Origin of the sequence: Streptomyces fildesensis (assembly GCF_016107395.1) — a bacterium.
GTDB lineage: Bacteria > Actinomycetota > Actinomycetes > Streptomycetales > Streptomycetaceae > Actinacidiphila > Actinacidiphila fildesensis.
In genome coordinates, this window is the sequence record NZ_JAAIKO010000019.1 from 57,672 (window position 1) to 115,342 (window position 57,671).

At 69.1% G+C, this 57,671-nt stretch carries 44 protein-coding genes, 1 tRNA gene and 3 pseudogenes (2 of these 48 cut by a window edge); 28 read left to right on the plus strand and 20 right to left on the minus strand.

Annotation, left to right across the window (positions count from 1 at the left end):
• The 6 genes and pseudogenes from C6N31_RS23635 to C6N31_RS23660 all read left to right on the plus strand — a co-directional run.
• On the plus strand, positions 1-1,011 hold the 3' portion of the coding sequence (locus C6N31_RS23635; RefSeq protein ID WP_198358109.1) for a DEAD/DEAH box helicase. The gene continues 1,938 nt to the left of window position 1, outside the view; the window shows 1,011 of its 2,949 coding nt (coding positions 1,939-2,949); its start codon lies off the left edge, out of view; its stop codon occupies positions 1,009-1,011.
• Entirely contained in the window at positions 1,011-5,030 is a 4,020-nt protein-coding gene (locus tag C6N31_RS23640) for an Eco57I restriction-modification methylase domain-containing protein (RefSeq protein ID WP_198358110.1), read from the plus strand. Before C6N31_RS23635 ends, C6N31_RS23640 begins: the two co-directional genes overlap by 1 nt.
• Before the next feature lie 66 nt (positions 5,031-5,096).
• On the plus strand, positions 5,097-6,239 hold the full coding sequence (locus C6N31_RS23645) for an EcsC family protein (RefSeq protein WP_198358111.1): 1,143 nt from the start codon (positions 5,097-5,099) through the stop codon (positions 6,237-6,239).
• Between the two features lie 235 nt (positions 6,240-6,474).
• Positions 6,475-8,284, plus strand: a pseudogene (locus tag C6N31_RS23650) (DUF4357 domain-containing protein).
• Positions 8,281-9,510, plus strand: coding sequence for an McrC family protein (locus C6N31_RS23655; RefSeq protein ID WP_198358112.1), 1,230 nt, complete (start codon positions 8,281-8,283; stop codon positions 9,508-9,510). Before C6N31_RS23650 ends, C6N31_RS23655 begins: the two are co-directional and overlap by 4 nt.
• Before the next feature lie 40 nt (positions 9,511-9,550).
• Positions 9,551-11,686 (plus strand): UvrD-helicase domain-containing protein, encoded by a 2,136-nt coding sequence (locus C6N31_RS23660; protein ID WP_198358113.1) that lies wholly within the window; start codon positions 9,551-9,553, stop codon positions 11,684-11,686.
• A gap of 40 nt (positions 11,687-11,726) precedes the next feature.
• On the opposite strand, the gene C6N31_RS23665 is transcribed toward C6N31_RS23660, so the two are convergent.
• Positions 11,727-13,379, minus strand: a complete 1,653-nt coding sequence (locus tag C6N31_RS23665) for an N-6 DNA methylase (protein ID WP_198358114.1) — start codon at positions 13,377-13,379, stop codon at positions 11,727-11,729.
• A 701-nt stretch (positions 13,380-14,080) separates the two neighbouring features.
• Here C6N31_RS23665 and C6N31_RS23670 point away from each other — a divergent pair.
• Genes C6N31_RS23670 through C6N31_RS23685 form a run of 4 tightly spaced genes read left to right on the plus strand, consistent with a single transcriptional unit; the run spans position 14,081 to position 22,439 of the window.
• On the plus strand, positions 14,081-15,631 hold the full coding sequence (locus tag C6N31_RS23670) for a TIGR02677 family protein (RefSeq protein ID WP_198358115.1): 1,551 nt from the start codon (positions 14,081-14,083) through the stop codon (positions 15,629-15,631).
• Entirely contained in the window at positions 15,631-16,908 is a 1,278-nt protein-coding gene (locus tag C6N31_RS23675; RefSeq protein WP_232485563.1) for a TIGR02678 family protein, read from the plus strand. Before C6N31_RS23670 ends, C6N31_RS23675 begins: the two co-directional genes overlap by 1 nt.
• A complete protein-coding gene (locus C6N31_RS23680) occupies positions 16,892-21,169 on the plus strand; it encodes a TIGR02680 family protein (protein WP_198358117.1) in 4,278 nt (1,425 codons plus the stop codon). Before C6N31_RS23675 ends, C6N31_RS23680 begins: the two co-directional genes overlap by 17 nt.
• On the plus strand, positions 21,150-22,439 hold the full coding sequence (locus C6N31_RS23685) for a Wadjet anti-phage system protein JetD domain-containing protein (RefSeq protein WP_198358118.1): 1,290 nt from the start codon (positions 21,150-21,152) through the stop codon (positions 22,437-22,439). The genes C6N31_RS23680 and C6N31_RS23685 overlap by 20 nt, the downstream gene beginning before the upstream one ends.
• Positions 22,440-22,897: 458 nt before the next feature.
• On the opposite strand, the gene C6N31_RS23690 is transcribed toward C6N31_RS23685, so the two are convergent.
• Positions 22,898-23,449 (minus strand): hypothetical protein, encoded by a 552-nt coding sequence (locus tag C6N31_RS23690; RefSeq protein ID WP_232485549.1) that lies wholly within the window; start codon positions 23,447-23,449, stop codon positions 22,898-22,900.
• A 1,518-nt stretch (positions 23,450-24,967) separates the two neighbouring features.
• Entirely contained in the window at positions 24,968-25,735 is a 768-nt protein-coding gene (locus C6N31_RS23695; protein WP_198358119.1) for an IclR family transcriptional regulator, read from the minus strand.
• Positions 25,736-26,015: 280 nt separating this feature from the next.
• Here C6N31_RS23695 and C6N31_RS23700 point away from each other — a divergent pair, with 280 nt between their 5' ends.
• The gene (locus tag C6N31_RS23700) at positions 26,016-26,537 is read left to right on the plus strand and encodes a hypothetical protein (protein WP_198358120.1); all 522 of its coding nucleotides are present in this window, start codon (positions 26,016-26,018) and stop codon (positions 26,535-26,537) included.
• A gap of 210 nt (positions 26,538-26,747) precedes the next feature.
• On the opposite strand, the gene C6N31_RS46135 is transcribed toward C6N31_RS23700, so the two are convergent.
• The gene (locus C6N31_RS46135; RefSeq protein ID WP_198358121.1) at positions 26,748-27,068 is read right to left on the minus strand and encodes a helix-turn-helix domain-containing protein; all 321 of its coding nucleotides are present in this window, start codon (positions 27,066-27,068) and stop codon (positions 26,748-26,750) included.
• Positions 27,069-27,089: 21 nt separating this feature from the next.
• Here C6N31_RS46135 and C6N31_RS23710 point away from each other — a divergent pair, with 21 nt between their 5' ends.
• Positions 27,090-28,094, plus strand: coding sequence for a site-specific integrase (locus tag C6N31_RS23710; RefSeq protein WP_198358122.1), 1,005 nt, complete (start codon positions 27,090-27,092; stop codon positions 28,092-28,094).
• Between the two features lie 95 nt (positions 28,095-28,189).
• Entirely contained in the window at positions 28,190-29,992 is a 1,803-nt protein-coding gene (locus C6N31_RS23715; RefSeq protein WP_198358123.1) for a hypothetical protein, read from the plus strand.
• 246 nt (positions 29,993-30,238) lie between these two features.
• On the opposite strand, the gene C6N31_RS23720 is transcribed toward C6N31_RS23715, so the two are convergent.
• A tRNA-Leu gene (locus tag C6N31_RS23720) sits at positions 30,239-30,323 on the minus strand.
• A 172-nt stretch (positions 30,324-30,495) separates the two neighbouring features.
• Between C6N31_RS23720 and C6N31_RS23725 the strand changes: the two genes are divergently transcribed.
• Positions 30,496-31,821 (plus strand): DUF2254 domain-containing protein, encoded by a 1,326-nt coding sequence (locus C6N31_RS23725; RefSeq protein ID WP_138355732.1) that lies wholly within the window; start codon positions 30,496-30,498, stop codon positions 31,819-31,821.
• Positions 31,822-31,872: 51 nt separating this feature from the next.
• Here the strand turns inward: C6N31_RS23725 and C6N31_RS23730 are convergent, their stop codons facing one another.
• The 8 genes and pseudogenes from C6N31_RS23730 to C6N31_RS44070 all read right to left on the minus strand — a co-directional run bounded on the left by C6N31_RS23730 (position 31,873) and on the right by C6N31_RS44070 (position 36,636).
• The gene (locus C6N31_RS23730) at positions 31,873-33,411 is read right to left on the minus strand and encodes an aldehyde dehydrogenase family protein (protein ID WP_138355731.1); all 1,539 of its coding nucleotides are present in this window, start codon (positions 33,409-33,411) and stop codon (positions 31,873-31,875) included.
• Positions 33,411-33,842 carry a carbonic anhydrase gene (locus C6N31_RS23735; RefSeq protein ID WP_138355730.1) on the minus strand — a complete coding sequence of 144 codons (432 nt, stop codon included), beginning with the start codon at positions 33,840-33,842 and terminating at the stop codon, positions 33,411-33,413. The genes C6N31_RS23730 and C6N31_RS23735 overlap by 1 nt, the downstream gene beginning before the upstream one ends.
• Positions 33,839-34,069, minus strand: a pseudogene (locus C6N31_RS23740) (succinate--CoA ligase subunit alpha); the annotation flags it as partial. The gene C6N31_RS23735 and the pseudogene C6N31_RS23740, both read right to left, overlap by 4 nt.
• 199 nt (positions 34,070-34,268) lie before the next feature.
• Positions 34,269-34,814, minus strand: coding sequence for a hypothetical protein (locus C6N31_RS23745; RefSeq protein ID WP_138355729.1), 546 nt, complete (start codon positions 34,812-34,814; stop codon positions 34,269-34,271).
• Between the two features lie 121 nt (positions 34,815-34,935).
• Positions 34,936-35,292 carry a chorismate mutase gene (locus C6N31_RS23750; protein WP_138355728.1) on the minus strand — a complete coding sequence of 119 codons (357 nt, stop codon included), beginning with the start codon at positions 35,290-35,292 and terminating at the stop codon, positions 34,936-34,938.
• 21 nt (positions 35,293-35,313) lie between these two features.
• Entirely contained in the window at positions 35,314-35,994 is a 681-nt protein-coding gene (locus C6N31_RS23755; protein WP_138355727.1) for a GntR family transcriptional regulator, read from the minus strand.
• 136 nt (positions 35,995-36,130) lie between these two features.
• A complete protein-coding gene (locus C6N31_RS45640) occupies positions 36,131-36,523 on the minus strand; it encodes a hypothetical protein (protein WP_244809510.1) in 393 nt (130 codons plus the stop codon).
• Positions 36,490-36,636 (minus strand): hypothetical protein, encoded by a 147-nt coding sequence (locus tag C6N31_RS44070; RefSeq protein ID WP_244809891.1) that lies wholly within the window; start codon positions 36,634-36,636, stop codon positions 36,490-36,492. The genes C6N31_RS45640 and C6N31_RS44070 overlap by 34 nt, the downstream gene beginning before the upstream one ends.
• A gap of 117 nt (positions 36,637-36,753) precedes the next feature.
• On the opposite strand from C6N31_RS44070, the pseudogene C6N31_RS23765 reads away from it, so the two are divergent.
• The 4 genes and pseudogenes from C6N31_RS23765 to C6N31_RS23780 form a co-directional block, all read left to right on the plus strand.
• A pseudogene (locus C6N31_RS23765) lies at positions 36,754-37,137 on the plus strand (4Fe-4S binding protein); the annotation flags it as partial.
• A 6-nt stretch (positions 37,138-37,143) separates the two neighbouring features.
• Positions 37,144-37,992, plus strand: a complete 849-nt coding sequence (gene fdhD, locus C6N31_RS23770; RefSeq protein ID WP_138355726.1) for a formate dehydrogenase accessory sulfurtransferase FdhD — start codon at positions 37,144-37,146, stop codon at positions 37,990-37,992.
• 97 nt (positions 37,993-38,089) lie between these two features.
• The gene (locus C6N31_RS23775) at positions 38,090-38,941 is read left to right on the plus strand and encodes a thioesterase family protein (protein WP_198358124.1); all 852 of its coding nucleotides are present in this window, start codon (positions 38,090-38,092) and stop codon (positions 38,939-38,941) included.
• An 8-nt stretch (positions 38,942-38,949) separates the two neighbouring features.
• Entirely contained in the window at positions 38,950-39,321 is a 372-nt protein-coding gene (locus C6N31_RS23780; protein WP_138355724.1) for a DoxX family protein, read from the plus strand.
• 12 nt (positions 39,322-39,333) lie between these two features.
• Here the strand turns inward: C6N31_RS23780 and C6N31_RS23785 are convergent, their stop codons facing one another.
• Positions 39,334-40,374 (minus strand): bile acid:sodium symporter family protein, encoded by a 1,041-nt coding sequence (locus tag C6N31_RS23785; RefSeq protein WP_138355723.1) that lies wholly within the window; start codon positions 40,372-40,374, stop codon positions 39,334-39,336.
• A 132-nt stretch (positions 40,375-40,506) separates the two neighbouring features.
• Here C6N31_RS23785 and C6N31_RS23790 point away from each other — a divergent pair, with 132 nt between their 5' ends.
• Entirely contained in the window at positions 40,507-41,388 is an 882-nt protein-coding gene (locus C6N31_RS23790; RefSeq protein WP_138355722.1) for a LysR substrate-binding domain-containing protein, read from the plus strand.
• A 27-nt stretch (positions 41,389-41,415) separates the two neighbouring features.
• Here the strand turns inward: C6N31_RS23790 and C6N31_RS23795 are convergent, their stop codons facing one another.
• Complete coding sequence (locus C6N31_RS23795; protein WP_138355721.1) at positions 41,416-41,667, minus strand: Lrp/AsnC ligand binding domain-containing protein; 252 nt, start codon at positions 41,665-41,667, stop codon at positions 41,416-41,418.
• 62 nt (positions 41,668-41,729) lie between these two features.
• Here C6N31_RS23795 and C6N31_RS23800 point away from each other — a divergent pair, with 62 nt between their 5' ends.
• The 6 genes from C6N31_RS23800 to C6N31_RS23825 all read left to right on the plus strand — a co-directional run bounded on the left by C6N31_RS23800 (position 41,730) and on the right by C6N31_RS23825 (position 49,938).
• Positions 41,730-41,945: a hypothetical protein gene (locus C6N31_RS23800; protein ID WP_138355720.1), complete on the plus strand. Its 216-nt coding sequence runs from the start codon at positions 41,730-41,732 to the stop codon at positions 41,943-41,945.
• Positions 41,946-42,159: 214 nt separating this feature from the next.
• Complete coding sequence (locus C6N31_RS23805; RefSeq protein WP_138355719.1) at positions 42,160-43,983, plus strand: AMP-dependent synthetase/ligase; 1,824 nt, start codon at positions 42,160-42,162, stop codon at positions 43,981-43,983.
• Positions 43,984-44,131: 148 nt separating this feature from the next.
• Positions 44,132-45,388: an ABC transporter substrate-binding protein gene (locus tag C6N31_RS23810; RefSeq protein ID WP_198358125.1), complete on the plus strand. Its 1,257-nt coding sequence runs from the start codon at positions 44,132-44,134 to the stop codon at positions 45,386-45,388.
• Positions 45,389-45,466: 78 nt separating this feature from the next.
• The gene (locus C6N31_RS23815) at positions 45,467-48,223 is read left to right on the plus strand and encodes an ABC transporter permease subunit (protein ID WP_138355717.1); all 2,757 of its coding nucleotides are present in this window, start codon (positions 45,467-45,469) and stop codon (positions 48,221-48,223) included.
• Complete coding sequence (locus tag C6N31_RS23820) at positions 48,213-48,986, plus strand: ABC transporter ATP-binding protein (protein WP_244809509.1); 774 nt, start codon at positions 48,213-48,215, stop codon at positions 48,984-48,986. The genes C6N31_RS23815 and C6N31_RS23820 overlap by 11 nt, the downstream gene beginning before the upstream one ends.
• 166 nt (positions 48,987-49,152) lie before the next feature.
• Entirely contained in the window at positions 49,153-49,938 is a 786-nt protein-coding gene (locus C6N31_RS23825; protein WP_138355769.1) for an aldo/keto reductase, read from the plus strand.
• 72 nt (positions 49,939-50,010) lie between these two features.
• Here C6N31_RS23825 and C6N31_RS23830 read toward each other — a convergent pair whose 3' ends face one another.
• The 4 genes from C6N31_RS23830 to sph all read right to left on the minus strand — a co-directional run bounded on the left by C6N31_RS23830 (position 50,011) and on the right by sph (position 54,791).
• The gene (locus tag C6N31_RS23830; RefSeq protein WP_138355715.1) at positions 50,011-50,706 is read right to left on the minus strand and encodes a type 1 glutamine amidotransferase family protein; all 696 of its coding nucleotides are present in this window, start codon (positions 50,704-50,706) and stop codon (positions 50,011-50,013) included.
• 80 nt (positions 50,707-50,786) lie between these two features.
• Complete coding sequence (locus C6N31_RS23835) at positions 50,787-52,598, minus strand: vWA domain-containing protein (protein ID WP_198358126.1); 1,812 nt, start codon at positions 52,596-52,598, stop codon at positions 50,787-50,789.
• A complete protein-coding gene (locus C6N31_RS23840) occupies positions 52,595-53,656 on the minus strand; it encodes an ATP-binding protein (protein WP_138355713.1) in 1,062 nt (353 codons plus the stop codon). The genes C6N31_RS23835 and C6N31_RS23840 overlap by 4 nt, the downstream gene beginning before the upstream one ends.
• Before the next feature lie 130 nt (positions 53,657-53,786).
• Positions 53,787-54,791 (minus strand): sphingomyelin phosphodiesterase, encoded by a 1,005-nt coding sequence (gene sph / locus C6N31_RS23845; RefSeq protein WP_138355712.1) that lies wholly within the window; start codon positions 54,789-54,791, stop codon positions 53,787-53,789.
• A gap of 127 nt (positions 54,792-54,918) precedes the next feature.
• Here sph and C6N31_RS23850 point away from each other — a divergent pair, with 127 nt between their 5' ends.
• The 3 genes from C6N31_RS23850 to C6N31_RS23860 are packed head-to-tail and all read left to right on the plus strand — an operon-like array spanning position 54,919 to position 57,264.
• The gene (locus C6N31_RS23850; protein WP_244809507.1) at positions 54,919-55,752 is read left to right on the plus strand and encodes a hypothetical protein; all 834 of its coding nucleotides are present in this window, start codon (positions 54,919-54,921) and stop codon (positions 55,750-55,752) included.
• Positions 55,753-55,805: 53 nt separating this feature from the next.
• Positions 55,806-56,510, plus strand: coding sequence for an esterase/lipase family protein (locus C6N31_RS23855; protein WP_187145068.1), 705 nt, complete (start codon positions 55,806-55,808; stop codon positions 56,508-56,510).
• Positions 56,511-56,532: 22 nt separating this feature from the next.
• Entirely contained in the window at positions 56,533-57,264 is a 732-nt protein-coding gene (locus C6N31_RS23860) for a class I SAM-dependent methyltransferase (protein ID WP_164295609.1), read from the plus strand.
• Between the two features lie 136 nt (positions 57,265-57,400).
• Here the strand turns inward: C6N31_RS23860 and C6N31_RS23865 are convergent, their stop codons facing one another.
• A protein-coding gene (locus C6N31_RS23865) for a Clp protease N-terminal domain-containing protein (RefSeq protein ID WP_164295610.1) crosses the window boundary here: on the minus strand, positions 57,401-57,671 show its 3' end. It continues 446 nt past the right edge of the window; the window shows 271 of its 717 coding nt (coding positions 447-717); the start codon falls outside the window, past its right edge; the stop codon is at positions 57,401-57,403.

The following is a 57,671-nucleotide window of genomic DNA, read 5'->3' on the forward strand; positions in this document are numbered from 1 at the left end:
TCGACGGGCGTGACGGACGCGATCGTGGAGTGGCTACTGATGCGGGGACGCGGGGACCAGGACGCGCTGTTCAGTGCCGACGCGTTCAAGGTGAGTACGGCCAAGCTGGACAGCGACTGGAACTCGGCCGCCGAGCGCGAGAAGGAGTCGCGCTCGCGGTTCGCGCAGCGCTCGGTGCGTCCGCAGGAGGTGGCGCGCGAGGTCGCCTCAATCCGTGAGGCACTGGGCGGCGCGGGTGAGATCGACACTTTCGTACGGGAGTCGCTGGGCGCGCTCGGTGCCGTCCTCCGGGGCGACGGCGGGGACTTCACGGCCCAGGTCGGCGGCACGCCCATCGGCCTGCGTGACGCGCTCGCGCCGGTTGTGGGCGCGGAGGTGATCGAGAAGGACCGGGCGATCCCGTTCCGCGCGGATCCGGCGGTGGCGCGGGGTGAGGCGGCCCTGGTACGGACGGACCCGGTAGTGGGCGCCCTCGCCTCCCACATCCTGAACGCTGCCCTGGACACCCAGGCGGACGGCGCCCGCCCGGCGCGCCGCTGCGGTGTGGTCACCACGGATGCGGTCGGCACCATGACCACCTTGCTCCTGGTCCGCTACCGCTTCCACCTCACGCTTCCCTCGCGCAGCGGCGAGAAGCAGCTCGTCGCGGAGGACGCCCGGCTGATCGCCTTCGAGGGCTCGGCCAGGAGGGCGGAGTGGTTGCCGCCGGAGCGGGCGCGGGACCTGCTCGACGCGACGGCGGCCGAGAGCACGGACCGGCACTACGCCGAGCGCACGACGACGCGTCTGCTCTCCCAGCTCCCGGATGTGCACGGCCATCTGGAGACGTACGGTGAGGAGCTGGCCGCCGAACTGGACGCCTCGCACCGCCGGGTGCGCCAGGCCTCCGGCGAGATCGTCCGAGGCCTGTCCGTCACCGTGCAGAAGCCCGCCGACATCCTCGGCGCATACGTGTACCTGCCCTTCGTTCCCGCCGCTACCCCGGCCGCTGCTCCTGGAGTGTCCGCCTGATGTCCGCCGTAACCCGCAACCAGGTGTTCACCGCCGTCCACACGGTCGGAGGGCTGCTGCCCGCCGACATGCTGGTACGGATCTCCGAGGGCAAGGACGTCCCCGGCTCGAAGCCGGCTGACTACGGCTTGCCTTCGTCCCGTTCGGTGCGCGACGAAGCCGAGCGCAGCTGGGAATACCTGAAACCGTTGTGGCGCGACCTGCGCAAGCACCTGCCCGAGGATCGGGAGACGGGCCTACCGGCGGGGGACCCGATGGGCCGCGCCGGCGCCGACTGGCTCGCTCCGCTCTGGCGGGAACTCGGCTTCGGTCCGCTGACGCAGGTCGGCCCGGCGGGCATCACCGCCGACTCCGACGCAGAGAAGAGATTCCCGGTCTCCCACCGCTGGCGGCACGCCCTGATCCACCAGACGGCCTGGAACGCCGACCTCGACAAGCGCCCCGGTGGCGCCGGTTCGGTCCCGCCGCAGTCGATGCTCCAGGAGTGCCTGAACCGTACGGGAGCCCACCTCTGGGGCATCCTTACCAACGGCCGCCAGGTTCGCCTGCTGCGCGACTCCAGCGCGCTGGCCACGGCCTCGTACGTAGAGTTCGACCTCGAAGCGATCTTCGACGGCGAGCTGTTCAGCGAGTTCGTGCTGCTGTACCGGGTGCTGCATGTGTCGCGGTTCGAGGTGGCGGAAGACGCGACGCCGTCAGCATGCCGCCTGGAGAAGTGGCGTACGGAGGCCATTGCCTCCGGCACCCGCGCCCTGGACCAGCTCCGCAAGGGCGTCCAGGATGCAATCACCGCGCTGGGTACGGGCTTCCTGCGCCACTCGGAGAACACGGCCCTGCGCGAGGACGTCCGCCCAAAACCGCTCCAGGCCGCGCTGCTGCGGCTCGTGTACCGGCTGCTGTTCGTCTTCGTGGCCGAGGACCGGGACGCGCTGCTGTCACCGAAGGCCGATCCGCAGGCGCGGGAGCGGTACGAGAGGTACTTCTCGTCTGCACGGCTGCGCGCGCACGCGAGGAAGCGGCGGGGTACGGCACACGGTGACCTGTACGAGGCGCTGCGCATCGTCCTCGACGCCCTCGGCGACGAGAAGGGCCGCCCCGAGCTGGGCCTGCCTGGCCTCGGCGGCCTGTTCAACGACACGGACGCGGACGCCCCCTTGCGTGACCTGAAGCTGTCCAACGAGGCGCTGTTGTCCGCCGTGCGGCACTTGTCGCAGGTGCGGGACAGTAGCTCGGGGCGTTGGCGGGCGATCGACTACCGTCACCTGGACGCGGAAGAGCTGGGTTCCGTGTACGAGTCCCTACTGGAGCTGGAGCCCAAGCACAGCACCGCCGACCGTACGTTCACGCTTGTCGAGGTCGCAGGCAATACGCGTAAAACGACGGGTAGTTACTACACCCCGTCGTCGCTTATCGAGTGCTTGCTGAACTCCAGCCTGGATACGGTGATAGAGGACGCGGTGCGACGCGGCGAGGAGGCGGCTGCGCGTTCGGGCGTGGCCGATCCAGCGGACGCAATCGTGAACGAGTTGCTCTCTCTTACGGTGTGCGACCCGGCCTGCGGTTCAGGGCACTTTCTGGTCGCGGCGGCCCGCCGTATCGCCAAGCAGGTCGCGGCAGTGCGGGAACGCAATCCCGAGCCCACGCTGGACGCGGTGCGCCACGCACTGCACGAGGTCGTGGCCCGCTGCATCTACGGTGTGGACCTCAACCCCATGGCGGTGGACCTGGCCAGGGTGTCTCTGTGGCTGGAGGCCCTGGAGCCTGGTAAGCCGCTGAGCTTCTTGGACGCTCACGTGAAGCAGGGCAACGGGCTAATCGGTGCAACCCCGACGCTACTGCGGAACGGCATCCCGGACGCCGCCTTCAAACCGATCGAAGGGGACGACAAGAAGTTCGCGAAGGCATTGGAGAAGCAGAACAAGGCGGAGCGCAGCGGACAGCGCGGACTGTTCGATCTGGGCGGAGAAACGAGAGTTGCCAACACGGCGTTCGCGAAGGAGCTGCGTCGTATCACGGGGGCCTCCTCCGACAGCCTGGCCGACGTACGACAGCAGGAGGCCGCGTACCAGACCTGGTCTAAGTCGGCGGATTACGTCCATACCTTGCACGTGGCAGACGCATGGTGCGCGGCATTCATGTGGCACAAGACAGCGGACGCCCCGCTTGCGCTCACGGAAGGGGTCTTCCGTAATCTCCAGGACCCGTTCAGCGACGCGGCACCGCGTTCCACGCACACCGAGATCGTGCGACTTCGGGACCGGTACCGCTTCTTCCACTGGCACCTGGAGTTCCCCGAGGTGTTCTCCGTGCCTGAGTCCGGGATCGACGTGGACGAGGCCACGGGCTGGGCCGGCGGATTCGACTGCCTGGTAGGCAATCCACCCTGGGAACGTATCAAGCTCCAGGAGCAGGAGTTCTTCTCGCAGCGCGACCCCGCCATCGCGGCCGCCGCCAATGCTGCGGCGCGGCGCGAACTCATTGCCATGCTGCCGCGCACGAACCCGGAACTGGCGGAGGAGTTCGCCATGACCAAGCGGCAGGGAGATGGCGAGGCCCACTTCATTAGGGACTCGGCGGCCTACCCCCTCACGGGCTTGGGGACGGTCAACACGTACGCCGCCTTCTCGGAGGGCGGACGGCGGCTCGTGGACCGCCGCGGGCGTATGGGCCTCATCGTGCCGACCGGTATCGCGACGGATGCGACGACCCAGTTCTTCTTCAAGGACCTGGTGGCGACGGGTGTGTTGGCGACACTGTACGACTTCGAGAACTCGGCGCCTCTCTTCCCGGGCGTACACCGATCGTTCAAGTTCAGCGTCCTTTCAGTCACCGGCCGCGCGCTACGCCAGGATGCGGCCTGGTTCGCCTTCTTCTTGCAGGACCCAGCCGAACTAGACAACGCTGAGAAGGCGTTCCGGCTTGCCCCCGAAGAGATTGACATCCTCAATCCCAACACCGGGACGTGTCCCGTCTTCCGATCCCGCCGCGACGCTGAAGTCTGCCTCTCTCTCTATCGTCGGGTCCCGGTTCTGGTCAGGGTGCAGGGCACCGACGGCAACCGGTGGGGTGTCTCGCTAGGGCGGATGTTTCACATGTCCCAAGACGCGCATCTCTTCCACACACGCTCGTCGCTCGAAGCCGAGGGCTGGACCCATAGCGGCAACCACTTCACAAAAGACAGCGCCGAGATGCTGCCCCTCTATGAAGGGCGCATGGGGCATCAATACAACCACCGTTTCTCCGATTCGGCGGGATCGCGCGAATCCACCCGACTCGATCTGGGAACGGCCGACTTCACGGTGCAGCCCCAGTACTGGGTCACACGGGAGGAAACACGCAGACGCCAAGAGCGCCGTCGCCCCGGCTGCAAGACCGCGCTGCTCGGGCAGCGACGCATCGCCCGCAACAACGACGAGCGCACGTCCATCGCTGCACTTTTGCCGTGGGGAGCAGTCTCCTATGGATGGACCTTGTCGTCCGGTCCCTCCACCGAACAGCTCGCGCTCATGGTGGCCGCGTACAACTCATTCCCCTACGACTACGCGCTGAGGAACAGCTTCAGTCAGCCGAGCATTCCTCAGAGCACATTCGAGCAGGTACCAGTGCCACTCCCGGACGATCTAGGACGGCACCGCGATTTCATCATGCAGCGTGTCAAAGAACTCACCTACACGGCAGTCGACATGGCGGCGTTCGCGGGCGATCTAGGTGACACCAGCGCGCCGTTCCGCTGGGACGCACACCGACGCACTGTGATCCAGGCTGAACTCGACGCCCTCTTCTTCCACCTCTACGGCATCTCCCGCGAGGACGCCGACTACATCCTCGACACCTTCCCCATCGTCCGCCGTAAGGACGAGGCCAAGTACGGCTCGTACCGCACCAAAGAAATGATCCTCGCCGAGTACGACCGCATGGCCGAGGCCGGCCTCACGCTCGACACCCCCTTGGTAGATGGCGAGAACTACACCTCCACCCTCACACGGCCCCCAGGCCACGGCCCCCGCCATCCCGCCTGACAGCTCTCGACGATCTGACCCACGAGTCACCCACTCGTGCATCACCATCCACGTCTCAGGGGGACCATGAGCAACCCGCACCACCTGCAGCAGCCCGATCAACTGCCCTCTGACTATGAGCTCGACGCCTGGCGTGGCGTCCAACAATTCAAGGGCCGCCCGCTGTCCCGAGCAATGAGAAACGCCGGCGACCAAGTGGCCAACGGCCTCTCGGAACTCGGCAAGCGTGCCGCGAAGCAACTGGAGAACCACCCGCGGGCCAAGTCGGCGGTTTCACGTGGACAGGGGATCGTCGCCAAGGGTGCTCAGAAGGCTGGCGCTGGAGCGCGTGGAGCCGCCGATGCTCTCCCGGACTGGGGTGGCACTGCCGTCCAGTCCATACGGCAGACGGTGGGGCGGGCCTCGCGAGCGGGACTCTCCTCCAAACGCGTGGTGGCGCTTCACAAGAAGCGCGGGCACGACGTCGCATCGCTCTCAGACCTGCGCCATCTCGATCTCGAACAGGTCGACGCAGTCCGCGGACGAGCGGCGGGCTGGTACTACCCGGCCGCCGCGGCGCTCTCGGGAGCTGGTGCGGGACTTGTGATCTCTGGAGGAGAACTCGTCATCGCCGCCTCCGCCGGCGCCGCGGCAGCGCCTTCGGGAGGTGCGATCACCGGTGCCTTTCTTGCCGACGCCGCAGTCGTCCTCGGACTCGCCTCCCGTGCCGTCGGCCAGGTCTCGCTGTTCTACGGCTACGACCCCGAAGAGCCTGCCGAGAAGCTCTTCGTGATGTCTGTGGTCAACGTCGGGACGGCAACTTCGGCCACGGCCAAGAACGCCGCGATGGCAGATATCTCGCGCCTCACCCAAGCACTCTTCCGCGGCAAGACGTGGGAGGTCCTGAACGAGACGGTTGTCGCCAAGGTCTCCTCGCAGTTCGCGAAGGCATTCAGCTTTCGCCTCACCAAGAAGGGACTCGGCAAGGCCGTACCCGCAGTCGGGATCGTCGTTGGCGGCACCCTCAACTGGACCACTCTGGAGGGGATCGTCGACGCCGCCGAGATGGCATACCGGCGGCGGTTCCTCCTTGAGAAGTACCCTCACCTCGCTGACGAGGAGGCATCCGGATCGTTTCCCGACATCAGCCCGGACGTCCCTGACCATGCCGATGAGGCGATCAGTCTGCTCGACGAGATAGCCGAGGCGGGCGGTCCCGACCTTCACTGATCCGGTGTCCCGGCGGTGGACGTGACCACCGGGACGACTCACCTCAGAAACGCGCCGCGAACCTCACGACCGCGACCACCCTCACGCCCGACGCGAGGCGGCGTACCGCCCCAGGGGGCCGGCGCCCCGGCGGCACTGGTCGCCCGGCCTCGCGGCGACTATCAGACCCGGCTGACAGCGGGAGTCCCTATCGTTCTCGGTAGATCTTCTGCCAAGGCCAAGGAGAGTGGCGACGATGTCCGACGAGCGTAGGGAGTACCCGGAGTTCCGGCTGCGGCTGCCGAACGAAGGGCCGTACGCTCGCGGGCGCGTCCTGCCCGAGAAGGGAATGAACGGGAGCCTGAAGTTCCTGGTGCTCGCAGGTTCGCCGGTGCGCTCCCAGACGCTGCCCGGCATCGGTCGCCACGCCGCGGAGCAGCGGGACCGGCTGGTGGCAGACGACGGCATCCATGAGTCGGAACGCTGGCCGGGGTACCTGGAGACCACCCGGGACATCGAGTGCAACTCCCCCTCGGCCGCGGGTTCGGTCGTAACGGGGCGCAGCTCCGATGGTTTGTCCGAGTGGCGCACCGCGGAAGGCTTCCCCCTGGTCGACTACCTCGGCTCCTCCTGGCGCACCCCGCGCAAGGCCTGGCTGGTCCGTGGCTCCAATGTGTCGGGCCGCGACCTCGTCAAGCGGCTGTGGTTGCCGGAGGGGTGGGTCACTCTGGGCGGCCTCGCACCTGCCGCAGGGGGTCGGGGAAGGGCCGACCAAGAGTGCCCTGCGGCGGTACGTCGAAGAGGGTTACGACGCGAGCGCCTCCTACGGCCAGAAGCAGGCAATGATCGACGAGCTGCACTATTTCCTCACCCAGATGCGACACGGCGACACGGTGTGCACCATCTCCAACGGGCAACTGTTCATCGGCACGGTCTCGGGTGACGCCGAACAGGTCGAATCCGAGGATGGCCTGTCCAATCTGCGGCGGCGGGCCGGCTGGCGTCTCGACGGAGTCCCGTACGACGCGTTGCCGGAGGAACTCCAGCAGAAGCTCTCCGTCCAGCACGACGTGGTCGACCTCACCTCCGTCCTAGCTCTCGTCGAAGGGCTCGGCAGGAGTGACGAGGAGCTGGCGGAGGAGGCAGAGGCCATAGAGCGTGACCCGAGCGTGGAAATCCCGGCGATTACCGCGCGTCGTGAGCCCGAGCTGCCCGAGCCCACGGACGAGCTGGCCACCGAGCTTCTGGTGCACGACACGGCCTGGCTGAGCGAGGTGCGTGATCTGCTGGCGGACGAGCGGCAGCTCGTGTTGTACGGTCCGCCGGGCACGGGCAAGACGTATCTCGCGCTGAAGCTCGCCGAGTTCTTCGGCGGCGGGCCCGAGCAGGTGCAGCTCGTGCAGTTCCATCCGGCGTACGCGTACGAGGACTTCATCGAGGGCTTCCGGCCGAGAGAGGACCCGGACACCAAGGAGGTCGCGTTCCGGCTCACCGCCGGGCCGCTGCGTGACTTGCGTGACCTCGCGGCCCGTGAGGGCAACCGCCACATCCCACACTTCCTGATCATCGACGAGATCAACCGCGCCAACCTGGCGAAAGTGTTCGGTGAGCTGTACTTCCTGCTGGAGTACCGGAACAAGTCGGTCCGGCTTCCCTACTCGGGCGATGACTTCGCGCTGCCCTCAAACCTGTTCGTCATCGGCACGATGAACACCGCCGACCGGTCCATCGCACTCGTGGACGCTGCGATGCGGCGCCGTTTCGCCTTCGTGGAGCTGTCTCCACGCACCGAACCGACGAGCGGGCTGCTGCGGCGCTGGCTGGCCAGGGAGATGCGGGGTCCTGAGCCCGCTGATCTGCTCGACGCACTCAACTCTCGTATCGATGATCCCGACTTCCGGATCGGTCCTTCCTATCTGATGAAGAAGGGGGTCTATCGGGAAGGTGGTCTGGAGCGGACCTGGCGGACAAAGATCTTGCCGCTGCTGGAGGAACACCACTACGGGGAGGGCATCGACATCGAGAAGCGGTACGGGCTCGCTGCGCTGCGAGAGTTGTTGAGGTGACCTCCGCACCCACATCCGCATCCACCGTAGAGCTCGTCGAGCACGCGCCGGCCAGGTCCGTGCCGCTAGCGGACGCGATCGGCCGGGCTCTCGCCGCCGGACGCATCGTGGATGCCGCCCCCGACCCTTACACGCCGGGGCAGTGGTTGCTGCGGGCGGGCAGCAAAGTCGGGGCGGTGGCCGTAACCGTGCCGGGCGGCGGCGCGCCGGTCACCGTCCGCGTCACACCCAAGGTGCCCATCGCCCGCCTCTTCTTTCTGCTCGGATACAGCCTCGATCCGCGCGGCAACTGGCGCGACGGGGAGGTGGAGGTGGCCGCCCACCAGGACTTGCTGCCCGCGCTCGCCCACGCCGTGGAACGGCAGGTGGACCGGGCTCTGCGGCAGAGCCTTCTTCAGGGATACCGGGCGACGGAGGAGACCGCTCTTGTCGTACGCGGACGGATCCGCGAGGCCGAGCAGATCCGCCGCCACTTCGGGGCTGCGATTCCCGTGGAAGTGGCGTACGACGAGTTCACCACCGACATCGCGGAGAACCGAATTCTGCGCACGGCTGTGGAACGCCTGCTGCGGCTGCCCGAGGTGCCGCGCGACGTGCGCCGCAAGCTCCTGCACCAGCGCGCCCGCCTGGCCGACGTCACGGCGATCGTGCGCGGCCAGCCGATCCCCACCTGGCATCCCACGCGTCTCAACTCCCGCTACCACCGTGCCCTGCACCTGGCCCGTGCCGTGCTGGACGGCGCATCGGCCGACCATGCGCCGGGTGGTCTGCACATCGATGGGTTCCTGTTCGACATGAACAAGCTCTTCGAGGACTTCGTGACGGTCGCCCTCCGTGAGGCGTTCCGCGGCTCGGTACGCACCGCCCGCCTCCAGGACCCGCACCACCTCGACGAGGCCTCCGCGATCCGCATGAAGCCGGACTTCGTGCTCTACGAGGCGGACGGCGTTCCATCGGCCGTGGTCGATGCCAAGTACAAAGCCGAGAAACGGGGCGGCTATCCGGACGCTGACCTGTACCAGATGCTTGCCTACTGCACGGCCCTGGGACTACGGGAAGGCCACCTGGTGTACGCGAAAGGGAATGCCGCGCACGCCGCGCATCAGGTCCGGCACGCGGGTGTCGTCATCCATCAGCACGCCCTCGATCTGGACCAAGGGCCGGCCGGGCTGCTCGCGGACATCGCGACAGTGGCCCAGCGGCTGACCGCCACTCCGTGCGTATGATCGACTGCGCAGTGTCCTTCCAGGGTGGGGAGTCCGTCTCGTGCCGCAGCTCGCGTTCGCCAACAGCTTCTGGGAGAGCTACGACGTCCTGGAGAAGCCCGTCAAGTCCGGCGTGCGCAAGGCCATGGAGAAGTTCCAGCACCTCACCGTGGCCGCTCTGCACGCGGACAAGGGACTGCACTTGGAGTCCGTCAACAATGCTCGCGACCCACGGATGCGGACCATCCGCATCAACGACTTCTGGCGGGGCGTCGTCCTGGCGCCGGACGACGGCAGCGACGTGTTCCTGCTCGTCAATGTCGTCCCGCACGACGACGCCTACACCTGGGCGGCCAAGCGGCTGTACACGACGAACTCCGCGACGCGCGGCCTTGAGGTGCGCAACGCGGTCGCGATCGAGCAGCTGACCCCTGCCCTGGAGAAGGCGGCTGCCGCGGCGCCCTCACTGCTGTTCACGAAGTACTCCGACACCGTGCTGCGCGAGCTCGGCATTGACGACCAGGTCCTGCGGGCGGTGCGGACCGTCATCGACAAGCCGCAGCTGGAGGCGTTCGGGACGCTGCTCCCGGAGGACCAGTTCGAGGCCCTGCAGTACCTCGCCGAGGGGTTCAGCGCCGAGGAGGTGTACCGGGACGTGGTCGCCGTGCGCCGTCCCGCCGACGCGGCACCCGAGCCGGACGAGGACCTCGCCTCGGCCATCGCCAACACCGTCAGCCGTATCACCCTGGTCACCGGACCGCAGGAACTGACCGATATTCTGGAGAAGCCGTTCGCTGCCTGGCGGGTGTTCCTGCATCCATCGCAGCGCCGTGTCGCATACCGGGTGTCGTACGGCGGTCCGGTGCAGGTTACGGGCGGTCCCGGCACGGGCAAGACGGTCGTGGCACTGCACCGCGTCAAGCACCTCCTCGCGCGTTCGCCCGAGGCCCGCGTCCTGCTCACCACGTTCACCAATGCACTGGCCTCCGCACTCCGCGAGAACCTCGCTCTCCTCCTCGACGGCGATTCGGCGCTGCTCGACCGCGTGGAGGTCACGACGGTCAACGCCTACGCGCACGGAGTCGTGACCCGCCTCGACGGCAAGGCCCCGTCCCCCATCGACGACCGGGCGGAGCGGCAGCTGTGGCAGCGTGTCGTCAAAGAGCTCGGGCTGCCCTGGACGGAGCAGTTCCTGGCTCAGGAGTACCGGCACGTCATCCTTGCTCAGGACGTACGCGACCTGAATGGCTACCGCGCCGCGTCCCGGCGAGGGCGCGGGAGCGCGCTGTCGCCCGCGCGGCGTGAGCAACTGTGGCCTGCTGTCGAGTTGTTCACCTCGATGCTGCGCGGCCGAGGAACGAGCACACACCTCCAGGTGTGCGCGCGTGCGGCCGAGCTCCTGGCCCGGTCCACACCGGCGTACGACCATATCGTGGTCGACGAGGCACAGGATCTGCATCCGGCGCAGTGGCGCGTCCTGCGTGCCGCGGTGGCGTCCGGCAGCGACGACCTCTTCATTACCGGCGACCCGCACCAACGGATCTACGACTCGAAGGTCTCCCTGGGTTCGCTGGGGATCCTCGTGGCCGGGCGCACCAGCCGTCTGCGTATCAACTACCGTTCCACGGAGGAGATCCTCGTCTGGTCGACCGGCATTCTCAGCCCGGTGTCGGTCGCCGAACTGGGCGGCGAAGGCAGTGACACCCTGGCCGGCTACCGCTCGCTGCTGCACGGCCGGACGCCCCAGGTGGACGGGTACGGTTCCGAGCAGGCTGAGGTCGCGGCACTGGCGGAACGCGTCAAAGGCTGGATCGCCCAGGGCATCCGGCCTGCCGAGATCGGTGTGAGCGCCCGCTTCAACCTGCTCCTCGACAAGGTGTACGACAAACTGACCCAGGACAAGGTGCCGGCGGTCCGGGTCAAGGACAACCCGGGGACGGACGTCGAGGGAGTGCGGCTCGCCACCATGCACGCCATGAAGGGCTTGGAGTTCCGATGTGTTGCTGTCCTCGGGGTGACGGCGAGCGCGGTGCCCTTCGCGCGCGAAATCACACCGGCCGACGTGGACATACTGCAGCACGACTCGGACCTGCTACGGGAGCGATGCCTGCTGTTTGTGGCGTGCACGCGGGCCCGGGAGGCCCTGGCTGTGTCGTGGAGCGGTTCGGCCAGCTCTTTCGTACCGCACAGGAAATGACGGTTAGTCAAACGGGAGCGCGAACCCACCTCCCATTCTGTCAATCCTCAGGAATGAGTGCGCCGTTCCCAAGCCCCTCTCGCGCCAGTACGGCAGCGGCTTCGCTCAGCTCGGCCACCTTTCGCATACGCTCCTCGAACTCTTGGAGCGAGCGGAAGGCGACTCCGTAGCGGCGCTGTTCGGAGATGTCCATCTGAGGAATGCGAGCACCCCGGCCGTCGAAGCGAAAGGTGCCGCTGGTGCTGGTGGAGCGACGGGTGTTCGCCGCGCTGCGCAGGAATCCCTGGAGATAGTCGGTGTCAAGCTGGTCGCTCACCGAAACCGGTTCCGGATCCGTGTACTCAACGAAACCGGCGCGGGCGAGCTCCGCGACACTGACGGTGGGGCCGTCCAAGGAACTGGGGCTGCCGCCGACCTCCAACGTCGGCAGAAGCTTCACGATCCCTCGTACCTGCTGTGCCAGCTCCCTCCGCAAGTCGTGATATTCGGCCGCATAGTCGCGATGGGACTCCCTTACGTGGCGGCCGGGAGTGAAGTCCACGGCATCGTCCAGCAGGCTGATCAGCGGCACGTCCGCCACCTGGCCGGGGCCAGCCTCAAGGGAACCCTCAGGGTCGCTCGCGGTCAGATCGACCATGCGCACGGACGACAGGATGTCATCGGGAGACTCCGGACGGCGCAGGTGCCACAGGTGAACAGGGAGGGAATGCGAGGCTGCAGTACCGGATGGCAGAGCTGTGATCTGGGTGAGGATGCCACGCCGTACGAGTTCGGAGCGGATACGGCGACCAGCCTTGCGGTAGGCGACCGAGGCGGGCATGACCATGAGAACGCGGCCGCCGGGAGCGGCGTGTGCGTAGGCGTGCTGGAGCCAGGCGAGTTCACCTTCGGCTCGCGAAGGGGTGCCGAGTTCCCAGCGTGAGTCGAGGAGCAGATCCTCCCGACCCCAGTCGGTGACGCCCACCGGGGGATCACAGACGACAAGTCCCGCTCTGAGATCAGGCCATTGGTCGTCTCGCAGGGAATCACCCATGGCGACGGTGACGCCGGTCCGGTCGGTGACATCGGCGCGCAGCTGCGCGAAAGCCGCGCTCCGCGCATCCGACTCCTGCCCGTACAGCTTGGCCCCCCGCTCGGGGCCGACGGCGAGAAGGAGCGTCCCGATACCGCAGGCCGGGTCGAAGATCGTCGTGTCACTCGCCACCTCGCCTACGAAGTGGCGCACGGCACGGACAACGCGAGGCGAAGTGACCTGATCCGATCCGGCCCGGCGCACCGAGTCGGTGAAGCGTTCAGTCAGGGAGCCGACCAGTTCGGCCACCGAGGCGCCCGCAGCCGCCTCCCGCGCCAACCGAACCGCCTCCTCCGTGAGCCCTGGAGCTGGCTCCCCGCCGCCAAGGAAGCGGAAGACGTCGACGAGCCCTCCGATGATCTCGTTGCCATAAGCCCCCCGCAGCACTTGCCACAGTTGGACCTCATCGGAGACACCCTGTCCCTTATGCTGCCGACCCAGCCACGCCTGCACATCGGCCAGGGCAAAGAGAGGACTGTTCGCACCGCCGCCCGCGGGTGCGGGAAAATCGTCGTAGCGACGCCTCCAATTGGAGACCGCGGCCCGGGTGACTCCCGCGAGCCGAGCGACCTCGGAGCCGGTGACCAGCGGACCGGCCGGTGGCGCGGCGTGTTCCTTCATGCCACCCACCGTACACGCGAGCTCAAATGCCTTCAATGAGTCGAATGTTGACGGCGTACACAACGCAAGCGTTTCGTTGCAGTGTGTACATCATGGAAGTGTCGTCGAACATTCCCCGACAACCGTCAGTCGCACGTCAGATCGAGGCCGGCAGCAGGGTCCCCGATTCCCACGACGCGGACGGCGCCTTCTCCTACATGCCACCAAGACCCCCACGAGCCGAAACGATCACCATGCAGCGGCCCGGCACCCACGGCCCGATCAACGACCGAAGGCCGGGAACGGGAGCCTATGTGTCCTGCCCGGAAACCCGGCAGGTTGCGCAACGCCCGGCCCAGCAGGAGCTCCCAAAGCGGATTGAGGACCCATCTTCGGCTCATCCGTGAGGCTCTACCATGCGCTTGGCTAAGTCGCTTGATCTACTTCCAGTTCCGTCAGATGGCGGAGCACGGTCAGGATTTCCACCAGCTCGATACCTCGCGACGGGTTCCAGCGCTCGCTGCGTATGCGATCCAGCGGACTGCCAACGCGCTGGCACGTAGCACTCTTCGCCAGCCTTGACAGACGGGCCGTTTTACCAACAGGCGACGTGGGCGCCGGAGCCCGCTGTACTCTCCGTGAACGAGAGTCTCGCAGCGTAAGCGGCGCCTGGTGGCATCTGGGGGCTCGATGTGTGTGACCAGGGGGCGGGAGTAACGCACGTGGCCGCATTCGGCGGGCGTATGAAGATCGTGGCCTACCTCAACCACGAGAAGACGCTGTTCTATCGCTTGGTTCTGGATGTGTTGCTGGACGAGGAGGCCCGACTCGGCGTCCACCTCAGCACGGCGCAGATCAGGCAGCGGGTTCAGGACGAGCTTGCAAGCGAACCGGACCTGCTGGAGGCCCTTCCGGCAGTCGAGGGCCTGCTCGAAGACCTGAACGGCTGGCGGAACGTGAACCGGATTCATAACACCCGGCATACCACCACGCCCGAGGAGTACCTTCAGCGAGACTACCTATACCAGCTGACCTCAGCCGGCGCCCGGGTCCATCGCGAGATGAGCCGGATTGACGAGGACATGTCTGATGCTGGCTCGCTGCAGGCCTCGATGCTTCCGGAGGTCCTCTCGTCCCTCGCGGCACTGTTGCGGGCCATTCGTGAGGAGGACGGCGACCTCAGCAGCGCCCTCGGCGCTTTCCGGCGCACGACGGAGGGATTCGTGCGGTTGTCGGAGGACGCGAAGCTCTTCGTGCAGGGCCTCAACGGCTCGTTGGCTTCGGAGGAGATCCGGGACCCTGAGGTTTTTATTGCCTACAAGAATGTCGTGGTGGGGTATCTGCAGTCGTTCACGGTCGTCCTGCACCAGAGCGCTGCTCCCATTGCGAAGCTGATCATTCAGTCGGAGCAGGCGGGGCTCCTGACCCGGCTCACCGAGATGGCAGCGCTTGAGGCCGCGCCCGTCCTGGGTGTCAGCCACGAAGAGGTCGTCGTCCGCGAGGCGCAGCGAATGCGAGAGTTATGGGAGGGCCTGCGCGGCTGGTTCGTGGCTGCCGGAGAGCGTCTTCCGGTCGCCGAGCTGCTGCTCGACCGGGCCTCCGATGCGATCGCCTTCATCGTCATGACCGTCGGGCACATCAACGACCAGCGGTTCCGGCGGGCGAGTCGGACGGCCGACTTGGTGGCCCTGGCCGGCTGGTTCGACGGCTTCGACGTGACCGGCGGCGGGCGCGAAACCACCTCCTTGTGGCGTACGGCTTTCGGCTCCTACTCCTCCCGGCACCTGGGCCATCCCGGTGCATTCGAGGACGACTGCGATGCGCGACCCGAGGTCGCCTGGTGGCAGAGTGAGCCAGCTCCGGTCTCGGCAGAGCTGCGCTCACGTGGGCCTCGGGCGCACGCGGGACCCCCGCCGCGGGTCCGCGATCCACGGCGCGCCAAGAGCCTGCTGGCCGCCCGGCAGAAGCAGGAGCATGCAACGACGGAAGCTGCAGAGCAGTCCCTTGCGGGCAGAGGCCCGGTGCGGCTGTCGGAGCTCGGGCGGCTGGATTCCGCCGAGGCGGAGGTCTTCCTGACCTGTCTGGGACTCGTCCTGTCGGTACGGAAACGAAGCGGAGGAATCCGGCGCACGCGTACCCCTGACGGCCGCCTGCTGATAACGCTGGTGCCTGCGGCGGAAGGGGAGACCGCCGCTGTGGAGCTGCGGGGCGGAGTGTTGAGCACGCGGGACTTCGAGCTAACGCTGCTGGTGGAGGAGCGTGAGCGCCGGTGATGGGTTGGACCGGGCAGGAGGGTCACGAACGCCGCGAGGTTGTTCGCGCTCTGCTGCACACCCCCGTGCTTCGGCGCGAGGGCCGGAACAGGCGGCTGGTGGATCAGGCCCGTCGGCACGAGAAGGAACTGCGTGCTTGGTTCGATCGGCAGTTGGGATGGCCGCTGGTGGTCGAGCGCGACCTGATACGGCTGCTCAAGATCCCCGAGGATCCCGGACGCTATCCCGATTCAATCGTCCCCACCCCGCGGCAGTGTGCGCTGTACTGCCTGCTGTTGGCGGTCCTGGTCGACTGCGGTGGGCAGACCGTGATCAGCGAGCTCGCCGACCGCGTGACCGCACTCACCACCGCGCACCGCGGTCTGCGCAGATTCGACGCCACCTCGACGCGGGAGCGCCGCGATCTGGTCGCGGCGCTCCGGCTCCTCGCTGAGGGCGGCGTGCTGCGGTCTCCCCGGGAGGCAGGCGTCACAGCAGACTCCGAACAGGCCTACGTCGCGGGCCGCGGTAACGCCGTCTACGACGTCGACCACCGCTTGGCCGCCTCCGCCGTGGTCTGCCCAGTCCCACCCAGTCAGGCCGACGGCCCGGATACGCTGCTGCGCGTCACCGAAGGGGACCCCGGGAGCGGGGCCAGGACCGATACCGAGCTTCGGCAGTCACTCATGCGACGCCTGATCGACGACCCGGTCGTCTACGTGGATGACCTGCCGCCGGACCAGAGAGAGTACCTGCCGGTTCACCGAGAGGAGTTGGTGGCCGCACTCGTCCTCGGACTCGACACCCGGGTGGAGGTGCGGGTCGAGGGCCTCGCGATCGTCGACTCCCGCTTCTCCGACATCGAGTTCCCTGCGGCCAGCGCTGTCTCAGTGGCGGCGCTGGCCCTGGCCGACCTGCTGGCCAGAGAGGCCGTCCCGGGGCAGACAGGCAGCTTCATCGTGAGGCACGACCGTCTCTTCGAGCTGGCGGGTCTGGTCGCGGAGCAGATCCGCCGCGTTGTGCCGAACATCGAGCGCAAACCCGTGGACGCCTCCGTCGTGCTGCGGTATTCCGTGCCCGTACTGATGCAGTTCGGACTCACCGACCCTCATGAGGACGGTGCACTCGTCCGTCCCGCCCTCGCCCGCTACCGCGACCCTTCCGGACGCGGGGCCCGTATCGCCGGGGAGGCATTGCTGCTCTTCGGCCAGGATCTCGACATGCCGCTCCGCCGGAGCAAGCCGCAGACCGCTCGCCCCTCGCCCCCGGAAGGTCACCCCGATGGCATCGCCGACTGACCGAACGCCGACGCCCGCGCTGCAGCGCATCCTCGACGGGGAACTGCCAGTGCCGGGCCGGGAGCGGTTCCAGCAACTGCGCCTGGGCCTCATCGGCATTTGGGAATACGAGGAGCAGGAATTTATCTCTTACCGCAATGGGCTGATCCTGCGCGGGCGGAACGGGGCGGGGAAGACCAAGGTGATGGAGGTGACCAGCCCGCTGCTGCTGGACGCGCTGCTCAGCGCTCGGCGACTGGACCCGTTCGGCTCGACCGCACGCCCGATGCGGGACAATCTGCTACATCGAGGGCGCAGCCATCGTGTCGGGTACAGCTGGTGCGAGTACGGGCGCGTCACCGAGGACGGCAGCTACGAGTTCGTCACCGTCGGTATAGGAATGAGGGGCAGCACGTCCGTCAAAGGAGGGGTCCACAAGCCCTGGTTCTTCGTCACCGCCAAGCGTCTCGGCCAGGACTTCAGCCTGCTGAACGAGCAGAGGCAGCCATACCTGCGTAAGCAACTGGCAGTCCGGCTCGGCCCCGACGACGTCTTCGAGGACCGGCGCGCGTACCGAACGGCTGTCGCGGAGCGCCTGTTCGGCTTCGGTGTCGGAAAGCTGGCCGCCCTGGTGGAACTCCTGCTGGTCCTGCGCAAGCCGAAGTTGAGCGAGAACTTCAACGGCGAGCAGCTCAGCCGGATGCTGAGCAACGGACTGCCACCGGTCAGTACGGCGTTGCTGGATGACCTGGCCGTCCGCTTCGATCAGCTGGCCCGTGACCGCGACGACCTGGAACGGCAGGAGCGGCATCAACTGGGCATGTCCACCTTTCTGTCGGTGTACTCCCGCTATGCGCGCGGGTGGACCAGGAGCATCGCGGAGCGATTGACGGAGGCGGATTCTCAGCTCATCGAGGCGCAACAATGCAGTAAGAAAGCCGTTGAGAAGGTCGAGCAGACTGAGAAAAAGCTGAGGGAGGGGCAGGAGGCACGGAGATGTTTCCTCGACGAGCGCGAGACGTTCCGAATCGCTGTCGATGAACTTCGCATCGACCCGCTGATGGATCAGCATGAACTCCTCACCCGGCTTCAGGAGCAGGCCGAGGAGGCGGAAGCGAAGCTCCCCGACCTCCGACAGCGTCTGGAGACGGCAGTATCCGCCATGACTGCGGCGGAATGTGCAGCCACCAAGCAGTCCCGGCTTCTCGAAGGAGCCGCCGCCGTGCTGCTGGACGCCGAGGCGCAGGCCCTGACGCAGGCGGCCCGGACCCGCATCGAGGATGCCCACATCGAGCTCGCCGCAGCTATCCGTGAGGACCCCGCGCAAGCAGAGGCCGCGCTCCTGGGCCACGTGGAAGCCCGCACGAACGTTCTCCGGCGTGCCGTCGTCCTGGCTCAAACCGCACAGAGCGCCAAGACCGCACGCGATCAAGCGGACGAAGCTCTCCAGAAGACCTGGGCGCTGTGCAGGACGGCCAAGCTAGCCGCAGAAGAGGGTGAGCAGAAACTCGCGGACCAGATAGTCGAGTTGCAAGTCAAGCTCGTCGACTGGAGCGAGCGCTGCCAAGAATTGCGGCTGAGCGACGGCGAACTGGGTGAGCTCCAGGCACAGGCAGCGACCTTCGGCCTTCCCAGCGCCACCACCCTCTCCCGGGAGGTCGCCCGTTTCGCCCGCCCCCGAGGCGACCTGCTCACTCGGCAGGCATCCGACATGGTCGCCGAACTCCGTATCCTGCAGGAGGAAAGGGACCAGACTGCCGCCCTGCGGCTGCGCGTCGCCCAGGAGACGGACCCCCTGCCAACAGCCCCGACGTACAAGCGGCGGGATCGTAGCGTTGCCGCCGATGGTGCTCCGCTATGGCGGCTGCTTGACTTCGCACCGGACATCGACGACGGAGCCCGGGCGGGCCTGGAGTCCGCCCTGCTCGGTTCGGGGGTACTGGATGCATGGGTCACCCCCGCGGGAGGCCTGCTGGATGGCAGCACTCTCGACAGTCTCCTGCCCGCTGACCGCGAGCCTGTCCTTGGCCGTTCCCTCGCCGACGTCCTGCACGCGGTCGACCACGAGACAGTCTCGTCGCGGGTAACCACGGGCATTCTCGCTGCTATCGCGCTCGCCCCCGCAAACGCGGAGCAACCGCCGGGCGATTGGGTGTCGACCGACGGCTCCTGGCGGATCGGCCCGATCCACGGCCGTACCACGGCGACGCAAGCCGCTTACATCGGCGCCGCCGCCCGCCAAGCCGAGCGCCACCGTCGGCTGCAGGTGCTGGACGATCAGCTCTTCGAACTGGACGGCCGGATCGTACAGATCAACAAGCGGCAGCAGCACCTCACCGAGCGGCAGGATGACCTGCTGGCCGAATGCGACGAGGTCGCCGACTTGGATCAGCCGCTGCGGGACTGCCAGGTGATCCTGTCGGCGGCCAGACGCGTATTGGAAGCGCACAGCGCACAAAGCCAACTCGATAAGGCCGCGCTCGACGCGAACGAGATCACCTGGAAGGAGGCACGCGCGGAGTTTGAGCGCTACGCCAGGCTACGCTCAACCGACACTCGGCTGGAAGCGCTCGCCACGGAGCAGCAAGCGCTCACTGAGTACAGGTCCAGTCTTGGCAACCTCTTCCGCCAGCTGGGCGCCTGGTTGGCCAGGGCAGAGCAGTGCACCAGCGCCGGCGCACTGCTGACCACCTGTCGCGACCATCAAAAGCTGGTCGGGACTGACCTGGACGACGCCAAGCGCGATGCCAAGAAAAAGCGCCAACAGCACGATGTGCGGCGCAGCGTGGTTGGGGCGGACGTCGACGACGTGTTGAAAAGGCTCGCCCTTGCCCAGGCGGGCCTCGCGAAGAGCCTCGCTCTGGAGAACGGAAGCCTGGCAGCCCTGGAGGCTGCAAACAAGCAGAACACTCTCGCCCAATCTGCGTGGACACAGGCCCGCGGGATCGTCGAGCAGCGGATGCAATCCTTGGACGAGCGGGGCAGACAGTATCAGGAACTCGACCGACTCGGATTCCTTGCGCTGGTCTCCACAGAAGGGCCGACCGAGGACGCCCTCGACGCTGTCGCCACTGCACATGCCTTGACCCGGCAGCTCGTCGACGTTCCCTCGGATCCGCGTGCCCTCGACCAAGCACGCGACGATGTGGACCGCGCCCGGCAGGACCTCGAGGGCGTGCTGGCGGGTCCGGACTGGAAGGTACGTGCCGGCAACGAGGACCGGCTCGTCTCGGTCCACTTGTTCCACAACGGTCAGCACCTGAGTGTGGCGCAAGGGCTCGCGATCGTGCAGAAGGAGGTCCACGAACGGAACCGCCTGCTCGACGCGAATGAACACGACCTGTTCACAGAGGTCCTTCTCGGACAGGTGGGCGACCATCTGCGCCGCCGCCGCGCGCGGGCCAAGGCGCTCATCGATGAGATGAACAGGCTTCTCGGATTACGCCGCACAGCCTCAGGGCACGTCATGCGCCTGGTGTGGGAGCCAGACCCTGACAAGGGCGATGAGACCCGGGAGGCATTGGCGACACTGGACCGGCAGGCCAGCCGGTTCTTGCCCGACGAGGCCCGCGACCACTTGATCTCCTTCCTCGGCCGGCAGATAGCCGTGGCCAGGGAGGCGGAGGGCGGAGCGGACTGGAAGAGTCACCTGCGCATCGCCCTCGACTACCGGACCTGGAGCCGGATCCGCGTCCAATACAAGACCGGCCCGCAACAGAGATGGACCGACATCGACGCCGGTATGCACGGCAAAGGATCCGGCGGCGAGAAAGCCGTCATGCTGCAACTCCCGCTCTTCGCCGCCGCCGCGGCCCACTACGCGGGAGCTGCGCGGACCGCTCCGCGCCCGGTGTACCTGGACGAGGCGTTCGCCGGCATCGACGCCGAGATGCGGGGCGAGTGCATGGGACTGCTCGTCCAACTCGACCTCGACTTCGTCATGGCGAGCCATGACGAATGGGGTTTCTACGAGGAGGTCCCCGGCGTGGCGACCTACCAGCTGTTCCGTGACCCGCAGACGGAGGGAGTCCTCACGACCCCCATCATTTGGGACGGATCCGAGCGGCATCTCATGCTCGATCCGGCGCTGCTCGGCGGCAGCGGCCTCGACTTCGACGCTGACGACCAGCTCGGCGACGACGAACAGGCTGACGGCGAAACCGACGAGGACGAAGACCTGGACGACGAGCCCGAGACGGATGAGGAGTTCGAGGACACGGACGAGGACGGCACCACATGCGGCCGGACCGGGGGGCTACTGGATGACATGGACCTTGACTGACATGGGAAGCCGCCTCGCCCTCCATCCCGATCTCGCGCAGTGGGTGGCCAGCCCGGGCGGGGCTCTCTTCTGCGCCCGCGTGCGCCAGCACATCGCCAACGGTGGAAAGCTGGACCGCCGCCTTGGCCTTCGGATGACAGCCCGTGAACGCGCGGATCTTATAGACCTGTTCGGTGACGCAGTCGGTGCGACAGGGATTCAGCTTGCACGCGCCGACACAGTGCTGCGCGGTAGCCGACACACCTTGCCGCTCCGGATGCTGATCATCGGTGCCGGCGGGCCGATCCGGACGAAACGCGGCCAGGCACGGTACCGGGCGATCTGCAAGCGCTATCAACTGATGCGGGAACGTGCTGAGACGTTGGCCACCATCGCCGACGTTTCGGAACTGGCCACAGAACACGGACTGCTCGCGTCACTGCCGGACGACAACAGGCGTGTGCCTCCCGAGGGCTCCAGCGCCGCCACTCCTCACTGGGTCACGTACTGCGCCGCGGTGCGGGCAGCAGCAGAGTGGTTCCGTGCCGCGAATCGCGGCTGGAAGTGCAGCGAGCGTGAACTGGCAGCGCTGGCACTCGGTGGAACCAAGACATGGACCGAGGCTTCCAAGGCTGCCTTCTCCAACCTGGTCGGCCGCCCATTCACCGAGGCCGTCCATACCAGCGACACGGGCCTGAGGATGACCGGCCCGGCCGAATGGCACCGACAAGGCCTCGTGGCGGACCTCACCCTCGCTGAACCCTTCATTGAGCTTCCCGGCTGGGCGGTCACGAGAGACGGCCGGTTCGACCTCCAGGCTTGCGGCATCTTCCTCATCGAGAACCAGGAGACTTTCGAAGCGGTCGCCACGCGCACCAGCGTCCCCAGGAACTGGCTCTGCATCTGGACGGAGGGATTCGCCTCTGGAGCACTGGTGCACTTCCTAGGTAGCCGCGTGCCGGAGTCGTTGCCGATCGCGGCCTGGGGGGACCTTGACCCGCCGGGCATCGACATCATCCTCGACCTCTCGGACAAGTGCGCCCGCAGCATTCGGCCGATTGCAATGGACGCGGAGCTGTACCGCCGCGGGCGCAAACTCGTGGAGGAACCATCGCAGCTCGAAAGATGGCTGAACCAGGCACAGCAGCAGGCCGACACCGTCCCGAGTCACTTCAAGGGACTGGTGGCTGCCATGATCGAGCACGGAGGGCTGCGCTGCGAACAGGAGGGCCTGCACGAACAGGTACTCCCGTACTTGCACCGCTGGCTGGCCGAACTGAAACAGTTCTGAGTCCGTCCGGGATCGCAGCACTCGGAGCGGCATGTTTTTAGACTTGCTTTTCCAAGCCTCCGCACACATTTGGTGTCCGCCGTGGGCAAGACCGCGAGAGCACGATGGCCGGTTCATTGCGGCGTGGCGCGAGCGCGTCTTAAACGCCGAGGAAGGCGTTAAGACGGCCCTGGGAGGGGTTCGCACTCAGCGCGAGCGTATCGGCGAACACCTCGGCCGGATTCGCGACCTGGAGCAATCTTCCCGCGAACGCCGTTTAGCACATGACGACGGAGAACACTACGCTCAAGCGCCAGACCCGCGCAATCACTAGCGAACGCCGAAGTCTGGAAGAGCGGCTGATGGGCGCCCGCGAGGGAACACTCGGTTCCTCATCAAGCGGGTCGCTGAGCTCGAAGTTCAGCTGGCTGAACAGCTCGTTCTCCTTACCAGGATAGCCGGGCAGAGTAGACCATGAGCTACTCGGTAGGAGCAGCCTGCAGAGCGAAATCTGGCAGCCCTGTCCAGGACAGCGTCTCACCAAGATGGTTCGCCACGATGTTGGCCAGATGCTCGGCGCCTCCTCTATAGATCCGAGCACACGAGATAGCGCCATGCAGGGCAAGAGAGTGCTTCCCGCCCTTCATGGAACGCAGGACCGACGAGGCTGGCACTACGTTGTTCTTCACCGGGCCGGGCCACACCTCGCTCCGCCAACCGCTGGCCATCCCGTGGGACAGACAATGGCGCACCTGCATCCACCCCTGGGCAGCAGTCTTCGCCTGGTCCCAGCTCAAGGTGGCCGGCTTCCAGAAGGAGGCCCCGATTCCTGGCGGGGCCCACACATCGACAGCGAAGCCCGCCTTGAGGCATCTGGCTAGGGTCGGAAACTCCTTGACAACGAGCTTCTCGAAATCCTCGATGTCGGGATTTGTCAGGTTCATCTTCCTGACGATCTGGGCGAAGCTCTGGCCCTGACCATAGAGAACCGTCGCAAAGAAATCCTCTGCAAAGCCTTCAAAAGCTGACAAAACACCCAAAGTAATAGCTGGGGCAAGTGCCGCAGCGTTGCCTGCCCCGCCACGCCTTCGGGGGTGAAGCGCCAGGAGGCGCGACGGGACAATCAACGACCGTGCGAATCGGTCAACACTGGCCTGCAAGCTGGGAGCCAAAACCGCTGTTGCCACTGGGTAGCCTCCTGGGATTGATCACTAAGAAGTCAGAGGATCCCATCCCGGGTGCTGCACGGGTACGGGTTCGTCCAAGATGGGCCTCCGGACTCTCACCTCAAACCCAGGGGACAAGTATCCGACGAGTAGTTCCATTCGAGCCCACCGTTCGCCGGCGTTGATTTCCGGCACGGGTTGCAGACTCTACCGACCTGCGGAAACACTTCGGCCGGGCCGAGTGTGGACTGACCGTCGCTTGCCGGCACCCAACCCGGCCGCTTCAGCCCATGTTGTCGAAGTCTTTATCTTGCTCATCGGCCACCTGGCGTGCGTATTCGGCGGCGACCTTCGCGGAGACCTTGCGTGCATGCTCCACCCGGTCGGGCCGCCACCAGGTCAGCAGGCTGTTGCTCTTACTCCGATTGCCGCCCCACCCTCATCCAGGACGCGGTAATCGTCACTCTGGGCCAGGCCCTCACCCCTCTTCGCACGGCCCCGCAGATCACCGCGTGACCACGACCGCCTTCTCCTCGCCTGAGAGGACGCCGCACCTCAGAACCTCTCCATTTGGGTACGACTCCGCAGTGCGCCACCGCGTACGGACCTCTATTCTCAGCGGACCCCGGCCAGTCCCCGCAGCGGTACGGCGTCCTTCGCCCGGGTCGGCACCTGCGGGGCGGGGCGGCTTCGCTCATCTCTGAAGGCAGGATCCGGAGGCTGCAGTCCCTATGCGATTACCGCAGCTGTCTCCAGAGCGGGACCAAGGCGTGGCCTGGACTTCCGGGAAGAACTCTCGTTGCCACGAACTGCAAGTGGCCGGTTAAGCGGCCGCATGTCAGGATCGATCCATGCCTGTTTTCCTGGACGCGGTCGTTGGTTCGGGCCTCCCCGCCGTGCCGGCTCCCAGGATGCGGCGGGTCGCGTTCGTCGCGGTACTGAGTCTAGATGGGCGGCTTGCCTTGGTGGCAGATGAACTTCCTGGGGGCCGTTCCCAATGGGTCCTTCCTTCAGAACCCGCACGAGACGCAGAACCCTACCGTGAGGCGGCAGCACGAGTGCTGCTCGACATGGTCGGTGCGATGCCAGTGCGCAGGGGCGTCGTCGAGGGATGCCGGTGGGCTCAGGTTCCTGTTCCAGTCGGCCGGAGCCGCCGCGAGGCACACGTGTTCATATTTCGTCTCGCTGCGGCTGTCGGCCCACCTGAACATCTGCCGTGGAAGGGAGCAACATGGTGGGCAGGGCCCGAGCAGTGGCCGAAGTTGTGCGCACGGTGCGATCTGCCGGATGTGGACGTGCTGCTGACGGGATACCTGGAGGGATGGATCCCAGACGGGCGGATCACGTTGGAGCCTTGAAGTTCCACCACCCCGGCACCCGTTGTCACTCTGCCCTGGCGATCGTGGTGGCGGTCTCCTGTAGGGCCGTGGCAACCGCAGACATGTCCTGTTCTCGCAGTCGTACGGCGGGTGCGTGCACGGCGATCGCAGCGAGCGGCTCTCCGATTCGGTTGCGGACAGCTACTGCGACGCCGTGCAGGTCGTGTGCGCTCTCTTCAAGGTCTGCCGCCCACCCGCGGACTCTGATTTCCTCCAATTCCACCTCAAGCAGAGGCCATTCGGTGATGCTTGCTGCCGCCGTAGCGGGGAGCACGGCCGGGAGAGTCGCGCGTACACGTGCCGGATCGCACAGTGCGAGCAGCGCCTTGCCCGCGGCTGTGACGTGGGCGGGAAGGGTCTGACCGAGCGGAACGCTGACGCGCAGGAGCTGCTGGCACTCAACTCCGTCGACTAGCCGGACGACGGGTGCGTCAAGCATGTACAGACACACCGTCTCCTGCAGTTTCTCGGACAGCTCTTCTAGGGGTCTGCGGGCCTGTCGGCGGATGTCCAGGTGGGCGATCGCGTCCAGTCCCATGCGCACGAGCTGCGGCCCCGGTGAGTATCCGCGCTGGCCCGGATCGTGGCGTACGAAACCCGCGTGCTGCAGGGTGACCAGGATGCGGTGTGCAGTGGAGCGCGAGATGCCGAGTTCCCGGGCGGTTTCGGTAACACCGATTTCCCCCCGGTCATGGGCTAGGACGAGAACGTCCAAGGCCTTCGTCACCGACGCCAGGGGGTCGGTCGCCGACGGAATATTGACATCCATCATGAAGGAACCGTAGCGCCCGGAAGCTCCCGGGGACCGGGAGCTTCGGCGGAATCTACACCGTCAGAGTTCGTGGCGGTACGCCACACGGATCCGGTGCGACATCGCAAGATTCCAACCAGTCGCTTTTTGGGTCGAGGATGGCCGAGTCTTGCCGTAAATCCCACTGGACTTGGCGCACTTGGGTGATCTGCTGACTGTTTGTCGGCGCCTCACAGGAACTCAGTGCGCGCCACAGTGTGCCGTCACTAAACTGGCACCGGCCTTCTCTTGGGAGTTCACCATGGCGGGATACCGGACGGGCGCGTCTTCGTCGGACAAGGGTGTCTATGTCGGCCTGGCCCGGCATGCGGTGGAGGAACTGATCGCCTCGCTGCGTTGTGAGTTGGCCACCCTGGAGGCGGTGCGCGCGATGATGTGCCAGGACGCCGAATCCGCTGATGCCCCCGAAGAGCAGCCGACTGGCGACGAGGACATGTCGACCACTCCGCTCTCCAGGGGGGCCGCGTCTGAAGATTCTGCCGCCGACGAGGATCTGCCGGCGGATGAGGCGCGTCCGGACCCCGATCCTCGAACCCTGGGGCCGCCGCGCAACGGAAGCATGCGTGATGCGATCCTCACGCTCTTGTGCGCCGCCCAGGAGGCGATGTCGATCACGGATATTGCGGCAGCCGTACGGCCGGGAGCGGATGCAACGGTCCGCTCATCCGTGGGGAAAACCCTCAACCGCATGAAGCAACTTGGCGAGGTGGAAAACGTAGCACCGGGGATGTATCGGGCCGTGTTGGCATCCCGGGCTGCTTGATCGCCTAGGCACGGCCCCAACCCAATAAGCAGGTCTCCCTCGATTATCGGTCGAGGGAGACCGCCCAAACACACGAACGGACGCTTCCCCTATCAGAGTTCGGGTCCGTCGTGCATGTTCACTCTAGCGCCGCCGACGGTGGCGCTAGAGCGAATCCGCGCCGTCATGCGATGGACCGTGCACGACTGAACTCAAACAGACAATTGAGGTTCAGTCATGAACACATTGGGTCGCATCCGATCCGGGCCAGAGCGCCAGGCCCAGGGCGTGCTCCAGCCGGCAGACTGTCAGAACATCCGGCCAGCCAGCTCCCGCCAGCAGATCGCCGATGGTCTGCCTGCCGACGTCACTCTGGGCGGCCAGAGCGCGCAGCGAGAGCTCCGGCCGGTCACCCAGGGCGGCAGCGAGGCGGCGGGCAATCGTCTGGACCACCGCCGCGGCAGGCTCCCCGACGATTCGGGCATCCGGCCACTTCTCCGGATCGACGGCGTAATTCCGTGGCGGCGCCGTGCGCGCTCGGCCTCCGGTCATAAAGATGCGTTCCTTCAGATTGTGATCGACACTGACACCAGTGGCCGGTTAACCGGCCACATGTCATGGACCCTGCGCCTGGAGGTCGCTGTGTCGAATCGTCTGCTGGCGTACTCGCCAATGCCGGAAACGGTGCCGCCTACCCAGTGGCGCCGCATCGCGCCGGTCGTTCGCTCGATGGGTTTCCTGGCCGTTGCAGCCGGCCCCTACGGCCCGGATGCGATCATGACGCCCCTCGCGCGACTGGCCGCCTGGGTTGAGACCCAGGGCCTCCCGCTGGAACCCTCGGTGATCCTTGACCAAAGCACCGTTGAACGGTTTATCCTCATCGGCTGCCACGGCATGGCGGCCAACAGCCGACGGACCTGCAGCAGTCAGCTGCGTCGGGTCTCCGAAGCGTTCCTGCTGGATCAACTCGGACAGCATCCGCCGATCCGGTTGAAGGCTGCCGCGACCCCGGTGGCTCCCTACCCGCCGACGGAAGTCGCCCGCTGGTTGATCTGGGCGCAGAGCCTGCCCACCCCGGCTCAGCGGCGCAACGCTTGTCTGCTCCTCTGTCTCGGCATCGGGTGCGGTCTCGCCGTCGAGGACCTTGTGCACGTTCAAGGGCAAGACATCCATGCCGGCCCAACCGGACGGGCGCTGGTCAAGGTTCACGGGCGCAGGCCGCGCACCGTCGTGTGCCGCTACGCCTACGAGGAACTGCTGCTGGCAGAAGCCGCAGATATCCCCGCAGGCACGTACGCCTTCCGACCGGACTGGCAGGACCGGACTAGCAAACACGTCGCATCGGACTGGCTCGCCAAATACCCACGAATCATCGGCCGTTGTGATGGTGCGGTGCTGCAGGCCCAGCGGTTGCGTACTACGTGGCTCGTAGATCTGCTGAATGCCGGCATTCCGCTGCAGGTGATCCTCAGGGCGTCGGGCCTTGCGACGTTGCACAGCCTCTCGCGCTACCTCGTCTTCCTCCACGACGTGCCCGAAGCGGAAGCATTCGATCTGTTGCGGGGAGTTCCGGCATGAGCCGGAAGAACCCAGAGAACAAACCCTGCCGGCGTACCGGTCTTGCCCTACGCCCCGCACCGCAAGCTCCCGGTCGTACCCTCAACGATCGCGTGGTGAACGAGGTCTTCAATCTTGTGCGGCACAGCGGCGCACTGGAGCGCCTCCCCTCCGACGACCACAAGCCGGGGCCGAAGGGCATCCCCTTCCAGACGGTATTGATCGGCCTGATCCTGTCCCAGTACATGGGCAAGAGCGCGAATATCGACGACGCCTGGGAGACGCTCTTCTTCGCGTTGTCCCCCGGGGCCAAGGACCTGCTCGACGTTCCCGACATCGACCTGGGCATCCCTGAGGGCGCCACCAGAGAGGAGATCGACCGCATCGCGCACCAGCAGTACGCGATGTCGAAGCGGGTCTACCGGTCCTGGGCGTCGATGACCAAGCGCCTCGATCCGGCACCGCACGACCGCCGCAAGCGATTGACTCTCAGCGAGGCCAAGAAGATCCGGCGGAAGTGGAACGCCCGCGCCAACGAAAACACCGTGCGCAACTTGGAGGCCATCGCTCAGGACCTGATTCTCGCACCGGTCATGACCTCCTACCAGGGCGGCGATTTCGCTCGCTGGCCCGGTCACATCGCGGTCGACGACACTCCGGTTCCGGTCTGGGGCAAGGCGCCGGACTACCACAGAGATCGGGCCTCGCTTGAGATCACCGCCGGGATGTACGTAAAAGGAGGTGCGCAGAAGCCACCGGTTCATCCTGCCGGAGCAGCGGTCCCCACCAACACCGGCACCCGACGCGGCACAGCCAGCAAGCCGGCAACTCGTGAGACCAAACCCGCGCAGAAGGAGACGAAGGCGTCGGAGAAAAGGGAGTTCCGCTACGCCATGATGGCCGCGTTTCCCGGCCACGGCCACGGCGACCTCGCTGGCGCTTATCCCGCAGTCTGTCTCGGCATGATCCTCCGCACTCCTGGCACCGAACCTGGCCCGGCCGCCCTCCGCGCCATCCAACCGGCCTTCGAGCGAGGCATGATCAACGACCTCTTCTGCGCCGATCGGGGCATCTCCCAGGCCAAGCCTCGCAACCTGCATCTGCAGCTGCTCAAACTCGGCCTCAACGCGGTGAAGCACTACAACGACGACAAAGTCGACCGGCAAGGCGACTTTCGCGGTATGCAGCTGGTCGGCGGCGAGTTCTACTGCCCGTTGATGCCCGCCCCGCTCGTCACGGCAGGCACGACTTACATCAAGAGCCGAACGGACGAGGAGCGCGCCCACGCACTCAATCTGATCTATGCCCGACGGGATTATCAAACCAAGGTCAAGGAGTACGGGCTCGCGGGCGACCAACGCCGGCAGTGCCCGGCCCTCGGACCACACGCCACGGTCACGTGCTACCGCCGCCCCCAACCGCGCCTTTCCGCCATCGTTGACCTCGACGCCCCCACCATCCGCACGGCGGCCGCTCTCCCCACGGTCCCTAAGCCCAAGCGGGACATCAGCGACTACCCCGATATCTGCACAGGGAAGAGCATCACCGTCCCAGGCGCGGTGCTGGCCAAGTGGCGGCAGAAGTACCCTCTGTTCACTGCTCGGTGGCAGGAAGCCTGGTCTGGACTGCGCAGTCAGAACGAGGGCGGCAACGGCAACCTCAAGAAATCCTCCCTCGACAGCATCGACAACCCCCAGTTTCGCCTGCCGCACGGACGCGTCGCGCAGACGCTGCTCAACGCCGTGATCATCCTCGTGGCGAACCTCAGAGCCATCAAACGATTTCGCCGCGACCAGGGCATCCGGCCCCGCAAAACCAGCACGCACGGCCCCGCAACCGACGACGCCGGCCGACCCTCCGACCCGCTCGAAGCGCAATCGCTTCCGACCGAGCCGCTCGAGCCTCCGCCACGTGAGTGACGCATCCCTGCGGTTGTCCAGCCCCTGAAAACGACACATGCCTGTGTGACGGCCATCAGCCGTCACACAGGCATGTCCTGTTTTCGCAGGTGGGAGGTGCAGCACCCGGGTCGCCACCGCACCAACCCCTCACTCAGCCGATCACATGACCTGAAGGCCCCAGGAACGACGAAATACCGGTGAGTCACATGACTCCACCGGTAATTCGTGAACGTTTCGGAACGATCTCGTGAACGTCCCAAAAAGTGTCCGAGGGGGGACTTGAACCCCCACGCCCGATAAAGGGCACTAGCACCTCAAGCTAGCGCGTCTGCCATTCCGCCACCCGGACAGGGTGTGTGCCGAGGTATCCCGCGGCGACATGGACAACGATACCAAGGAATCGGAGTGCTTCTCACCTGCATAAGACGCCGTCCTGGGCGCCGTGCCGGGGGCCGTGCGCGGGGGTGGGCGGGGTCCCGGGTTCGGGGGGTGGGAGGACGTAGGGTCCGGGTGTGAGCGATATGTCACCTACGGTTACGCACCGTGAGAGTCGCAGGCCACGGGCGCTGTCGCCGCTACGGGAGCATCTGCGGGACACGTTCTGGTTCGCGCCCGCCGTGGGGTTGGTCGGGGCGCTGGTGCTGGCGGGTGCGGTCGGGGAGCTGGACGCCTGGCTGATCGGGACGCTGCAGGACGAGGGCGACTACGAATCGGTCACGTCGTTGATCAAGATCGCGGAGGACGCGAAGTCGGTCGTGACGACGGTGGGCTCGGCGATGCTGACGTTCATCGGTGTCGTCTTCAGCATCTCGCTGGTCGCGCTGCAGATGGCGAGCAGCCAGTTCTCGCCGCGGGTGGTGCGGCTGTATGTGCGCAGCCGGATCACCAAGGGAACGTTCGCGGTCTTCCTCGCGACGTTCCTGTTCTCGCTGGCGGGCCAAGCGGCGTACGACGGGGAGAAGGATCCGAAGCTCGTCACCAGTGTGCCGGTGTTCACGCTGTTGACGGCGGTGCTGCTGGTGCTGATCAGCCTGGGGCTGTTCGTGGCGTATGTGAACGCCACGATCCGGCTGATGCGGGTCAGCTATGTGATCGACCGGATCACCCGGGAGTCGTTCCGGGTGCTGGGGGCGTATCCGCTGCGGTCCCCCGAGGGGGCGCTGCCGCTGCCGGCGGAGGTCTCGGTGATCACGCACCGGGGGCGGGCGGGAGTGCTGCGGGACGTGAACATCGCGCGGCTGTCGCGGATCGCGCGGCGGGGCGGGACGGTGCTGCGGCTGGTACCGCGGATCGGGGACTTCGTGGTGCCGGGGACGCCGCTGCTGACGGTGCACGGCCCGAGCGAGGGCAGGCTGCCGGTGCGGCTGCTGCGGTCCGCGGTGTCGGTGGGGGTGGAGCGAACGTTCCACCAGGATCTGGGGTTCGGGCTGCGGCAGCTGGCGGACATCGGGCTGCGGGCGCTGTCGTCGGCCATCAACGATCCGACGACGGCCGTGCAGTGTCTGGACCGGATCGTGCAGTTCCTGGCGGCGGTGGCGGACCGGCCGCTGGGCGCGGTGCACCACACCGACCGTTCGGGGACGGTCCGGCTGGTGCAGGACCTGCCGTCCTGGGGTGATCTGGTGGATCTGGGGTTCACCGAGATCCGGCTGTGCGCGACCACCAGCCCGCAGGTCACCCGGCGGCTGCTGGCCGGTCTCGACGATCTGCTGCTGCTCGCGCCGCCGGACCGGCGCAGGCCGCTGGAGCGGCATCGCGCGCTGGTGGAGCAGTCCGTGGAGCGTGAGGTGCCGGACGCCGCGGACCGTGAGTTCGCGCTGCTCGCCGACCACCAGGGCATCGGGTGACCTGCCCCGGTGGTGACGGCACTCGCCGTCACCACCGGGAACGGCCGGGGATCAGCTGGGCTGCAGCCGGTAGTCCGGGAAGTTGCCGGGCAGCCGCTCGTCGGCCGCCCCCTCGGTGACGGCGCGGACCAGCAGTTCGCCGCCGACGAAGGCACCGCGCCAGGAGGCGCCGAAGCCGCCGAAGAGCTCTTCGCGGTCACCGCGCGAACGCGGCTTGCTGTGACCGACCTTGAACGCCCTGATCTGCGGGGCGAGCCGGTCGAAGGCGCCCTGGTCGTCGGTGGCCAGGGTCGCCACGAGCGCGCCGTTGCTGGCGTTCATCGCGGCCAGCAGCTCGGCCTCGGTGTCGACCAGGACGAGGGTGTCGACCGGGCCGAACGGTTCCGCGTGGTGCAGCGGAGAGGTCGAGGGCGGGTTGAGCAGGGTGACCGGCGGCAGGTACGCGGAGGTGTCCTGACCGGGCAGGAAGCGGCCCTCGGCGAGGGAGCCGTGGTGCAGCGGGACCGCGCCGCGGCTGATGGCCTCGGAGACGAGGTCGCCGAGTTCCTTGGCCTTGGCCGCGTTGATCAGCGGCCCGAAGTCCAGCTCGGGCAGGTCGTCGTCGGGGTGCTCGACGGCCAGCGGGTGGCCGAAGGTGACGGCCTGGACGCCCGGCAGGTACGCGGTCAGGAACTGGTCGAACGTCTCGCGCTGCACGACGAACCGCGGGTAGGCGGTGCAGCGCTGCTTGGCGTAGTCGAAGGTCTTGCGGATGTGCCCGGTCAGGGTGGGCCAGTCGGTGTAGTTCCACACACCCCAGGCGTTGAGGCCCTCCTGCTCCAGGATGTGCCGCTTGCCGAGGTCGGCGACGGAGGCGGCGACCCGGCCGCCCGCGTCGCGGCCGCCGACGAAGGAGACACAGCCGATCTCCGGGGCCCTGACCAGCGCCTCGGACAGCTCGCCGCCACTGCCGCTGACCAGCGTGACGGGCAGGCCCTCGCGGGCGGCCAGCGCGGTGGCGAGGGTGAGACAGGCGAGACCACCGTCGGTGGGGGTCTTGGCGATGACGGCGTTGCCGGCCAGCGCCTGCACCAGCATCGCGTGGACCAGGACGCTCATCGGGTAGTTCCAGCTGGCGATGTTGCTGACCGGCCCGGGCAGCGGGGTCCGGCCCTCGACCATCCGGTCGATCTCGCCGACGTACCAGCGCACGCCGTCGATGGCCCGGTCCACGTCCGCCTGGGCGAGCCGCCAGGGCTTGCCGATCTCCCAGACGAGCAGCAGCGCGAGGAGTTCACGGTGCTCGGTGAGCGCGTCCAGGGTGGCGCTCACCCGCGCCTTGCGGTCGGCGAGCGGCACCTCCCGCCACGCCCGGTGCTGATCGAGCGACGCCCGTACCGCCAGATGGGCGCTGGCCGCGTCCAACCGGGGGAGGGCGGCGAGGGGAGAACCGTCGACGGGCGAGGTGGTCGGCAGCAGCCGGCCGTCCGCCTGCCAGCGGCCGTTCCAGTAGTTGAGTACGCGATCGTCGTGGAAGGCCTCCGGGGCGACCTCGACGCAACGCCGCCAGGCGTCGGACCAAGCCGTGCCGGGCTTGAGGATGAGGGTCATCAGTTCTCCGCTCGTTCGGGGCGGATCTCGCGCAGAGCACCACCGCGCGTGTAGACGAAGCCGCGCACCACATCGGTATGGGGCAGCTCTTGGTTGTCACGGAGCCGGATCAGACACGCCCGTAGATCATCGGCGGGATCACCGAGAGCCGCACAGTCCTCGTGGTGCGCCAGCAGGATTTCACTGGTCCCGCCTACAGTCTGGCTCAAGCGCAGCGAGTGGAGGGTGTCGTCATTGACGCATCCGCCCGCATTGCGGATGACATGGGCGTCGCCAGGCCGCAGTCCGAACATCGTCCCGACGCCCAGGCGGGCGTCCATGCACGCGACGATAGCGACCCGGGTTCTGGGAAGCTTCGACTTCGGGTCAAGTGGGGTGAGCGCCACACCGAGGGCGGCTCTGCGCGACAGCAGGCCGTCGATGCGGTTCATCCGAGCAGGCCGCGGACGAGCCGCGCCGTTTCCGACGGGGTCCTGCCGACCTGGACACCTGCGGCCTCCAGGGCCTCTTTCTTCGCCTGGGCGGTGCCCGACGAACCGGAGACGATGGCGCCGGCGTGGCCCATGGTCCTGCCCTCGGGCGCCGTGAAGCCGGCGACGTAGCCGCCGACCGGCTTCGTCACGTGCGCCTTGATGTACTCGGCGGCGCGCTCCCCCGCAGTTCGGCGTGATCTGGGCCGGGAGCACGCACAGCGAGTGGCTCTTCCTGGTCTTCGCCTTCCTGTCGGGCTTCGGCGGCGGGGCGTTCTACCCGGTGTTCGCGGCGCTGACCCCGGACTACTTCGGGGAGAACGACAACGCCTCCAACAACGGGCTGTTCCACAGCGGGCAGCTGGTCAGCGGAGTGTTCGGTGATGGTCATTTCACGGCCGCGGTGACCGCGATGATCCCCACTCCGATCGCGACCTCGCCGGTGCCCGCCAGGAAGGCGGCAGGCCAGCTCCGGCCGCCGCGGCGGCCGGTCAGCACACCCCAGCCCAGCAGCATCGCGGCGTTCACCACGAGCGCTGCGTACACCGCCGTGTACGCGGTCAGCGGTGTGCCGGCGGCGAGCAGCAGCAGCGCGGCCGTGGGCAGGACGGACGCGAGCAGGGGCCACTCCCCCGCCAGCCCGGTGACCAGGTCGTAGAGGACCCGGCGGGGCGGACGGCCCGGTGTTCCCACGCTGTGCACATGGGCGTGCATGGCCGCTGCCGCCAGCGCGGTCATGACGATCCACAGGGCGTCGTCGACCGGGTGCGGGTCGAGCCGGGTGTCCATGACGATCAGCAGCGCGCTGGCCAGGATGGTGCCGTAGACGCCGCCCGCCTGCCGGTTCCGGCGCCCGCCCAAGGGGACGGTGCGTGCCCGGTGCCGCCCCCTGGCCCGGCGGGGGGCCGCCGCGACTGCCTGGTACCCCAGCATGTGGTCATCTCCGTCCGGTCGGCGTCGAAAGCCCAGCCTGGACGGTTTGTCCCGTTCCGGCCTCGTACTTTCGGACGATTTCCGGGACGGGGAGCAGCGGGGAATGTCCAGGAGCGACCGGTCAGACCTCGGTGGTCCCGTCGCTCTCGGCGGAGCGGCCGGCGATCACTTTGTGGTGGCGCACGACCTCGCCGATGATGAAGTTCAGCATCTTCTCGGCGAAGGCCGGGTCCAGCCGGGCGTCCTCGGCCAGCTTGCGCAGCCGGGCGATCTGGGCGGCCTCGCGGGCCGGGTCGGCCGGCGGCAGGTCGTGGGCGGCCTTCAGCTCGCCCACCTGCTGGGTGCACTTGAACCGCTCGGCGAGCAGGTGCACCAGGGCCGCGTCGAGATTGTCGATACTCCCGCGCAGATACAGCAGTCGCGTCCTGACGTCCTCGTCGGCGACGAAGGCGCCCGCGGCGGTCGGCTGCTCGCTCATGTCTTCTCTCGCGTTCCTGGGTCAGGCCGTGTCGGGGCGCTGGTGGTACGAGGTGCGGGTGTGCTCGGTGTGGACGCGCATGACGTGCTGGGCGCGGACCTCGTCGCGGGCGGCGATCGCGTCTATCAACTCGCGGTGCTCGTGCCAGGACTGGATGCCGCGGGTGCGCGCGATGGGGGTGTAGTACCAGCGGACCCGGCGGTCGACCTGAGCCGCTAGCTCGGCCAGTACGGCGTTGCCCGCGAGGGTCATAACGTAGGCGTGGAACGCGGCGTTGGCGGCGGCGACGGCGTCGACCTCGTCGTCCGCCACCGCCTGCTCGCCCTCCTCGCACAGCTCGACGAGTCGGGTGAGCCCCTTGGCCGGGGCGTTGGCCGCGGCGAGCCGCGCCGCCTCGGTCTCCAGGAGGGCGCGGACGACCAGCAGTTGGTCTGCCTCGTCCTCGGTGGGCTCGTGCACGAAGGCGCCCTGGGCGGGGCGCAGGTTCACCCAGCCCTCGGTGTTGAGCCGCTGCAGCGCCTCGCGTACGGGCTGCCGGGAGACGCCGAGGTGGCTGGCGAGTTCGGTCTCGACGAGGTGCTGGCCGGGGCGCAGGGTGCGGGCGGTGATGAGTTCGAGCAGGGCGTCGTACACGCGCTCGCGCAGCGGGCCGGGGCGTTCCAGCTTGGGTACCGCCCCCTGCGGCAGTCCTGTGGACAGCATCGCCCCACCCTCCTGAGCGGCTCGCACCTGACGTACGGGCCCGGCGAATTGGTTTTCGTCTACAGTCTACTGAGTACATCCTGTGGATGCGGGGAACCCGCGGTGACGCTCTCCACCTCGGCGATTCCGCCCCCACCTACCGTGGCAGCGGGAGCAGTTCGACGCGTCCGGCCCCTGCATCGTCCGTCGGCGGCAGAACCGCGAGGGCGTCTGCGGCGGCCGCGCCCCAGAGGAGCCCGGGGCGGTCGTGGCCGACGGGGGTCGCGCGGCCTGAGACGACGGTGACCGGCAGCAGCCGGGTCTCGTGCGGGCGCCGGCGGACGGGAGCGGTGAGCACCCCGTGCTCGGGCGGCCGCGGGATGCGGCCGTCGGGCAGGTACGTGGGCTGTTCCGCGATGCCGCCGAGCCAGTCGACGTGCCCGGGCAGGAGCGGGCCGAGCGCGTCGCGGACCCGGCCGGCCGGCGGGATTCCGTGCCGGACCACCTCGTCCCCGGTCACCAGCAGGGGGACGCGCGGCCTGCGGTGCACGGTGGGGTGTCGCAGCCGACGCTCGCGGCGAGGCCCAGCGCGGCCGGGATGACGAGCGTTCCGGCCGGGAGCACTTCGCGGCCCTCGGCACACTCCTCGCCGCGGCGCCGGATGTGCCGGCCCGGCTCGGCCGCAGCCGCTCACCGACTCGCCGGTCCGCCGCGCCCGCTCGTACGGCAGGACGGCGGTCGTACCGGGCAGCACCTGGGCGCCGGTCGCGATCTCGACGGGACGCGTGCGGCGAGCAGTGGCAGAACTCCTTCGCGATCGCGGTCGCAGGCCGCGGCTTCGACTCCCACATCGCGGTCGAGCACGAGGCGCCGCTCACCGAATCGGCCTGTGTGTACTGCGGCAACTGCATCGAGGTCTGCTCCACCGGGGCGCTCTCCTTCAGGACCGAATTCGACATGCGCGCGGCCGGCACCTGGGACGAGGAGTCCCGGACCGAGGCGACGACGATCTGCGCCTACTGCGGGGTGGGGTGCAATCCGACCCTTCACGTCCAGGAGAACGAGATGGTCAAGGTGACCTCGCCGCACGACAACCCGGTCACCCATGGCAACCTCTGTATCAAGGGCCGATTCGGCTTCCAGCATGTACAGAACCGGGACTGATCAGCTATGGGACGGGTCACCGAGCGCCGCCGCGTACTCCGCATCAGGGACGGCGTCGCAGGACACCGCGCCGACACCCTGGTGGCGGAGGAGCCACTGGAGATCCGGCTGAACGGCAAGGCGCTGGCCATCACCATGCGCACCCCGGGCGACGACTTCGCACTCGCCGTGGGGTTCCTGGCGAGTGAGGGCGTCATCGGTCGGGCCGACGAGATCGCGAACATCGTGTACTGCGCGGGTGCGACGGTGGACGGCTCGAACACCTACAACATCGTCGACGTCCGGCTCGCCGAGGGCGTGACCGTCCCCGACATCACGTTGGAGCGGAACGTCTACACCACGTCCTCGTGCGGCCTGTGCGGCAAGGCCAGCCTGGACGCCGTGCGCACCAACGCCCTCTGGAAGATCGACGACACTCCCCCGGTCCGTATCGGCACGGATCTGCTGGCTGTCCTCCCCGACCGGCTCAGGGCCGCCCAGCAGGTCTTCGAGCGGACCGGGGGGCTGCACGCGGCGGCGCTCTTCACGGCGGACGGGGAGATGGTGGACGTCCGGGAGGACGTCGGCCGGCACAACGCCGTCGACAAGCTCGTCGGCCGGGCCCTGCAGCAGGATCTGCTGCCGCTCTCCGAGTCGATCCTGCTGGTCTCCGGCCGGGCGTCCTTCGAGCTGGCCCAGAAGGCGGTGATGGCCGGTATCCCGGTGCTGGCCGCGGTCTCCGCGCCGTCGTCGCTGGCGGTGGACCTGGCGGCCGAGTCGGGGCTGACCCTCGTCGGGTTCCTGCGCGGCTCCTCCATGAACGTGTACTCGGGTGAGCACCGGATCATCCTGCGGACCGCGGCCGACGGAAGCTGAGGCCGTCCGCGCACACGGGCGGGGACCGGCCGGCGGGGTGCGCCCCCTGCGCCGGCCGGTCCCCGCCGCACCGTAGGGCTGTCGTACGCTGCGCGGTGTGACAGACCGTGAGACTGATCAGGGGTACGAATTCGACCGCGGGACCGCTGTGGTGGCGCGGTCCGGGGAGCCGTCCGTCTTCGATGCCGAGCTCGACGGCGGCTGGCGGATCGGCAAGGGGATCAACGGCGGCCTGCTGCTGGCGCTCGCGGCCCGCGCCCTGGCCACCGAACTCGGCGGCGGGGAGGACGGGCACAGCGACCCGTTCTCCATCACTGCCTACTACCTTTCCACGTCGACCGCGGGTCCGGCGGAACTGCGCACCGAGACCCTGCGGCGCGGCCGCACCGTCTCCACGGGCACCGTCTCGCTGCTGCAGGGCGGCGAGGAGCGGCTGCGGGCCATCGCCACGTACGGCGATCTGGACCGCCACGCGGCCGGCGACATCCGCACTACCGCCACTCCCCCGAACCTTCCGCCGCCCGAGAAGTGCGTCGGCGCCGAACTGGCGCCGCCGTCCTTCGTCGAGCAGGCGGAGCTGCTCAGCCGGCTCGATCTGCGACTCGACCCGGACACCGTCGGCTGGGCGATGGGCGCACCGTCCGGCCGGGGCGTCATCCGGGGCTGGCTGCGGATGCCGGACGGGCGCGAGCCCGACCCGCTGCTGCTGCTTCTGGCAGCGGACGCGCTGCCCCCGACCAGCTTCGACCTGGGCATCGGCGGCTGGGCCCCGACCCTGGAACTGACCGTGCACGTACGGGCGAAGCCCGCCCCGGGCTGGCTGCGCATCGTCCACTCGACGCGCAACTTCGCGGACGGCTACATGGAGGAGGACGCCGAAGTGTGGGACTCCTCGGGGCGGTTGGTCGCCCAGTCCAGACAACTCGCCCGCGTCCGCACCCAGCGCTAGGGGATCCGGTGTTCACGCTGAGCGTGGTGCTGACGGCCCTGCTGCTGTGCGAGGTCGTCCCCTCCGCGGTCGTCGCGCTGTTCCGTGCGAGAGTCGGCCTCGCCCGGCTCGATGAACTGACCCGGCTGGGTGTGCTCCAGGGGCGGTTCCTGTGGGTCGTGTCCCTGCTGGGTGTGCTGCATCTGTTCGCCACGGTCGCGGTGATCATCGGCCTGTGGGTTCCGGCGCTCGGGGTGGCGGGCGCCGCCGTCGAAGTGGGCATCTTCGGCTGGGTGCTGTCGCGTCAGCTCCGGGCGGGCGACCGGGGGCGCGCGCTGGGCGCGTATCTGCTCTTCCTGGCGATGGCCCTGGCGGTGCTGGTCGTGAACCTCCTGCGCTGACCGCGCGGGCTCCTACGACGGATCGGGCCCACTCGAATGTGACATCTCCAGGGGACGGGTCACGGCGACCGGAACCTGAACCTGATCGGCGGTCCGCCGCGCCCAGCGTTTGGCGATCACCGCGCAGACCATCAGCTGCATCTGGTGGAAGAGCATCAGCGGCAGGATCGTCAGGCCCGCCTGCGCGCCGAACAGCACGGTGGCCATCGGCAGTCCCGACGCCAGGCTCTTCTTCGATCCGGCGAAGACGATGGTGACGCGGTCCGCGCGGTCGAAGCCGAGCCGGCGGGCGCCGTACGACGTCAGGGCTCGCATCACCGCGAGGAGCACGGCCTCCACGACGAGCAGTTCCAGCAGCCGCACGGGAGTGACCTGGTGCCAGATGCCCTGGGCCATCCCCGCGCTGAACGCCGTGTAGACGACCAGCAGGATCGAACCCCGGTCGACGTGGCCGAGGGCCTTCTTGTGCCGGGTCAGGAAGCCGGTGGTCCAGCGGCGCAGCAACTGCCCGGCGAGGAACGGCGCGAGGAGCCGCAGTACGAGGTCGAGCACCGAGTCCGCCGAGACCCCGCCACCGCCACCGAGCAGCAGAGCGGCCAGCAGCGGGGTCAGGAAGACGCCGATGAGGCTGGAGAACGAGCCCGCGCAGATGGCGGCGGCCACGTTGCCACGGGCGATGGAGGTGAAGGCGATCGACGACTGGATGGTGGAGGGAAGCAGGCACAGGAAGAGCAGCCCGGTGTACAGCTGCGGCGACAGGGCGAACGGAACGAGGCCGCGGGCGGCCAGTCCGAGCAGCGGGAAGACCGCGAAGGTGCAGGCGAGCACGGTCAGGTGCAGGCGCCAGTGCTTGAGGCCGTCGAGGGCCTCGCGGGTCGACAGCCGGGCGCCGTAGAGGAAGAAGAGGAGCGCCACCGCCGCATCGGTCGCGCCGCCCGCGGCGGTGGCGGCGCCGCCGGTGGCGGGCAGCAGCGCTGCGAGCAGGACGGTGCCGAGGAGTGCCGCGATGAACGGATCGACCGGGAGCCAGGCGGGGTAAGTGGGGCGGCGCATTGCTCCTGCTTCGTGGGGCGGCCCGCGCCCTCGGGGCGGGCGGGTTGCCTCTCCAGCCTCCTCCTGATCATGGCGATCGGGAATCCCTCTGGCCACTCTGACTGTTATCACGTTCCGCGATAACCTGGCGGAGTGTACGACCCCGCGCAGTTGAAGACATTCCTGACCGTCGCGCAGACCCTGAGCTTCACGCAGGCCGCCCGGCGGCTGGGCCTGCGGCAGTCCACCGTGAGCCAGCAGGTGCGGCGGCTGGAGGAGGCCACCGGGCGCCGGCTCTTCTCCCGCGACACCCACAGCGTCGGCCTGACCGAGGACGGCGAGGCCATGCTCGGCTTCGCCCGCACCATCCTGGAGGCGAACGAACGGGCCGCCGGCTGGTTCGCGGGCACCCGGCTGCGCGGGCGGCTGCGCTTCGGCGTCTCGGAGGATCTGGCGACGCCGCGGCTGCCGGAGATCCTGGAGCGGTTCCGCGGTGACCACCCCGAGGTGGACCTCGAACTGACCGTGGAGCTCTCCGGCACCCTGCGCGAGCGGCTGGGGGCCGGCCATCTGGACCTGGTGCTCGCCAAGCGGCTCGGCGAGGGCGGGCCGGGGCAGCTCGTCTGGCGCGACAAGCTGGTGTGGATCGCCGCCGAGGGCCGGCGGCTGCGGCTGGATCCCGACCGGCCGGTGCCGCTGATCGTCTATCCGCCGCCCGGCATCACGCGGGCCCGCGCCCTGGACGTCCTCGGCCGGCAGGGCCGCGCCTGGCGGATCACCTGCACCAGCCGCTCCCTGAGCGGGCTGACCGCCGCGGCCCTCGCGGGGCTCGGCGTGATGGTGCACGCCCAGGGGCTCATCCCGCCGGGCCTGGCCCCCGTCCCGGCCCGGGCGGGCCTGCCGGAGCTCGGCGGCGTCGAGTTCGTCCTGCTGCACGGCCGGCGCCGCGGTTCTGCCCCGGACGCGGCCGACGCCGCGGACGCACTCGCCGCCGCGATCCTGGCGGCGGGCGACCGGCTGCACCGGGCCGTGTGAGCTCTTCAGGCCGGGAGGACGGCCGACTCAGCGCCGCCGCTCCTCGTACGCCCAGGTGCTTGACGCGGCGCAGCGTGGGCGCGGTCTCGACGTGCTGGACGCCGTCGAGCGCTCCGATCTTCTTGCTGAGCGGTAGAGGTGCGCGGTGTCGCGGCACAGGGCGGCGGCGAAGAGGTTCGACGAGCCGGTGGTCGCGCAGGCGAAGGCGACCTCGCTGTGCTCGGAGAGCGCCTGGCCGACGGCGGACAGGGCGGAGGGCCGCACGGTGAGCCAGAGCACGGCGTGCGCTCGTCACGGCCGCGCTGGGCGGCAGGTTCCTGCACGGCGCCCCGTACCGGCTGGTGATCGGGATCGGGCTGGTGCTGATCGGGCTGGGCGCGTTCGGCCAGAGCCCGCTGGACGCCGGCTCAGGCTGGGCCTCGCTCAGCGCCGTGCTGCTCCTCGTGAAGACCCCCGCGGCCCGGCCCGTGGTGCCCGCTCCGGCGGGCGAGGGAGCGGCTTACGGGACGGAATCGGGGTCCCTCCCCGCTCCGGCTTCCGCTGTAGAGCGGCGGTAACCGGTTGGCGCAGATTTGGTGGAGATCGGCGGGGCCGGACAACCTTCGGGGGTCCGGCCCTCGGTCGTACTCCCTTGCGACAACCGGGAACCAGTGCCCTACCAGCACAGATGTCCGAAAGTACTGGTGCGGACCAAGCCCTCCCGCCCGGTCGGCGGATCAGGTAGCTTACGGGCCGCCCGCCGGACAGGCCCAGCGGCTCGAGGAGCACCAGTTGCGCGAGTTCACCGTTCCCCCGATGGCCACGGCGCCCCAGGTCGGAGGACTGGCGGACGCGGTGTTCAACAACGCTGCCGACCACCCGGACCAGGTGGTGCTCGGCCGCAGGGTGGACGGGCACTGGCAGGACGTGACCGCGCTCGAGTTCCGCGACGAGGTCGTGGCCGTCGCGAAGGGCCTGCTCGCCAACGGGGTGCGCTTCGGCGACCGCGTCGCGATCATGTCCCGCACCCGCTACGAGTGGACCGTCTTCGACTTCGCGCTGTGGACCATCGGCGCCCAGCCGGTCCCCGTATACCCGACGTCCTCCCTCGACCAGGTGCGCTGGATGCTGCACGACTCGGGCGCGGTCGCCTGCGTCGTGGAGCACGAGGACCACGCGATGACGATCGGTGCCGCCGTCGACGAGCTGCCGCAGCTGAGCCGGCTGTGGCAGCTCGACGCCGGCTGTGTCGAGGAGCTCGCCGCGGCGGGCACCCACATCGGCGACGAGGTGATCGACCGGCACCGGCTCGCGGTCACCCCGGACGCGACGGCCACCATCATCTACACCTCGGGCACCACCGGCCGGCCCAAGGGCTGCGTCCTGAGCCACGGCAACTTCATGGCCGAGGCGGACAACGTGGTGGCCCGCTGGGAGACGGTCTTCGCGAACAAGCCGGGCGAGGAGCCGTCCACCCTGCTCTTCCTGCCGCTCGCGCACGTCTTCGGGCGGATGGTGGAGGTGGCGTGCGTCCGGCACCGGATCCGGCTCGGGCACCAGCCGAGCATGACCGCCGCCGACCTGCTGCCGGACCTGGCCGTCTTCCGGCCGACGTTCGTCCTGGCCGTCCCCTACGTCTTCGAGAAGGTCTTCCAGGCGGCGCGCCGCAAGGCGGAGGCGGACGGCAAGCTCGGCCCGTTCGACAAGTCGGTGGAGATCGCCGTGCGGTACGCGGAGGCCGTGGAGGCCAAGGCGTTCGGCACCGGCCACGGCCCGAGCGCGGCCCTGCGGATGCAGCACCAGATCTACGACAAGCTCGTCTTCAGCAAGGTGCGGGACGCGCTCGGCGGCCGGGTGCGGCACGCGATCTCCGGCGGCTCGGCGATGGAGCGCCGGCTCGGGCTGTTCTTCAGCGGCGCGGGAGTGACGATCTACGAGGGCTACGGCCTCACCGAGACCACCGCCGCCGCCACCGCCAACCCGCCCGAGCAGACCCGCTTCGGCACGGTGGGCCAGCCGGTGCCGGGCACCACCGTGCACATCGCGGAGGACGGCGAGATCTGGCTGAGCGGCGGCCAGATCTTCCAGGGGTATCTGAACAACCCGCGGGCCACCTCCGAGGTGCTCGGCGACGGCTGGCTGGCGACCGGCGACATCGGCGCACTCGACGAGGAGGGCTATCTGACCATCACCGGCCGCAAGAAGGAGATCCTGGTCACCAGCGGCGGCAAGAGCGTCTCGCCGAGCGGTCTGGAGGACCGGGTTCGGTCCCATCCGCTGATCGCGCAGTGCGTGGCGGTCGGCAACAACCGGCCGTTCATCGCCGCGCTGGTGACACTCGACCCGGACGCCGTCGGACACTGGCTGACGATGCGCGGCAAGCCGCGGCTGCCGGACGAGGAACTGGTCCACGACCCGGATCTGGAGACCGAGATCCGGCGGGCGGTGGTCGCCGCCAACACCCTGGTCTCACAGGCCGAGTCGATCCGTACGTTCCGGATCCTGGCCGCCCAGTTCTCCGAGGAGCGCGGGCTGCTGACGCCGTCGCTGAAGCTGAAGCGCAAGGCGATCGAGAAGGCGTTCCCGGAGGAGATCGAGGCGCTCTACCGGGGCTGACGCCACCCGGACCGGGAACCGACCGGGAGCCGGTCGGAGAGCGGATCCACATCTGATGGATCGTCACATGATGTTGGATTATTCATTGACGGACCGTCAGGTCGACCGCAGAATGCAGGAACTCATCCGGCCCCGGAGGGATCCTGACGTGTCGCGACCGATCCGCTTCCTCGCCGCAGCCGCGGCCTCGCTGCTGCTCGCCACCGCCTGCAACTCCGCCTCCACCAGCGCCTCCCCGCAGGACAAGGCCGGCGCGTCCGCCCGGGGTGTCACCGCTGACTCGATCACCGTCGGCGGCATCGTCTCCAAGACCTCGTCGAGCGGGTACAGCAAGGCCGACACCGATCTCGGGGCCAAGGCCCGCTTCCAGCGCGCCAACGACGAGGGCGGCGTCAACGGGCGGAAGATCGACTACCTGGGCGCGGAGGACGACGGGCAGGACCCCAGCCGCAACCTGGCCGCCGCCCGCAAGCTCGTCCAGCAGGACAAGGTCTTCTCGGTCGTGCCGATGAGCTCGGTCACCTTCTCCGGCGCCGACTTCCTGCAGCAGCAGAAGGTGCCGGTCTTCGGCTGGGGCACGCTGCCCGCCTTCTGCGGCCCCGCCACCACCTACGGCTTCAACGGCTGCCTGGTCCCGAGCCCCGGCGGCACCATCACCCAGTCCTGGCCCGAGAGCCTGGCCCAGGCGCTCGGCGGCGCCAAGGACCGGAGCGTGGCGCTGATCGCCGCCGACAGCGACGCGGGCAAGTTCGGCATCAGGACGTACACCCAGGGCTTCACGGCCGCCGGCTTCAAGGTCACGTACGCCAAGGCCTCGGTCCCGGCCGCCGCCGCGCCGAGCGACTGGTCCGCGTACACCGGGGAGATCCTGAAGAGCAACGGCGGCAAGGCGCCGAACGCGGTCGTCTCCGTGATGCAGACCCCGCAGAACATCGGCCTGTTCACCGCCCTCAAGCGGGCCGGGTTCCACGGCGCGCTCTCCGACCCGACCGACTACGACCCCGGGCTGCTCGCCAAGGCCACCACCGCGCAGGCGCTCGACGGCGTCTACGTCCTGGTGCAGTTCGAGCCCTTCGAGTCGACGAGCCCGGCCATCGCGCAGTTCCTCAAGGACGTCCGGAAGGTCGGCGGCGCGGATGTCCGCCCCAACCTCCATATGATGACCGGCTATCTGTCGGCCGACCTCTTCCTGGCCATCGCGAAGAAGACGGGCCGGGACCTGACCACCGCCACCTTCCAGAAGGCGGCCGACAGCTTCTCGGACACCGGCAGCCCGGCGGGCGAGCGGAGCTTCCCCAAGGGACACACCCAGGGCTTCGGCTGCGGCAGCCTGGTGCGGCTCAAGGGCGGGACGTACGAGGTCGCCGTGCCGTTCAAGTGCTACCCCGCCATCCCGTTCACGTAGGGGACAGGTGCTGGGCCTGCCCTGCACCCCCTCCTCAGGTAGTCACGTAGTGATGAACGACCGCGGAAGGCAGTGGCCATGGGAGACCTGCTGGGTTTCGTACTGAGCGGCCTGGTGTCGGGGGCGCTCTACGCGCTGCTGGCGACGGGACTCGTCCTGTCGTACTCCGCCTCGGGCCTGTTCAACTTCGCGCACGGCGCGACCGCGTACCTGTGCGCGCTGGGCTACTACGAACTGCACTCCGGTTTCGGCTGGCCGGCCGTCCCCGCGGCGCTGCTGCTGGTCGTGGTCGTCGCGCCGGCCACCGGCTGGGCGCTGGACCGGGCGATGTTCCGGAAGCTGGCGAAGGCCGGAGAGACCGCGCAGATCGTGGCGACCATCGGGCTGCTCGTCGCGCTGCCGGCGGCCGGGCTGTGGGCCGTGGAACTCCTGCGGGACGCGGGGGTCTCGGTACAGCCCGCCGAGAACCAGTTCGGACTGCCGGGCGTCGGGCCCAGTCCGGCGAGGTCCTGGCAGCTCATGGACGGGGTAGGCGTCGACTCCGACCAGCTGATCACCTGGATCACCACAGCGGTCGTCGCGCTCGGTCTGTGGGTGCTGCTCCGGCACACCACGCTCGGCCTGCGGCTGCGCGCGGCCGTCGACAACCGGTCGCTGACCGAGCTGCGCGGGATCAGCGCGGACCGGCTGTCGTCGATCGCCTGGATGCTGTCGTCGGCGCTGGCCGGACTCGCCGGGGTGCTCGCCACCCCGCTGCTCGGCCTGTCCGCGCACGACTACACGCTCTTCCTCTTCGTGTCCGCGACGGCCGCCGTCCTCGGCCGCTTCGCGTCGGTCCCGCTCGCCTTCGCCGGCGGCCTCGCGCTCGGCGTCCTGCAGAACCTTGCCGCCGGATACGCCTCCTTCGCGGACCGGATCACCGGATTCCGCACCGCCGTTCCGTTCTTCCTGCTCTTCGCGGGACTGCTGCTGATGGCCCGCCGGCAGCGCGCGGCGGGCACGGCCGCGGCGGACGTCACCACCCCCGACTATCTGGCGGGGGCGTCCTGGGCGCGGCGCTGGGGGCCCTGGGCGGCGGCCGCCGCGCTGCTCGCCCTCGCCTTCTACACCGTCACCACCCCGTTCTGGAGCGGTCTGCTGACCCAAGGGCTGGCGATCTCCCTGGTGTTCGTCTCGTTCACGCTGGTCACCGGGCTCGGCGCGATGGTGAGTCTCGCGCAGGCGACGTTCGTGACCGGCGCCGCGCTGGTGGCCGGGCTGCTGATGAGCCACGGCTGGCCGTTCGTCGCGGCGGCGGCCGTCGGGACCTGTGTCGCGGCGGTGCTCGGCGCGCTGGTGGCGCTGCCCGCGCTGCGGCTGGGCGGCCGGAGCCTCGCGCTCGCCACCCTCGCGCTGGCCTTCCTCGCCGACCAGGTGCTGTTCCAGCTGGGCCGGCTGCGCAACGGCGACGCGGGCTGGTCGGTCCCGCGCCCCGTCCTGGGCCCGGTCGACCTCGCCGACGACCGGGCGATGGGCGTCGCCCTGATCGTGCTGCTGTCGGCGGTCGTCGCGGCGCTCAGCGCGCTGCGCGGCTCGGCGACCGGCCGCGCGATCCTCGCGGTACGGTCGGCGCCCGCCGCCGCCATGGCGTCCGGGATCTCGGTGGTCCGCACGAAGCTGGTGCTCTTCGCCCTGTCCGCGGGGCTCGCCGGCTTCGGCGGCGTCATGTACGCCTCCTACAACACCCGCATCACCGCGACGGACTTCACCGCGCTGACCGGTCTGGTCTGGCTGGCGGTGGTCGTCGCCGCCGGGTTGCGGAGACCGCAGTTCGCGGTGGTCGCCGGGCTGGTCTTCGCGATCGTCCCGCATCTCTTCCAGACCTACGTCACCGACTCCGCGCACCTGCCGGTCATCCTCTTCGGCCTGGCCGGACTCGCCCTCGCCAACGACCCCGACGGCTACTGCGCGGCGGTCTCCGTGCGGCTGCGCAGACGGCGGGCGGAGGGAGCGGCACGGATCGAGCGGACCACGGCAGACCTTCCCTCGCCCACACCGCGCCGTCCGCTCGCAGCGGCCCCCGCCACCTCCCGGCCGCCCGCGCTCGAACTGCGCGGCGTGCACGCGGGATACGACGGGGCCTCCGTCCTGCACGGGGTGGACCTGACCGTCCGGCCCGGTGAGATCCTGGCGCTGCTGGGTCCCAACGGGGCGGGCAAGAGCACCGTCTGCCGGGTCGCCGCCGGGATCCTCCAACCCGCGCACGGCACCGTACTGACGCACGGCAGGGACGGCACCCGCGAGGGTCCGGTGCGGCGCTCCCGCGACGGAGTCCTGCTCGCGCCCGAGGGCCGCGGGATCTTCCCCGCGCTGACCATCGAGGAGAACCTGACGCTGTATCTGCCCGGCCGGACCGCGCGCGGGCAGGTCTACGAACGCTTCCCGCAGCTCGCGGCGCGGCGCGGGGTCCTCGCCGGGTCGCTGTCGGGCGGCGAGCAGCAGATGCTGGCGCTGGCCCCGCTGCTGCAGCGGCCGCCGAAGGTCCTGATCGCCGACGAACCCTCGCTGGGGCTCGCCCCGCGCGTCGTCGACGAGGTCTTCGCCGTACTCACCGAACTGCGCGCTGCGGGCACCGCGCTGCTGCTCGTCGAGGAGAAGGCGGCGGAGGTGCTGGGTCTCGCCGACACCGTCGCGTATCTGTCGTCCGGCCGGGTGTCGTGGTGCGGCCCGCGCGCGGAGGTGGAGACGGACCGGCTGACCGAGGCGTACCTCGGCATCGCGGCCCCGGCGGGCACCGGGCCGGGCGGAAGGACCGATGTGGACGTCGACGGGGAGGTGGCCGGCCGTGACCGGTGAGGTGCTGCGGGCGGACGGCATCGGCGTGCGGTTCGGCGGCGTCCGCGCCCTGGACGGGGTCGGCCTCGGCGTTCGCGCGGGCGAGGTGTGCGGGCTGATCGGCCCGAACGGCGCGGGGAAGACCACGTTCTTCGACGCCGTGTCCGGCATCCGCCGCCCCGACGAGGGCCGGGTGCTGCTGGACGGCCGGGACATCACCGGCCGCTCCCCGGTCTGGCGCGCCCGGCACGGGCTGCGCCGCACGTTCCAGCGCCAGCAGCTGTTCGGGCAGCTCACGGTCACCGACAATCTCGTCGTCGCCCAGGAGTGGGACGGCGGCGGAGGGGGTCTCGCGGCCGATCTGGTGTCGGCGCCGTCCCGGCGGTCGCGGGAACGGACCCGCCGGTCCCGGGCCGAGCAGGTGCTGCGCCAGTGCGGTCTGTACGACCTGCGGTCGGTGTACGCGGGAACGCTCCCGGTGGGCCAGGCCCGGATGGTCGAGGTCGCCCGCGCGCTGGCGGACCCGCCCCGGGTCCTGCTGCTGGACGAGCCCGCCTCGGGGATGTCGGGCGCGGAGCGCGAGCAGCTGGCCGATGTCGTACGGCGGCTCGCCGGGCAGGAGGGGTGCGCGGTGCTGCTCGTCGAGCACAATGTGGCCTTCGTGATGGAGCTGTGCGCCCGGGTCGTCGTCCTGGATCTCGGCACGGTGCTCGCGCAGGGCAGCCCCGCTCAGGTGAGGGCCGATCCGGCGGTACGGGACGCCTATCTGGGGACGACCGCCTGACCGGCGGGTCCGCAGGTGGCTCCGGCGATCCCGGCAACGTTTACGGAGAACGGGAATGGAGGTCCGGAGGACATGGTTGGACCAGGAACCCCCATGAACGTCAACGTTAGGATCGCCGCTCGTGAGCAGCAAGGTCCCCTTCATCACCCTCAACAACGGCGTCCGGATGCCGCAGCTCGGTTTCGGTGTCTGGCAGGTGCCGGACGACGAGGCCACGGCCGCTGTCACCACCGCGCTGGAGGCCGGGTACCGCAGCATCGACACCGCCGCGATCTACGGCAACGAGGAGGGCACCGGTAGGGCGATCGCCACCTCCGGTGTGCCGCGCGAAGAACTCTTCATCACGACGAAGCTGTGGAACAACGCGCACGGATTCGACCAGGCCCTGGCGGCCTTCGACGACTCGCTGGCCAAGCTGGGCCTCGACTACGTCGACCTCTACCTGATCCACTGGCCGACGCCGGCCCGCGATCTGTACGCCGACACGTGGCGCGCCCTGGAGAAGATCCAGGCGGACGGTCGCGCCAGGACCATTGGCGTCTCCAACTTCGGCCCCGCGCAGCTGCGCCGCGTCCTGGACGAGGGTTCGATCGTCCCGGCCGTCAACCAGGTCGAGCTGCACCCGGACTTCGCCCAGGCCCCGCTGCGCGCCGTCCATGCCGAGCACGGCATCGCCACCGAGGCGTGGTCGCCGCTCGGCCAGGGCAAGGGTCTGCTGGACGAACCGGTGATCGGCACGATCGCGCAGCGGCTCGGCCGCACCCCGGCCCAGGTCGTGCTGCGCTGGCACCTGCAGATCGGCAATGTCGTGATCCCCAAGTCCGTGACGCCGTCCCGGATCAAGGAGAACATCGACGTGTTCGACTTCGAGCTGACCGACGCCGACATGGCGGCCCTCGCCGGTCTCGACGCGGGCAACCGCATCGGCCCGGACCCCGAGACGGTCAACTGACCGCATGCTCCGATGGCCGCACCCGTTCGGGTGCCGCCATCGTCATGTCCGGTTCAGGTGCAGGAGCGGGGGCTACAGCGTGAACGTCTCTCCCGCCCGATAGGACCGGACGGTCGTCGCCTCACCCGCGCGCACCAGGTGGACGCGCCCGAGGCCGGAGACCGCGCAGCGCGCGCCGTCCACCGTGAGCAGCGTGTTCTCGTCGATGGCGACGCCCACCGCGACATCGCCGCGGGCCACCGTCTCGACGAGGCGGGCCAGCGTTCCCCACTGGGCCGCGTGGGCCTCGACGGTGCACCGCACGAGGCCGAGCCCGGGCCGCAGGGTGATCTCGTCGAGGTCCTCGGCGGTCTCCTCCGGGCAGACCGGGATCCCGTCCGAGAGCCAGCCGCCGACCAGCGCCAGGTCCGCGGCGACGGCCGCGCCCGCCGAGAATCCCGCGTACGGGACCGAGCCCAGCAGGCCGGCGTGCGCGGCGACGACGTCGCCGTAGGCGGGGGTCAGGCCGCCGCAGACCAGCACCGCGGCCGCCCCGTCCAGCGCGGCGGGGTCCAGCTCGCCGCCGGGCGGCACGAGGACGGGGTAGGGCCGGCAGGGCGCCACGTCCCGCAGCACCGCCTCGTACCGGCCGAAGTCGGCCGCCCCGACGCCCTCGTCGATCAGCAGACAGGCCACCACCGGGTCGGGGCCCGCCGCGGCGAGGAAGGGCCCGTACACCAGGGGCGCGGCCGCTTCGTCCCAGCCGCCGCCGATCAGATACGTCTCCATCCGGCCGAGTCTGCCGCCCCGGCCGCCGTACCGCACCACATTTCACGGCCGGGACGGCCGGCGTGGCCCGTCGGTGGGCTTCACACCATCCGGAAGACCGGGCCCTTCGGGGTGAACGGGAGCACCGCACCGCGCGGTACCAGGTACGCGTGTTCGCGGCGCGGGCGCAGCACGTCGCACTCGGCGTCGGTGATGATCAGGACGGGCGCGGTCGGCGGGAAGTCGTCCGCGCGGTGCAGGAGGTCCAGGGCGGGCTGGAGCACGGTGCCGCCGCGCCCGTGGATCCGGACCCGGCCGGCGATGTCCGCGACCGGGACGTACCCCGCGTCGTGCGCCGCCGCGTCGCACATGATGACGCGGGCGGCGGGCACGTCGCGGGCCGCGGCGTACGAGGCGATGGCGCCCAGCGCCTTGCCGATCAGCGTGCTGCTCATCGATCCCGAGGTGTCGAGGACGACTCCGAAGGTGCAGCGGGCCACCTCCTCGGGCGGGAAGTACCGCCCGGCGCGCGGGATGTCGGGGGTGGAGGACTGGCGGCGGGAGGGGCGGGCGTAGGAGCGGACCGGTTCGGGACGGGGGACGTACTCGTCGAACCAGCGGGCGAGTTGGGCGTCCCAGGCCAGCGGCGGGTGGCTGAGCGCGTTGATCTCCTCCACGAGCCCGGCCGGGAGCAGCCCGCGTTCGCGCGTCGAGTGCAGGTCGAAGCCGGTCATCAGCCCGCGGCGGTAGAACTCGTCGAGGTCGACCCACTCCGCCGGCCGGGCGGGCCGGGGCAGCGGCTCACCGAGGATGTCGCCCTTGCCCTTGCCGCGCAGCGTCGCCAGCCGCCGCATCCGGCGCAGGTCGGTGGCGATCCGGTCGTAGACCTCCTCGGCGGACAGGCCCTGGAGTTCGGGATCGTGCAGCAGCCCGGCGGGCATCTCGCCGACGTCCATCTCGATCAGCCAGGCGTTGATGACGTAGTCGGCGGCGACGTTGAACAGGTACGGGTCACGGCCGCCGCAGCGCTCGCCGTGCCGCAGGGCGGCGTGCAGCATCTCGTGGCCGAGGATGAAGCGCCATTCCTCGTCCGTGTGGCGGAGCAGCGGGTTGATGTAGATCTCGGCCGCTTCCGGGCTGACCGCGGCGATGGAGATGCCGTGCGCACGGGCGAGTTCGGCGTCCGCGACCAGCGTCATGCCCGCGGCGATCCCGCCCAGCAGCGGGTACGAGGAGACGAACCAGTTGAGCGCGCGCTCCCAGGGCCGCTGCTCCACCCGGGCCCCGGTGAGGGTGTCGCGACGGCCGCCCGCCATGTCCATCGCGGCCGACACCGTACGGGTCAGGGCGTGGGCGAGGGCGTTGCTCCAGTCCGGCGGGGAGCCGCGCCAGGAGATCCACTCGGTGAGCAGCTGGTCGGGCTCGCCGGGGCCCGCGGTGCCGCAGTCGGCGTAGGCGGGCGGAATGCCGTCCCGGCGGAAGCGCTCGGCAAGCTTGTCCTCGTCGCCGTCCGGCCAGCTGCGCGGCAGGTGTTCCGGCGCTTCCCCGACGGGCATCGCGGCCAGGAAGCGGTTGACGACGACACAGCGCGCGGCGAGGTCGAAGGCGTCGGGCTGCTCGCGCGGCCCGGCCGCGGCGGGCACATGGCCGAAGCCGAGGTGCAGCAGGCAGTGCGCGAGCGCCCAGGCCCAGGCGCCCGGCTCGGCACGGCGGTACGGGTGGGCGTGGACCGTGCCGTTGGAGCTGACCACGGCCAGGCCGCGCTCCGGACGGTGCTCGCAGGCGGGCAGCCGGCAGAACGACACGTCGAGGGCGGACAGCGCGGGATGCGCGGAGACGATCGCGCACCCCTTCAGGTACGCCGCGTCGGCCAGTTCCCGCTGCTTGTCGGGGCGCTTGGCACGGGCCTTCACCGGCGCGCCTCGACCAGCCGCGGCATGTCGCGGGCGGCCTCGACGAGGAACCAGGCGGGCAGCACGGGATTGCCGTCCATGTCGTCGGCGATGACGGTCTGGGCGACCTCGACGGAGATCTCCGCGAGCTGCACGAGCAGCGCCTTGGAGCGGTAGGCGGTCTGCCGGACGGCCTCGGAGGCGTGCTCCTTGCGGTCCGGCAGCTCCTTGGCGAGCCGGCCGCGGAACGCGTCGGCGAGGTAGTAGAGCAGATCGCGGTCCTCGAGACGGCGCGGCCAGGGGGCGTCGCCCTTGATGATCGCGTCGATGCCGTAGGCGTTGCGGACGATCTTCGCGTAGCCGCAGAAGGAGACGGCGTGCGCGGGGGTGAGCGTCCCGTGCGTGATGACCTTGAGGGTGTCCTCGTCGAGCGTCGGGCCGAACGAGTGCAGCGCATCGGAGAGCATGTGCCACGAGCGCGGGGTGGAGAACGCCTCCTCGGTCTTCGGCGCCTTCGACCAGAGGTGGTCGGGCCGGTCGGTGAGGTACTCCGTCACCCACGGGTGGATGCCGTTCTCGCCCGCCCACACCAGCCAGTCCTTCGCGGAGGCCTGCAGGTGGACGTGGGTGAGGCGGTTGATGAGCGCGGACGCGATGGGGCGGGCGAGCGCGTTGTCGGTGGACCGGTTGCCCGCGCCGATGACGATGGAGCCCGCGGGCAGCTCGTAGGAGCCGATCCGGCGGTCCAGGATCAGCGAGTAGAACGCCTTCTGGACGTCGGGCGTCGCGGCGTTGAGCTCGTCCAGGAACAGGCAGTACGGCTCGTCGCGCGCGATGGCCTCGGGCGGGCAGAAGCGCGTCCGCCCGTCGTGGATCTGCGGCACGCCGATCAGGTCCTCCGGGGCCAGCTGGGTGCCCAGCAGCGAGACACACTCCAGGCCGAGCGATTCGGCGAAGGCCCTGACCAGCGAGGACTTGCCGATCCCGGGCGCACCCCAGAGGAACACCGGACGCACGGTGGCCAGCCCGAGCAGCAGCTCGGGTATACGGGTGGGCGTGACGGTGATGGCGGACTGCACGGTGCGGGCTCTCCGGGGAGGTGAGTGGAGCGGCGGGGTGATTGGTTACCCAGCGTGACGGTGAACGAGGGTCCGCACAACTGGTTTTCCCGCCGCCGCACCCACTCCTCCTTCGGAGGGGCGCCGCCGGCTACACGTCGCCCGCGACCAGCGGGTAGTGGTCGGAGTAGTCGGTGTACGAGTACGTGGTGCCCCAACTGGAGACCGACCACTTCGGCGAGTGCTCGTCGACGACGCGGTTGTTCCAGTGGGCCGGCCGGGCGTGGCCGTTGCGCAGCAGCGCGTGGTCCAGTCGCTGGGCCGGGTCGTTCGGGTAGCGGTCCCGGGCGACGGAGTTGGTGACGGGGTCGAAGCTGTTCGCGGGGCCCGGGTTGGCGTCGGGAGCGGCGGCGTCGAGGTCCGCGAGCAGGCCCGCGTAGTCGCTGCCGTGCGCGTCGATGTTGAGGTCGCCGGCGATGATGACGGGTTCGGCGGCGGGGATGTTGCGGGCGTCGAGGAAGGCGTCGATCTCCTGGTCCTGGCCGTGCCGGATGCTCGCGGCCTCGCCGGAGCCGCAGGAGGAGTCGTCGGCCTGGGTGTGGGTGCCGACGATGTGCACGCGGGTGCCGTTCACGTTCAGGACGACGTACACGAAGCCCTTGTTGGAGTAGTAATCGGCGCCGCAGCCGTCCGCGTAGACATGCTGCACCTTCTCCAGGATCGGCCACTTGCTGACGACGGCGACGCCGCCGTCCTCCGGCGTCCAGGAGCTGTACGCGCCCTCGGTGCGGTCCCAGCCGCTGGTGGAGCGGCCGAGCACGGGCGTCTGGTACGGGTAGCGGCCCTTGACGTTGCCGAGCAGCCGGTCGGAGGCGGCGTTGTCGAACGCCTCCTGGAATATGACGACATCGGCGTTCTGCGTGTAGCCCGCGTTCGCGATCAGGTCGGCGCGCTGCAACTGCCCCCAGTTCGGGTACAGGTTGCGCGACAGCATCATCACATTGCTGGTCACGAGCTTGATCTGGGGGACCTGCGGGCTCTGCGCCGTGCGCGCCGCGTCCGCCGTGCCGGCGGGGGACGCGACGGCGGGCGTGGTGGCGGCGGAACCGAGCAGGAGCACGAAGGCACAGGCGGTGGCGGCTCGGGCAAGTCTCACGGAACACTCCCGGTGAACGTGGGTGGAGAAGCAGCGGAAGCCTAGGCGGACATGGTTACCGAAGGGTAGATACGTGCGGACATCCGGTCTACGATCTGCCCCCAGATGTCAATCTGACGGAGGATCAGTGACCGCCAAGCCGCCCCATGCCGCCGCCGTACTGGCCGGTGCCATCGCCCTCACCGTCGTCGGATCCACCGCGTCGGCCGCCTCCCCCGGCGGCTGGACCGAGACCGGCACCTCGTACACCGGTTCCCTGACCGGCGGCGAGGGCGTGGCCAGCCGCGCCGACGGCTCGCTGCTCTACCGGGGTCTCGGCTCGATCCCGATCGCCCTGCGCATCAAGGGGTGGAACCACGTCGGCGACCCGGACATCGCCCAGGGCCATGTCTTCGACGCCTACCAGGGCGGGGACGGCGCGACGTCGAAGATGTACGCCGTCACCACTCCCGGCGGGCAGCGCTACGAGTACGTGCACCAACTCGACGCCGGAGAGGCGCTGAACAACTCGTTCGCCGCCGTCTCCCCCGACGCGCAGTGGCTGGTCTCCGGCGAATGGGGCACGCAGAACCGCCTCCAGGTCTTCCCCGCGCCGCTGCTCAACCCGGCCACCCCGCGCACCGGCGGCGCGCTCCCGCAGGCCGGGCAGATCACCCTGAGCCGCGCGGTCGACAACATCCAGGGCTGCGACTTCGTCTCCGGCACCCGCCTGGTGTGCGTCTCCGACGACGACGCCAAGGACCTGGTGCAGGTCGACCTCCCGCGCGCGCTGGACGGCACCGCGGTCACCGGCCAGGTGACGACGCTGCTCCAGCTGCCGAAGCGCAGCATCTGCTCCGGCACCTTCGAGTCCGAGGGCATCGACTTCGACCCGCGCACCGGCACGCTGCGCGCGGAGGTCGTCCAGCCGGGCATCTGCATGGTCTCCACGTCGGTGTACTCCTACTCCCCCACCCCGTAGGAGCGGCCGGCACCACGGTCCTGTTCATCCCCCCACCTCGTAGGAGGCAGTTCATGCGTCTCATGCGTCGCAGATCGACCGTGCTCCTGTCCGTACTCGGCGCCCTGGCCCTGCTGTTCGGCGCGGCACCCGCGTCGATGGGCGCCCAGCCCGCCGGCCCGCCCGCGCACCATCCGGTGATCTTCGTGCACGGCTACAACGCCGACCCCGGGGTGTGGGGCGGCATGATCGCCGACTTCAAGGCCGCCGGGTACTCCGACAACGAGCTGTTCAGCTGGGGCTACGACACCCACCAGTCGGTCAACGAGGTACTGGCGGGCCGCTTCACCGACTACGTCAACAGCGTGCTGAGCAGCACCGGCGCGTCGAAGGTCGACCTGGTCGCGCACTCCTTCGGCAGCCTGACCACCCGCTGGTACGTCAAGTTCCGCGGCGGCACGGCCACCGTCGACCACTGGGTCTCCCTCGGCGGCCCGAACCACGGCACCTACACCTCGTGGGCCTGTGTGATCTGGGACCAGGCGTGCCGCGACATGTCGCCCGGCTCGTACGTGCAGAACCAGCTGGCGGCGGGCGACGAGACGCCGGGTGCCGTCAAGTACGCGACGTTCTGGTCGGAGTGCGACGAGGTCATCAACCCGGACAGCAGCGTCGCGCTCAGTGGCGCCGTCAACACGGACGCCGGGTGCCTGAAGCACAATGACCTGCTCGGGGACGACGGGGTATCGCAGGGAGTACGCGATTTCCTCGCCGGCTGATGACTCCCCGTAGGCTGCCCGTGTGCTGAACTACGACGTAGAAGCCGAACGGTACGACGCGACCCGCGGAGGCGTCCCCCGGGCGGAAGCCGCGGCCCGTGCCGTGCTCCAACTGGTGCCGGACCGGGCCCGCACCCTGCTCGATGTGGGGTGCGGGACCGGCCTGGTGACCGAGCGGCTCGCCCGACCGGGGCTGCGGGTCCTGGGCGTCGACGCGTCGGCCGGTATGGCGTCGGTGGCCGCCGGCCGGGTCGGCCCCGCCGTGGTGCTCGGCGACAGCCGGCGGCTGCCGTTCGCCACCGGGTCCGTGGACGCGGTGTGCGCCATCTGGCTGCTGCATCTGCTGCCGGACGCGGCGGAGGTCGTCGCCGAGTGCGCGCGGGTGCTGCGGCCCGGCGGGGTGTTCCTCACCACCGTCGACAAGGACCTGGCACACGGGGTGGACAGCGACATCGACGCGCTGCTCGCCCCGCACCTCATCCCGGACGCCTACGACGAGGCCGCGGCCGTCGTCGGCTGGGCGGCCGGCCACGGGCTGCGCCCCGGCGCGGAGACCTCCTTCACCGGCCACGGCCAGGGCCGGTCCCCGGCGCTGACGGTCGAGAAGATCCGCGCCGGATACTTCGCCTCCGCCCTGGAGTTCAGCCCGCGCCAGGCCCAGGGCGTCATCGAGGGCCTGGGCGCACTGCCGGGCCAGCACACCCCGCGCCCCGACCCCGTCTACCGGCTGCTCACCCTGGGCAAGGAGGCCTGACGACCTCTTCCGCGCGGGCGGTCCGTCGGGTCCTGGAGCGGGGCCGGTCCGGCGGGGCCCGGGGCGGGGCCGGTCCGGCGGGTCCTGTGGCGGCGAATCCTGGGCGGGCGGGCTCCGAAGTCCGCCCGCCGGCGGGCTACTTCGAGAGTTCGTGGAGCGTCGCGACGACCCACTCCTCCGTCAGGCCCTTGGTGACCCCCAGGCCCACCAGGGCCTGGGCGGCGGGGTCCTGCTCGTCGCTGAGGACGCCCAGCAGGATGTGTTCCGTGCCGATGTAGTTGTGCCCGAGGCGCAGCGCCTCGCGCAGGACGAGGTGCAGCGCCTTCTTGCCGCCGGCGGTGATCGGCATATGGCCCTTCACCGGCTCGGTCTCCCCGCCGGGGGTGCTGACGGCGGCGCGGACCGCC

Coding starts and splice junctions, on each gene's coding strand:
- C6N31_RS23745 (WP_138355729.1), bottom strand. CDS start 34,814: ATGCTGGGGTACCAGGCAGTCGCGGCGGCCCCCCGCCGGGCCAGGGGG.
- C6N31_RS23735 (WP_138355730.1), bottom strand. CDS start 33,842: ATGAACCGCATCGACGGCCTGCTGTCGCGCAGAGCCGCCCTCGGTGTG.
- C6N31_RS23680 (WP_198358117.1), top strand. CDS start 16,892: ATGGCATCGCCGACTGACCGAACGCCGACGCCCGCGCTGCAGCGCATC.
- C6N31_RS23640 (WP_198358110.1), top strand. CDS start 1,011: ATGTCCGCCGTAACCCGCAACCAGGTGTTCACCGCCGTCCACACGGTC.
- C6N31_RS23855 (WP_187145068.1), top strand. CDS start 55,806: ATGCGTCTCATGCGTCGCAGATCGACCGTGCTCCTGTCCGTACTCGGC.
- C6N31_RS23830 (WP_138355715.1), bottom strand. CDS start 50,706: ATGGAGACGTATCTGATCGGCGGCGGCTGGGACGAAGCGGCCGCGCCC.
- C6N31_RS23685 (WP_198358118.1), top strand. CDS start 21,150: ATGACATGGACCTTGACTGACATGGGAAGCCGCCTCGCCCTCCATCCC.
- C6N31_RS23695 (WP_198358119.1), bottom strand. CDS start 25,735: ATGATGGATGTCAATATTCCGTCGGCGACCGACCCCCTGGCGTCGGTG.
- C6N31_RS23785 (WP_138355723.1), bottom strand. CDS start 40,374: ATGCGCCGCCCCACTTACCCCGCCTGGCTCCCGGTCGATCCGTTCATC.
- C6N31_RS46135 (WP_198358121.1), bottom strand. CDS start 27,068: ATGACCGGAGGCCGAGCGCGCACGGCGCCGCCACGGAATTACGCCGTC.
- C6N31_RS23730 (WP_138355731.1), bottom strand. CDS start 33,411: ATGACCCTCATCCTCAAGCCCGGCACGGCTTGGTCCGACGCCTGGCGG.
- C6N31_RS23645 (WP_198358111.1), top strand. CDS start 5,097: ATGAGCAACCCGCACCACCTGCAGCAGCCCGATCAACTGCCCTCTGAC.
- C6N31_RS23675 (WP_232485563.1), top strand. CDS start 15,631: ATGGGTTGGACCGGGCAGGAGGGTCACGAACGCCGCGAGGTTGTTCGC.
- C6N31_RS23825 (WP_138355769.1), top strand. CDS start 49,153: ATGCCGCAGCTCGGTTTCGGTGTCTGGCAGGTGCCGGACGACGAGGCC.
- C6N31_RS23665 (WP_198358114.1), bottom strand. CDS start 13,379: ATGAAGGAACACGCCGCGCCACCGGCCGGTCCGCTGGTCACCGGCTCC.
- C6N31_RS23725 (WP_138355732.1), top strand. CDS start 30,496: ATGTCACCTACGGTTACGCACCGTGAGAGTCGCAGGCCACGGGCGCTG.
- fdhD (WP_138355726.1), top strand. CDS start 37,144: ATGGGACGGGTCACCGAGCGCCGCCGCGTACTCCGCATCAGGGACGGC.
- C6N31_RS23755 (WP_138355727.1), bottom strand. CDS start 35,994: ATGCTGTCCACAGGACTGCCGCAGGGGGCGGTACCCAAGCTGGAACGC.
- C6N31_RS23815 (WP_138355717.1), top strand. CDS start 45,467: ATGGGAGACCTGCTGGGTTTCGTACTGAGCGGCCTGGTGTCGGGGGCG.
- C6N31_RS23700 (WP_198358120.1), top strand. CDS start 26,016: ATGGCGGGATACCGGACGGGCGCGTCTTCGTCGGACAAGGGTGTCTAT.
- C6N31_RS23750 (WP_138355728.1), bottom strand. CDS start 35,292: ATGAGCGAGCAGCCGACCGCCGCGGGCGCCTTCGTCGCCGACGAGGAC.